This is a genomic window from Desulfovibrio sp. 7SRBS1 (genome assembly GCF_049723905.1).
Taxonomy (GTDB): Bacteria; Desulfobacterota; Desulfovibrionia; order Desulfovibrionales; family Desulfovibrionaceae.
In genome coordinates, this window is sequence record NZ_JBJKFD010000001.1 from 737,750 (window position 1) to 795,420 (window position 57,671).

The 57,671-nt window shown below is 49.8% G+C and carries 53 protein-coding genes, 1 tRNA gene and 1 pseudogene (2 of these 55 running past the window's edge); 13 read left to right on the forward strand and 42 right to left on the reverse strand.

From position 1 onward, the window contains the following. The 4 genes from ACI0FJ_RS03665 to ybgF (ACI0FJ_RS03680) form a co-directional block, all read right to left on the reverse strand. Positions 1-215, reverse strand: partial view of an HDOD domain-containing protein gene (locus ACI0FJ_RS03665; protein ID WP_424299134.1) — the 5' portion only. 625 nt of this gene lie to the left of the window's left edge; 215 of the gene's 840 nt are visible here — the first part of the coding sequence; its start codon is at positions 213-215; the stop codon falls past the left edge of the window. Continuing rightward, entirely contained in the window at positions 212-574 is a 363-nt protein-coding gene (locus tag ACI0FJ_RS03670) for a hypothetical protein (RefSeq protein WP_424299137.1), read from the reverse strand. Before ACI0FJ_RS03670 ends, ACI0FJ_RS03665 begins: the two co-directional genes overlap by 4 nt. A 252-nt stretch (positions 575-826) precedes the next feature. Further along, positions 827-1,954 carry a DNA-processing protein DprA gene (dprA, locus tag ACI0FJ_RS03675; RefSeq protein WP_424299139.1) on the reverse strand — a complete coding sequence of 376 codons (1,128 nt, stop codon included), beginning with the start codon at positions 1,952-1,954 and terminating at the stop codon, positions 827-829. A 57-nt stretch (positions 1,955-2,011) separates the two neighbouring features. Then, positions 2,012-2,797 (reverse strand): tol-pal system protein YbgF, encoded by a 786-nt coding sequence (gene ybgF, locus ACI0FJ_RS03680; RefSeq protein ID WP_424299143.1) that lies wholly within the window; start codon positions 2,795-2,797, stop codon positions 2,012-2,014. A gap of 356 nt (positions 2,798-3,153) precedes the next feature. Between ybgF (ACI0FJ_RS03680) and ACI0FJ_RS03685 the strand changes: the two genes are divergently transcribed. Beyond that, the gene (locus ACI0FJ_RS03685) at positions 3,154-4,104 is read left to right on the forward strand and encodes a hypothetical protein (protein WP_424299146.1); all 951 of its coding nucleotides are present in this window, start codon (positions 3,154-3,156) and stop codon (positions 4,102-4,104) included. Positions 4,105-4,194: 90 nt separating this feature from the next. On the opposite strand, the gene ACI0FJ_RS03690 is transcribed toward ACI0FJ_RS03685, so the two are convergent. From ACI0FJ_RS03690 to ACI0FJ_RS03725, 8 genes are all read right to left on the reverse strand, one after another. Next, positions 4,195-7,227, reverse strand: coding sequence for an Hpt domain-containing protein (locus ACI0FJ_RS03690; RefSeq protein WP_424299149.1), 3,033 nt, complete (start codon positions 7,225-7,227; stop codon positions 4,195-4,197). Between the two features lie 79 nt (positions 7,228-7,306). Further along, entirely contained in the window at positions 7,307-7,675 is a 369-nt protein-coding gene (locus ACI0FJ_RS03695) for a response regulator (RefSeq protein WP_424299152.1), read from the reverse strand. Between the two features lie 12 nt (positions 7,676-7,687). Continuing rightward, a complete protein-coding gene (locus ACI0FJ_RS03700) occupies positions 7,688-8,359 on the reverse strand; it encodes a chemotaxis protein CheW (RefSeq protein WP_424299155.1) in 672 nt (223 codons plus the stop codon). Continuing rightward, positions 8,356-9,126 carry a ParA family protein gene (locus tag ACI0FJ_RS03705; RefSeq protein ID WP_424299158.1) on the reverse strand — a complete coding sequence of 257 codons (771 nt, stop codon included), beginning with the start codon at positions 9,124-9,126 and terminating at the stop codon, positions 8,356-8,358. Before ACI0FJ_RS03705 ends, ACI0FJ_RS03700 begins: the two co-directional genes overlap by 4 nt. Before the next feature lie 30 nt (positions 9,127-9,156). Beyond that, positions 9,157-9,561 (reverse strand): PilZ domain-containing protein, encoded by a 405-nt coding sequence (locus tag ACI0FJ_RS03710; RefSeq protein WP_424299161.1) that lies wholly within the window; start codon positions 9,559-9,561, stop codon positions 9,157-9,159. A gap of 3 nt (positions 9,562-9,564) precedes the next feature. After that, a complete protein-coding gene (locus ACI0FJ_RS03715) occupies positions 9,565-10,440 on the reverse strand; it encodes a CheR family methyltransferase (protein WP_424299164.1) in 876 nt (291 codons plus the stop codon). After that, a complete protein-coding gene (locus ACI0FJ_RS03720; RefSeq protein ID WP_424299167.1) occupies positions 10,441-12,369 on the reverse strand; it encodes a HEAT repeat domain-containing protein in 1,929 nt (642 codons plus the stop codon). Between the two features lie 53 nt (positions 12,370-12,422). Next, the gene (locus ACI0FJ_RS03725; RefSeq protein WP_424306470.1) at positions 12,423-13,469 is read right to left on the reverse strand and encodes a protein-glutamate methylesterase/protein-glutamine glutaminase; all 1,047 of its coding nucleotides are present in this window, start codon (positions 13,467-13,469) and stop codon (positions 12,423-12,425) included. A 576-nt stretch (positions 13,470-14,045) separates the two neighbouring features. On the opposite strand from ACI0FJ_RS03725, the gene ACI0FJ_RS03730 reads away from it, so the two are divergent. Both ACI0FJ_RS03730 and ACI0FJ_RS03735 read left to right on the forward strand, forming a co-directional pair. Beyond that, positions 14,046-14,122, forward strand: a tRNA-Pro gene (locus tag ACI0FJ_RS03730). A 112-nt stretch (positions 14,123-14,234) separates the two neighbouring features. Next, positions 14,235-14,547: pseudogene (locus ACI0FJ_RS03735) on the forward strand (transposase); the annotation flags it as partial. 383 nt (positions 14,548-14,930) lie between these two features. Here ACI0FJ_RS03735 and ACI0FJ_RS03740 read toward each other — a convergent pair. The 10 genes from ACI0FJ_RS03740 to ACI0FJ_RS03785 all read right to left on the reverse strand — a co-directional run bounded on the left by ACI0FJ_RS03740 (position 14,931) and on the right by ACI0FJ_RS03785 (position 25,863). Beyond that, on the reverse strand, positions 14,931-15,602 hold the full coding sequence (locus tag ACI0FJ_RS03740; RefSeq protein WP_424299170.1) for a D-lyxose/D-mannose family sugar isomerase: 672 nt from the start codon (positions 15,600-15,602) through the stop codon (positions 14,931-14,933). Positions 15,603-15,633: 31 nt separating this feature from the next. Beyond that, positions 15,634-16,755 (reverse strand): ABC transporter ATP-binding protein, encoded by a 1,122-nt coding sequence (locus ACI0FJ_RS03745; protein ID WP_424299173.1) that lies wholly within the window; start codon positions 16,753-16,755, stop codon positions 15,634-15,636. Positions 16,756-16,926: 171 nt separating this feature from the next. After that, positions 16,927-17,769, reverse strand: coding sequence for a carbohydrate ABC transporter permease (locus ACI0FJ_RS03750; protein WP_424306472.1), 843 nt, complete (start codon positions 17,767-17,769; stop codon positions 16,927-16,929). A gap of 37 nt (positions 17,770-17,806) precedes the next feature. Continuing rightward, positions 17,807-18,709: a carbohydrate ABC transporter permease gene (locus tag ACI0FJ_RS03755; protein ID WP_424299176.1), complete on the reverse strand. Its 903-nt coding sequence runs from the start codon at positions 18,707-18,709 to the stop codon at positions 17,807-17,809. 80 nt (positions 18,710-18,789) lie between these two features. After that, entirely contained in the window at positions 18,790-20,052 is a 1,263-nt protein-coding gene (locus ACI0FJ_RS03760; protein WP_424299179.1) for an ABC transporter substrate-binding protein, read from the reverse strand. A gap of 209 nt (positions 20,053-20,261) precedes the next feature. Next, the gene (locus ACI0FJ_RS03765; RefSeq protein WP_424299182.1) at positions 20,262-21,929 is read right to left on the reverse strand and encodes an AMP-binding protein; all 1,668 of its coding nucleotides are present in this window, start codon (positions 21,927-21,929) and stop codon (positions 20,262-20,264) included. 215 nt (positions 21,930-22,144) lie between these two features. Next, a complete protein-coding gene (fliM, locus tag ACI0FJ_RS03770; protein WP_424299185.1) occupies positions 22,145-23,125 on the reverse strand; it encodes a flagellar motor switch protein FliM in 981 nt (326 codons plus the stop codon). A gap of 120 nt (positions 23,126-23,245) precedes the next feature. Continuing rightward, positions 23,246-23,614, reverse strand: coding sequence for a hypothetical protein (locus tag ACI0FJ_RS03775; protein ID WP_424299188.1), 369 nt, complete (start codon positions 23,612-23,614; stop codon positions 23,246-23,248). 1,095 nt (positions 23,615-24,709) lie between these two features. Beyond that, positions 24,710-25,576, reverse strand: coding sequence for an IS3 family transposase (locus ACI0FJ_RS03780; RefSeq protein WP_424306474.1), 867 nt, complete (start codon positions 25,574-25,576; stop codon positions 24,710-24,712). A gap of 11 nt (positions 25,577-25,587) precedes the next feature. Continuing rightward, a complete protein-coding gene (locus tag ACI0FJ_RS03785) occupies positions 25,588-25,863 on the reverse strand; it encodes a transposase (protein ID WP_424306476.1) in 276 nt (91 codons plus the stop codon). Between the two features lie 320 nt (positions 25,864-26,183). Here ACI0FJ_RS03785 and ileS point away from each other — a divergent pair, with 320 nt between their 5' ends. From ileS to ACI0FJ_RS03820, 7 genes are all read left to right on the forward strand, one after another. Further along, positions 26,184-28,991 (forward strand): isoleucine--tRNA ligase, encoded by a 2,808-nt coding sequence (ileS, locus tag ACI0FJ_RS03790; protein WP_424299191.1) that lies wholly within the window; start codon positions 26,184-26,186, stop codon positions 28,989-28,991. Positions 28,992-29,080: 89 nt separating this feature from the next. Beyond that, complete coding sequence (lspA, locus tag ACI0FJ_RS03795; RefSeq protein ID WP_424299194.1) at positions 29,081-29,581, forward strand: signal peptidase II; 501 nt, start codon at positions 29,081-29,083, stop codon at positions 29,579-29,581. Continuing rightward, positions 29,578-29,796 carry a PLD nuclease N-terminal domain-containing protein gene (locus tag ACI0FJ_RS03800; protein WP_424299197.1) on the forward strand — a complete coding sequence of 73 codons (219 nt, stop codon included), beginning with the start codon at positions 29,578-29,580 and terminating at the stop codon, positions 29,794-29,796. The genes lspA and ACI0FJ_RS03800 overlap by 4 nt, the downstream gene beginning before the upstream one ends. Further along, complete coding sequence (ybgF, locus tag ACI0FJ_RS03805) at positions 29,793-30,677, forward strand: tol-pal system protein YbgF (RefSeq protein ID WP_424299200.1); 885 nt, start codon at positions 29,793-29,795, stop codon at positions 30,675-30,677. Before ACI0FJ_RS03800 ends, ybgF (ACI0FJ_RS03805) begins: the two co-directional genes overlap by 4 nt. 64 nt (positions 30,678-30,741) lie before the next feature. Continuing rightward, on the forward strand, positions 30,742-31,182 hold the full coding sequence (locus tag ACI0FJ_RS03810; RefSeq protein ID WP_424299202.1) for an NIL domain-containing protein: 441 nt from the start codon (positions 30,742-30,744) through the stop codon (positions 31,180-31,182). A gap of 14 nt (positions 31,183-31,196) precedes the next feature. After that, positions 31,197-31,730 carry a PilZ domain-containing protein gene (locus ACI0FJ_RS03815; protein WP_424299204.1) on the forward strand — a complete coding sequence of 178 codons (534 nt, stop codon included), beginning with the start codon at positions 31,197-31,199 and terminating at the stop codon, positions 31,728-31,730. Between the two features lie 149 nt (positions 31,731-31,879). After that, entirely contained in the window at positions 31,880-32,620 is a 741-nt protein-coding gene (locus ACI0FJ_RS03820; RefSeq protein ID WP_424299207.1) for a protein phosphatase CheZ, read from the forward strand. Positions 32,621-32,721: 101 nt separating this feature from the next. On the opposite strand, the gene mgtE is transcribed toward ACI0FJ_RS03820, so the two are convergent. Continuing rightward, positions 32,722-34,098: a magnesium transporter gene (gene mgtE, locus ACI0FJ_RS03825; protein WP_424299210.1), complete on the reverse strand. Its 1,377-nt coding sequence runs from the start codon at positions 34,096-34,098 to the stop codon at positions 32,722-32,724. Between the two features lie 233 nt (positions 34,099-34,331). Here mgtE and nadC point away from each other — a divergent pair, with 233 nt between their 5' ends. The 3 genes from nadC to nadB are packed head-to-tail and all read left to right on the forward strand — an operon-like array spanning position 34,332 to position 37,880. Further along, positions 34,332-35,216, forward strand: a complete 885-nt coding sequence (nadC, locus tag ACI0FJ_RS03830) for a carboxylating nicotinate-nucleotide diphosphorylase (protein ID WP_424299213.1) — start codon at positions 34,332-34,334, stop codon at positions 35,214-35,216. 50 nt (positions 35,217-35,266) lie between these two features. Next, positions 35,267-36,298, forward strand: a complete 1,032-nt coding sequence (gene nadA / locus ACI0FJ_RS03835) for a quinolinate synthase NadA (RefSeq protein WP_424299216.1) — start codon at positions 35,267-35,269, stop codon at positions 36,296-36,298. A 1-nt stretch (position 36,299) separates the two neighbouring features. Next, positions 36,300-37,880, forward strand: a complete 1,581-nt coding sequence (nadB, locus tag ACI0FJ_RS03840; protein ID WP_424299219.1) for an L-aspartate oxidase — start codon at positions 36,300-36,302, stop codon at positions 37,878-37,880. A gap of 77 nt (positions 37,881-37,957) precedes the next feature. Here the strand turns inward: nadB and secF are convergent, their stop codons facing one another. From secF to trxA, 19 genes are all read right to left on the reverse strand, one after another. Further along, on the reverse strand, positions 37,958-39,037 hold the full coding sequence (secF, locus tag ACI0FJ_RS03845) for a protein translocase subunit SecF (RefSeq protein WP_424299222.1): 1,080 nt from the start codon (positions 39,035-39,037) through the stop codon (positions 37,958-37,960). A gap of 14 nt (positions 39,038-39,051) precedes the next feature. Next, positions 39,052-40,653, reverse strand: a complete 1,602-nt coding sequence (gene secD / locus ACI0FJ_RS03850) for a protein translocase subunit SecD (protein WP_424299224.1) — start codon at positions 40,651-40,653, stop codon at positions 39,052-39,054. 118 nt (positions 40,654-40,771) lie between these two features. Further along, positions 40,772-41,128: a preprotein translocase subunit YajC gene (yajC, locus tag ACI0FJ_RS03855; RefSeq protein WP_424299227.1), complete on the reverse strand. Its 357-nt coding sequence runs from the start codon at positions 41,126-41,128 to the stop codon at positions 40,772-40,774. Between the two features lie 198 nt (positions 41,129-41,326). Then, entirely contained in the window at positions 41,327-41,938 is a 612-nt protein-coding gene (locus ACI0FJ_RS03860; RefSeq protein WP_424299230.1) for a thermonuclease family protein, read from the reverse strand. A gap of 70 nt (positions 41,939-42,008) precedes the next feature. Further along, positions 42,009-43,787, reverse strand: a complete 1,779-nt coding sequence (gene rpoD / locus ACI0FJ_RS03865; RefSeq protein WP_424299232.1) for an RNA polymerase sigma factor RpoD — start codon at positions 43,785-43,787, stop codon at positions 42,009-42,011. Continuing rightward, entirely contained in the window at positions 43,774-45,618 is a 1,845-nt protein-coding gene (dnaG, locus tag ACI0FJ_RS03870; RefSeq protein ID WP_424299235.1) for a DNA primase, read from the reverse strand. Before dnaG ends, rpoD begins: the two co-directional genes overlap by 14 nt. A gap of 119 nt (positions 45,619-45,737) precedes the next feature. Continuing rightward, the gene (locus ACI0FJ_RS03875) at positions 45,738-48,038 is read right to left on the reverse strand and encodes an endonuclease MutS2 (protein WP_424299238.1); all 2,301 of its coding nucleotides are present in this window, start codon (positions 48,036-48,038) and stop codon (positions 45,738-45,740) included. A gap of 35 nt (positions 48,039-48,073) precedes the next feature. Beyond that, on the reverse strand, positions 48,074-48,529 hold the full coding sequence (locus ACI0FJ_RS03880; protein WP_424306478.1) for a GatB/YqeY domain-containing protein: 456 nt from the start codon (positions 48,527-48,529) through the stop codon (positions 48,074-48,076). A gap of 2 nt (positions 48,530-48,531) precedes the next feature. Then, positions 48,532-48,732, reverse strand: coding sequence for a 30S ribosomal protein S21 (gene rpsU / locus ACI0FJ_RS03885; RefSeq protein ID WP_424299241.1), 201 nt, complete (start codon positions 48,730-48,732; stop codon positions 48,532-48,534). Positions 48,733-48,879: 147 nt separating this feature from the next. Continuing rightward, on the reverse strand, positions 48,880-49,062 hold the full coding sequence (locus ACI0FJ_RS03890; RefSeq protein WP_424299244.1) for a hypothetical protein: 183 nt from the start codon (positions 49,060-49,062) through the stop codon (positions 48,880-48,882). 15 nt (positions 49,063-49,077) lie between these two features. Continuing rightward, entirely contained in the window at positions 49,078-49,350 is a 273-nt protein-coding gene (locus tag ACI0FJ_RS03895; protein WP_424299247.1) for an HU family DNA-binding protein, read from the reverse strand. A 378-nt stretch (positions 49,351-49,728) separates the two neighbouring features. After that, positions 49,729-50,502 (reverse strand): 16S rRNA (adenine(1518)-N(6)/adenine(1519)-N(6))-dimethyltransferase RsmA, encoded by a 774-nt coding sequence (rsmA, locus tag ACI0FJ_RS03900; RefSeq protein ID WP_424299250.1) that lies wholly within the window; start codon positions 50,500-50,502, stop codon positions 49,729-49,731. 80 nt (positions 50,503-50,582) lie between these two features. Next, a complete protein-coding gene (locus ACI0FJ_RS03905) occupies positions 50,583-52,067 on the reverse strand; it encodes an alpha,alpha-trehalose-phosphate synthase (UDP-forming) (protein WP_424299253.1) in 1,485 nt (494 codons plus the stop codon). 126 nt (positions 52,068-52,193) lie between these two features. Further along, positions 52,194-52,715: a DUF2062 domain-containing protein gene (locus ACI0FJ_RS03910; protein ID WP_424299255.1), complete on the reverse strand. Its 522-nt coding sequence runs from the start codon at positions 52,713-52,715 to the stop codon at positions 52,194-52,196. A 14-nt stretch (positions 52,716-52,729) separates the two neighbouring features. Beyond that, a complete protein-coding gene (gene fusA, locus ACI0FJ_RS03915) occupies positions 52,730-54,745 on the reverse strand; it encodes an elongation factor G (protein WP_424299258.1) in 2,016 nt (671 codons plus the stop codon). A 77-nt stretch (positions 54,746-54,822) separates the two neighbouring features. Then, complete coding sequence (locus ACI0FJ_RS03920; RefSeq protein WP_424299261.1) at positions 54,823-55,698, reverse strand: hypothetical protein; 876 nt, start codon at positions 55,696-55,698, stop codon at positions 54,823-54,825. 98 nt (positions 55,699-55,796) lie between these two features. Further along, positions 55,797-56,531: an outer membrane protein assembly factor BamD gene (locus ACI0FJ_RS03925; RefSeq protein ID WP_424299263.1), complete on the reverse strand. Its 735-nt coding sequence runs from the start codon at positions 56,529-56,531 to the stop codon at positions 55,797-55,799. After that, positions 56,524-57,462 (reverse strand): thioredoxin-disulfide reductase, encoded by a 939-nt coding sequence (trxB, locus tag ACI0FJ_RS03930; protein WP_424299266.1) that lies wholly within the window; start codon positions 57,460-57,462, stop codon positions 56,524-56,526. Before trxB ends, ACI0FJ_RS03925 begins: the two co-directional genes overlap by 8 nt. Positions 57,463-57,466: 4 nt before the next feature. Beyond that, positions 57,467-57,671, reverse strand: the 3' portion of a protein-coding gene (trxA, locus tag ACI0FJ_RS03935) for a thioredoxin (protein WP_424299269.1). Its footprint extends 116 nt past the window's final position; 205 of the gene's 321 nt are visible here — the last part of the coding sequence; its start codon lies beyond the right edge, outside the window; it ends in the stop codon at positions 57,467-57,469.

Below are 57,671 nucleotides of genomic sequence, written 5' to 3' on the forward strand. Positions count from 1 at the left end.
ATACGGCCTGGAAAACCATAGATGGGCGAATTCACCATCTTAAGAACTTTGGCGGAAAGGACTTGATCGGTAGAAATAAGCTTGGCGATCTCCTCAATAGACGCACCGTCGTCTTCAACCAACTTGGTTACCTTGTCCAAAACCGAAGGCAAGGTCGGCAGGCTTTTGACTTCAAGTACAACGTCTCTTGTTTCGCTTTTCAGATCACCGCTCATTCTTCACCTCCAGCATCATTCTCGTCCTCGTTCGATGCCGCTGCCATTTCGGAAGAAGCCTTGAAAGCGAAATAACGCTTGAGGAATCCCTTGACCTTGCACATCCAAAGATCCTGACCATGCATACGGAACAGATAGTCCAATTGTTTTATGCGCTCCGCTGCTCCGGCTGAGGCATTCCCCATATCCACGGGATTACCTTTGACCACGATACGGTCGATCTTCATATTTTCCAGACGAAAGATGAGTGAGTCCGTCAACTCCGTACCGTCTGCCATTATAACCACGCCGTTTTCACGAGCGACCGGTTTGCCCAGCACCATTCCGGACTTGGCCAAATTCAAAGGGATTTTCTGCATGTAAGATTATCTCAAATATAGTTGCCGATTTTTAGACAGAATGGTTTCAACACAAAGGCTTCCAGGCGCAAAAGCAGTTTGCTGGTTCGAGGACACGCCCGTTTATCGCATCTGAAAAGTGAATTCTTTCCTGGGGTACATGACGCTCTCGCCAGCGCTAAAAGCGCCCCCCGCATAGTGGCACCAGAAGCGATTTCATGGAAGATGTAAGCTTCCATTAATCCAGGGAATTCGCCTTTAAGAAAAGCTCCTCTAAACCAAACTGTAATACATCCCCGGCCATTGTCGAACAAGTCCTTTCACTTCCAGCTCCACAAGGACTCTGCTGACATCGCCGCTCCCCAAGTGAGCCATTCTGCCTACCTGATCGATGTGTAAACGTTCTCCTGCAGAAAACAACTTGGCAATACGCTGCGCTGTTCCTTCCAGTCCGCAGGATGAAATGGCCTGGTCGCAGTCCGGCATCTCCTTTGGAGATGTAGAAAGGACTTCCGGCCCTAAAATGTAGCGTAACTCCTGCAAAATATCATCCGCACAGGAAACAAGACAGCCTCCTTGCCGGATAAGTGCGTGACACCCCGTGAACGTTGGTTTGCCCACGGGGCCTGGCAAAGCAAAAACTTCGCGTCCCTGGTCCAGGGCATGGCCGGCTGTAATCAAGCTCCCGCTCTTGCCTGCGGCCTCGGCAACCAGAACGCCATAGGAAATACCACTGATGATGCGGTTCCGAACGGGGAAATGGCTTGCTTCTGGTCCCTCCCCATACCCGTACTCGCTCAGCAACAATCCCTTGGTTCCAAGTGTTTCCCAGATATCCCTGTTTGTCCTGGGGTATATAACATCTAGCCCTGTGCCCAGCACCCCTATAGACCCACCCGGGCCTGTCAGTCCGGAGAGATGGGCTTGACGGTCTATGCCGCTGGCCATGCCAGAAACGACTGTTACACCATACCGGGACAACTCCCGGCTTATTTTCATTGAAGCTTCTAGTCCGTAGGAAGAGCATTTGCGTGCACCGACAACTCCCACACAGGGATTACGTAAAAAAGAAATATCTCCTTTATAGTATAAATATAAAGGAGGATCTGGAATTTCACGCAAAAGCGGGGGATAACGGCTGTCTGTCACAAGTAGATACGAGGCCCCATGCCGTTTGGCAGCCTCGTATTCCTTATCTGCTTCTTCCTTCCAGGAACGCGTCTGAAAAGCGTCTACCTGACGTTTGCTAGCCAGTCCCAAGGCAAGCCAGGACCGACATTGCTTTGCCGCTTCAAGAAGAGAGTCAAAGTGGTCAATGATGCCACGCCATGTACGAGGCCCAAGCCATCTACTGTGGCGAAGAGCCAAAGCCGCCCGGTACTCGTCGTGCAGTTCTCCCATAGCTATCCAATGCCGTCTTGAGCCGATTTTTCAAACTATTTCGGCAAGCACCGCGCCCTATTGCCCCAATGTCTTAAGCTTTTGTCGGGCAAGACGTGCAGGATCAGAGGTAGGATACTCATCAAGTAATGCCTGGAGATAAAAACGGGCATTGGCGGCGTCACCAAGCTTATCGTAGCTGTAGCCTATTTTAAGCAAGGCCGCTGCTGCTTTGTGATGCTTGGGGTAGTCCTGGGTTACATCTTTAAATGTTAGAATAGCCTGGGCAAAACGCTTTTCACCGTAGTAGCTTTCTCCCAGCCAATACAACGCATTGGGGACAAGGGGATTCTGCTTGTTCTTACCCAAAAATTCGTTAAGGACCTCACGGCCTTCTTCATACTTTTCCGCACTAACCAAAGCCTGTCCTCGATGATACAGTTGCTCAGCGTTTGCGTTCGCAGGAATGGCAGAATCTCTTGCGGAAGAAACGGCAGGCGCAGGTGCCCCGGTAAAAGGGGTATCCCCACCTTGCGTGGAAACGGGTTGGGCAGGTTCGTCCTCCGATGTTGGTTGCACCATGACATTTTTATTCATGGCCGCCTCGTCCAGACGAGTTTGCATTTCCATATGAAGGGCTTGAATCGTTACTTCCAAATGGTCGATTCGAGCAGCCATGTCATCCGATTGCCTTCGGAGACGCTCTTCGCTGGCTCGTTGCTTTTCCTTAAAATTCAAAAAGTTCTCTTCCAGACTTTGCAATCGCCATGCGTCGCTGTCGGGTGAGGCAGATTGTTTATTTGCACAGCCACTCAAAACAAGAAGCAGAGAGCCTAATAGGACAAAAGGAAAAACTTTATTCATACGGAACTCCCACTAGTGAAAACAACGTGAAGCACTACGTTCACAAGGACATAGGCGTTATCAATACGCAAGGCAAGCCGTGCGGTCCAGCTTGCCATACCACATCATTTAGGGCAAAAATACCGGGCCATGCGTTAGGGAGGGGCTGAGGCGCAACGGAGAGGGGCGGCAAGTTCAGTACAAATGATGACAAGGCCGCCTGCTCACTTTTGAGTGATTCCACTCCGGAAGGACGGGGCACCGCACAGACCCCAGTTATTTCTTTCTGCAAGGCTTGTATGCCGGGGACCCCGCATATCTTTCGGCTCCCCTCCCAACAAAGCAATATTGCAAATCATTTCGGAGGATTCGGATACATGGCTTTTTCTTCTGGGGATATTTTACTGGCAGCCAACATGGCTCCACTTGCCTTCAACGTCTTCCTTGCCATGACAGCCTTAGGCATTCCATTGGTGGCACTGGTCTGTGAAATTCTCGCTGCCAGTAAGGGCAAAGTCTTTTATAAAAAGACAGCCCAGCAACTCAGTACGTTTGGCTTGGGGTGCATGGCCTACACATTGTTTGTTGTGGCCGGAACGCTCATTTTGATTTATCTCAAAATTCCAGGCCTGCTGCCTTTCGGTACTCCTGTGAACGTTCCTCTCATTTGGGCCTGCATACCGTTGGCACTTTGGGTAGTTGCGAGTATCACACATGCCATCACCTGGAAAAAACTTAAAACATCACAAGCACTCCATATCCTGATTGGTGTCGTCGCGGCTCTTGCCGGACTGTGCGTTGTTTACGTCAGTGTAGCCCTTACGTACGCGTACATGCTGCCCTTGCCCGGAGAGCGAGTGCAACCCGAAACCCTCATTGCGCTGCTGGCCCCGACCGAGGCTCCTATTTTTCCTGCCCTGGCCGTATCCATGCTTGCTTTGGCTCCTCTTGCCACCACGGCTTTAGGACTGGGATACATGCTCTACCGTAGAAAAAGGGACGATTGGGGACGCGACTATTACGTATTTTCACTACGCCTCGTTTCCACAATGGCAGCCTTTTTCGGAGTGCTCTTCCTGGCCCTGCAAATATGGGTGGGAATGAGTATTCATACTGTTTTCGGGCAGCTTGTTGCAGTGCAGAACATCGCCCCTGCATGGTATGCGGGAATGGGAACCGGACTGGCCAGCATTGTGCTGTGGGCAGCTGTCAGCAGAAGCTCGATGCCTATGCGCCTTTCCGGCTTTATTATTCTGGCCGGATTTTTCGAGTGGAGCATGCTGACTTGTCTTGGTTTTGCCGGACTCAAGTTGTTTTTTCTTTATTAATTCCCCCCACCGCACTCCCTAAAAAATCATAAAAAAGGGCCGGAAAGTCAGCTGACTTTCCGGCCCTTTTCTTTTTGCAAGTTATTATTCTCAGTTATTTTTCAAAGAAGAAGACATCGAATAGACCTCATGCGGATCAAGAATCAAAATGACGCTGCCATCTCCCATGATTGTCGCACCGGAGATTCCTCTTAAATCAAACTCGTTGAGGTATGCACCCAACGGCTTGATAACGATCTCCTGACGTTCAAGGAGCCTGTCAACGACAATGCCAAGTCGGCGGTCATTGTCATTGATAATGACAACAGGCAGCAGGTCACGTTTTTCCTTATTGGGAGGCAAGTCCAACACCTCGGAAAGTTCTATTATACCGAGGACTTCACCACGCAACTCCAAGGCCTTACGGCTGTTCACATCTGTGAGACGCTTGGCATTCAACTTGGTGGTTTCGGAAACAGCATCCAGAGGGATGGCGTACATGTTCCCACTGACCATAACCATAAGCGCATCAATAATGGCCAACGTGAGCGGTAGGCTCAAAGTAACCTTGGTCCCCTTACCGAGCTCACTGTTTACACTCACACTGCCTTTGAGGTTCTTGATGTTGGAACGAACCACGTCCATTCCAACGCCTCGGCCGGAAATATCGGTAACCTTCTCGGCCGATGAAAAGCCAGGAGCAAAGATAAGCTCCAAAGCTTCCCTGTCGTCCATCTGAGAGGCCTGCTCCTGTGTTATAAGCCCTTTCTTTAAAGCCGAGCTCCGAATTCTTTCAGGATCAATTCCTTTTCCATCGTCCTCAACTTCAATGGCAACCGAGTTGCCGCGGTGATATGCACGCAACCAAACTTTGCCCACAGGATCTTTTTGTGTTTGGGCTCTTTCTTCTTCGTTTTCCAGTCCGTGGTCAACGGAGTTACGAATCATATGAACAAGGGGGTCGCCGATAACTTCGACAACACTCTTATCCAGTTCAGTATCCTCGCCTTCCGTAATCAATTCAACCTGCTTGCCGCTTTTACGGGAAAGGTCACGGACCAACCTCGGAAAACGCGAAAAAACCGTCCCAACAGGCACCATACGCACGTTCATAATGGTGTCCTGCAGATCATCGGAAATGCGGTTCATGGAGTCTGTTGTTTCAATCAGATTCTGGGCAATTTCCTGCACATCCAGATGGCCCTCTTCAAGGGAACGCCCCAGCATAGCAAAACGGTTACGGTTGATGATGAGTTCTCCGATGAGGTTCATCAAGTGGTCGAGCTTTTCGTGGTCGACACGGATAGTTGCCGAAGTTTTCGGCTTGGTGGGAGCGCTGTTTGCTTTCTGTGGAGCTGCCGGTTTTGTGGCAGATTTCTGAGGAGCTGCTTTTGCTGCCGGCGGGGCTGCCTTTTTCGGGGCAGGCTTGGAAGCAGGTTTCGGTTCCACAGGTGCGATTTCTGCCACGGCAGTAGACTTCTCAGCCTTTTTGCTCTCAACGGCAGGCGATTCAGGAGTTTTTTCTGGCGCAGGTTTAGACTCTTTGGGAGTCTCTTTTTCAACAGGCTTTTCTTCAGCTTTAGCTGTTTTGTCAGCAGACGTTTCAGCCGATCCCCCAGCTTTTTCTGCTGGTTCTTCGGGTTCTACTCCGAGCTCCACGAACTTGGCCTTGACCAGATCTTCAAGGATGGAACACTCCTGCTCCAGAATATCCAGCATCAGGCTGAAATCCAGATCGGAGCCTCTAGCCTGGTCTACCAGGCCAGCTGTTCTTTCGGCTGTGAGTTTGATTTCATCAAACCCCATGTACCCGGAAGAATTCTGAATGGTTACCAGACTTCTGAACAACCCATCGATAAAATCCTTATCTGTGCTGTCCTTACGCAGAGTTTCCAGAGCAAAGGAGACGTTCTGCAGCTGTTGGATATTGGCCTGAATAAAGGCCTGAACATCTTCCTCGTCGTATTTGCTTCCGTCCTGTCCATCTGCAGGCTGTGCTTCATCCTTTTCAGGTTCTTTTGCCGTTGCAGGCGAAGAAGAAATCTTCTCTTCAGCTGCTGGTTCATCCGAAGGCTTTTCAGAAGGCGCATCATCGCTCGCCACATCATCTGCTTTCTGATGTTGCCCTGGTTCCGGCAAAAAGCCATGTTCGGATGCACGCTGCAGGCGCCACTCCATTATCCGGGTATCAATGGGAGTGACTTCTGCTGCTTTGGAATCGATACTGTTGACGAGGTCGTCAATCAGGTCCACGGCGGACAACGCAAGGTCGATCAGGGAGTTGGAAACTTCCATTTCATCCTTGCGTACTTTATTGAGCAGAGTTTCAGCCTCGTGCGTCAACGAGTTGAGTTCTTTATATCCGATGATACCACTGTTGCCCTTTAGGTTATGGAAAAAACGAAAGATGTCGTTAACCAATTCCTTGTTGACGACAGGATCTTTTTCCAAATCAATCAGCAGTGTTCCCAGACTTTGAACATTCTCATGTGCTTCTTCAAGAAAGTCCGTCAGGTGCTCCTCTCCAAGCACGGAAAGCTTATATGTTTCCGGCTCGAATGGTGGCAAATCCGGCAAGTCCTCAACGGCAACAGCTTGCTCACCGGGCTCAACAGCATCCCAGTCAATTTCATCTTCAGCCGAATCATCGTCGGGTTCAACAAAATTTTCTTCTGGATTTTCTTCTACAGGGGCAGCTTCTTCAGCAGCAACCTCCGCCACTTCAGGGCCGGAACTTTCCTGAATAGCCTCACCTGCCATGAGCCGGGCAATCTGGTCGATGATGGGGTCAGTATCAACATCGCCTTCGGTTCCATTCTCTTCAAGCGAGTCGATCATGCTGCGCAATGCGTCAGTGGCCGAAAGAATCACATCCATGATGTCCGTCGTAACCACTATATTCCCATTACGGAGTTCATCAAGGATGTTCTCCGCTTTATGGGCAAGCCCATTGATCTTGTTCAGTCCCAAAAATCCAGATGCACCTTTCAGCGAATGCATGGGCCTGAACACATCGTTTAAGAGCGACAGATTGTCCGGGGCCTTTTCCAGCTCCAGAAGGGTCGGCTCAATCGTCTCCAAATGTTCTTTGGCTTCGACTATAAAGTCTGCAAAGATTTCAGGATCCATAAAATCCTGGTTCATCTATCAACTCCGAGGCTTGTACTGACTCGACGCTTAAGCAGACATACCGCCAGGCGACGCGTTAGCGTGTGCTTTCAGATTAACCCAACAGCATTTTGACGTTTTTAACCATCTTTTCAGGTTGGGCCGGTTTAACCATATACAGATTTGCTCCAAGACCGAGACCCGTCTGAATGTCTTTTTCCTGGCCTTCTGTTGAAAGCACTATAATGGGAATGTCCTTGTAGGCATCTTGGTCTCGAACGGATTTGATGAAGGTAAATCCATCCATGCGGGGCATATTGACGTCCGAAATGATGAGGTCAATAGACTCGCTCGCGTAAAGTTTTTCGAGTCCATCCAGGCCATCTTCAGCAGTCGTCACCTTAAAGCCTTCTTTCTTCATAATAAAGGCCACAAGGTTTCGTACTGTTTTGGAATCATCAACTATGAGGATATTTTTTGACATGCTTCCTCCGCATTATCTGGAAAGAATGCTTGTTACCAAACGTTCTACGGATATAATATTCACCAGCTTTTCGCCCGATTTCATCAGACCGGAAAGAAAGCTGGCGTTTATTCCCACGCTGGCTTCAATGCTCCACTCTATCTGCTCCTGCAAAGCCCGGTACATGGTTACGATTGCCGTAACCATAAGACCAATCTGCAGCCCTTTGAATCTACATACAATTATAAAGCGGTCATCCTGGACATCTCCTGTCGCCATAATGCTCCGCATAGACACCAAAGGAGTTACTCGACCGCGCAGATTGATGACCCCTTCCACATACAGTGGTGCTTTGGGAAGACGGGTCGGAGGCACATACTTAATGACTTCCTGAATGGCCTTGATAGGCAGGGCATACTCCTGCTCTCCAACCATAAAGCTAACCAGCTGCAACTCGGGATCTGTTCTGAGGCGGGCTTCAAGCTCATCATCTTCTCCGCCTCCTGAATCACCACGCGGTCCAAAGCCTGCCACCGCATCTTCACCACGAGGGTCATGCCGGGGGATACGTGCCAGTGCTTCTTTATTTTCAAGGCCCAAATATTTTTCAATAAAAGCCTTTTCCGCATCTGTAAAACTTCCTCCATGGACTGCAGCACCAGGGAGTTCCACTTTTTCCTGGAAATATTCTTCAGGTGTCTTCATTGGTTCATTATTTCCTTTGCCAGCAGCATATATTCCATTGCCCCACGACAATTGGGGTCGACGTCATAAATAACCTTCCCCCTGGCGCTGGCTTCCCGAAATTTCGTATCCATATTGATAATGGTGCTGAATATTTTCCCCCTGAATTTACGGCGTAGCATATTCAAAACACGCCGGCAGGCTCCAGCTCTTCTATCGTACATGGTCGCCAATGCCTTAAATTTTACAGGCTCGGGCATAACGCGATTAATCATTTTAATCGTATCAAAGATCAGACGAACTCCATGTAATGCCAAAAAATCGGTTTGCACAGGGATGATAAGCAAATCGCAGGCCACAAGAGCGTTTACAAGCAAAACTCCTACGTGTGGCGGACAGTCCAAAATAATAAAGTCATAGTCGTCTTTTACGGTTTCCAACGCATCTTTAAGGATCATTCCTTTACGGGGGCGGTCCTTTGTGTCCACTTCAAGCTCTGAAAGACGTATGTTCCCTGGAACAAAATCCATCCCCGATGCTTGTTCTCTTAGGATGATACGTTTCCAGAGTTCTGCATCACCCTTTTCTGCGTTAAAAAGATCGTATGCCGTATGCTTAAGATCCTCTGGAAAAAAAGCCATATGGATCGAAGCATTAGCATGCGGGTCAAGATCCATGATCAAAACCCGCCGAGATAATCGGGTTAGAGCTGCCCCCAAAGACAACGCCGTGGTGGTTTTGCCCACACCGCCTTTCTGGTTGCCAACTGCTAATATTTTTGCCGACAAACGAACCTCGCTTCGAAACAGATCCCTGCCTTATTCTGCTTCTTGACTGTATTTTCGGATCAGATTTTCTAGAGCGCGCCAGTCATCTTCGTCAACATCGAGAAAACGCAATCCGGCATAACAGGTTCCATCGGCATCTTTTTCCGCCCACATGACTTCGGAAATAGCTTGCATGTATTGTCCTACGTCACTTTCAAAGACTTTAAGATAACCGGGATGGAACTTACCGAATCGGGGCAGGAAGATTTTTAAAACTACCTTGCTTTCGGGTTCAAGAAGTTGTTCCGTTTTTATTCGTACACCACCCACACTAATGTCCGCACAGCAGACTTCATTCTTGGGCTGTTTTCCCAAAGGAAACTCGAATGCACTGTATTCAACAGTAAATTCTTTGGGAAGGCGTTCATACTCTCTACGGTTGTCGCTGTCTCCCATCGCTCACCCCTCTTTGTTGTAGACGATGGCACCGGGATGGTGGATGGGCTTGAACGCCCTCGAAATATTATGCAGTGACTCCGAGTGTCCAATAAGGAGAAACCCTCCGGGAAGCAGATTGTCGTAAAAAGATCCGATTACCTGCTTCTTCACGGCATCGTCAAAGTAGATGATAACATTACGGCAGAACACAATTTGAGAACGTTCAACACGCTTCAACTGGACTTTATCATTAAGGTTGATCTGACCAAAGCTTACGAGCCTTTTTACTTCAGGGATAACCTTGAATTTGCCACCGTCCTCTTCGAAATACTTGCGGACAATTTCTTTGGGTGTTGTTCGCAAGGCGTAATCTGTATAAATACCGCGCCGGGCGGACATGAGAACCGCTTCTGAAAGGTCATTGGCAGTAATTTTTATATTCCACTGAGAAATGTCCTTCCCCAACACCTCGTGCAGGATAATCCCCAAGGTGTAGGGCTCCTCGCCGGTGGAACACCCTGCCGACCAAATACGAAGACTTTTGGTGCGCTTGGCTTTTTGCGCATCAAGCACTGTTTTAAGTACTTTGTCCTGAAAGACCTTCAACTGCGGAGGATTTCTGTAAAAGCTCGTCTCGTTGGTCGTAACCGCTTCGAAAAGTCTGTTCAATTCCTGCTGTTTTCGCGGATCATACTGCAAATAATAAAAGTACTCTCCGTAGTCTTTCAGATTGAGTTTTTTGATTCTATTGGCCAGCCTGTTTTCCAAAAGATACTTCCGGTTGTCGGCAATATAGATACCGCTCCGGTCATATATAAAGTCCCTAAGCTGCGTGAATTCCTCATTGGAAATTTTCAGCTCCTTTCCGAGTATTCCCGACTTGGAAAAAAGAGACATCTATTCATCCTCGCCCTGGGACTGAATCTTTTGCACAGCTTCTTCAGCCGCTGCCATCAATTCCGGTTCGTCTCCGCCCGAAACCTCGAGCAAGGCCCTGAATGCAGCCTGCCCCCCTATCTCACCAAGACTTTCAATCACTTTTAACACGATCAGTTTATTGTCCGAATCCAGCAGTTGGATCAATTTAGGAGTTGCCTGCCGCTCTTGGCGGGACGCCAACGCTTCCATGGCCCGGATTCGGACCCAATCATCGTCGTCATCCAACGCCTGCAGCAGGTAAGGTATAGTCTTGGGCTCATCACTTTGTCCCAGTAACTCAACAACCGTCAGGCGTACGTCACTATTTTCATCGTACAGCCTGCGTACAATCATCTCGAGGCAGTCATCACCAAATCCGCAAATCTGAGCCATGGACTCAAGGGCCACCTTTCGGATATCCGGAACTTCATCTTCCAGAGCATTTTTCAATACCTCCTTCTGATGGGCGAGGTTGAGCTTGCCAACAGCATACACCCCCATCAACCGATGCAACGGATCATCACTGGAGACAAGTTCCATGAATCGTTCCGGCATACCTTCTGAGCCAAGCTCAATGCAGGCTTCCAAAGCGACTTCCTTAACGTCATTCCATGGATGGTCGAGAAAAGAGAAGAGAAGTTCCTCGGCTGGCACATACTGAACTTTTTGCCCAAGAAAATACAAAGAATTTTTAATAACGGTCCCGTCTTCATGCGTCTTTAAAACATCCATAAAAAAGGGAGCAGCTTCTTCGCCTGCCGTTTTCACCAAAGCCTGAACGATCTCCCGCTGCAGGTCCCGGTTTTTGTCTCTGAAAGCATCGATGAGGATATTCGTCACTTCCGGCGAAGGGATGCGTGAGAGTACGGCAACGGCCACTTGCGCGCGCTCAGAAGATTGATTTTGCATTGCATGGGAAACCAGAGACTTGGTCAGCCCGATGCACGCCAGTGAATCGATAGCTGCCTCGATTCGTTCGGATTCGCGGTCCACATCCATTGTGGCGGCCAAACGAACAACATCGTTAGACGCGTCGTCGCCGCCAACATAAGCTAAACCACGAATGACATCGTCCTGTATGGCCTTATCTTCATCTTTAAGTGCAACACGAAGATACTGCCGGAAGTTCTCCCGCTCTCCTTCGGAAAGCAGAGTAAGAGATTTCCCTCCCAGAATTTTTACAATGGCCTGAACAATTTTGTTCCGCAGAGCAGTAGGACTTTTCTCCAACCGCCGTAACAACATGGTCACGGCCTTGATATTTCCAATCTCCCCAAGAGCTTCCACAATCATGGAAGCCACAAGGTCGGAACAGGTATCCAGCCGTTTGACCATTGCAGCGACACTAGAGTCCGCACCTATTTTGGAAAGAGCTTCAATAACAGCGAAAAGGACCCATTCGTCATCATCAAGAGATTTATCCAGGCACTTGGCAGCTTCCGGCATAGCCAAGTTTCCAAGGCTGACGGCCGCCTGATAACGTACGTTGACTTCTGGGTCCTTAAGCAGGCTTTCGCACAATGGAGCAACCGCTAAGACATTGTCTGTCGACCCCAAAATATCCGAAGCGAAAATCCGAAGGTCCGGATCTGCGTTGTGCAACAAGTTGATCAAGGTGGAGAAATCCTGGTTTCCGACCTGGCGCAATATGTCCATGGCCAAGTTACGCACCGGAGCGTCTTCTGACTCGAGAAGCGGAACCATGTTCTGCACGGTCTCTTTGCCCCCGATATCACGCAGGGCAGTGTCCGCAGCCTCCTGTACGCCCAGGTTACCGCTCTGCAGCAGGCCGACCAGCAGCGGGATTGCGTCCTGATCTTTGGTTTCCCCAGCCTTGAACGCAGCTTCCCGAAGGACTTCCGGCTCGTCGCTACGCAACAATTCCAGAATTTCTTTTGATTCCGGCATATTCGCTTTCCTCGTTCCCCAACTTGTCAAAAAGGACCGGATCATGTCCCGACTTATTTGTAAAGCCCCTCAACAATGGCACCGGCCACATCATCTATATCCACTATTTCGTCAGCTAAATCTGCATCAACAACTGCCTTGGGCATGCCATAGACAACGCAAGATTGCTCATTTTGCGCAATGATTCTACCGCCCTTTTGTTTCAATTCGGCGATACCTTCCTTGCCGTCACTGCCCATGCCGGTGAGGATGACTCCCAACCCGCGCTTGCCGACACCTTTGGCAACCGAAGAAATAAGCACATTGGCTGAAGGCTTGTACAAAGCTTCTTCAGGGTGCGGGGTTACCCGCAATTCGATACGGCTGACCTTCTGGTCGATCATTAAGTGCTTGCCACCAGGGGCTACATAAGCGGTCCCAGGCATCAGTCGTTCACCATCTTCGGCTTCTTTCACATGTATTTTGCATACACCATCAAGGCGCTTGGCAAAAGGCCCGGTAAAAGCCGGAGGCATATGTTGTGCTATGACGATGCTCGCCGGAAAAGCGGCGGGCAGGCGTGAAAGCACATTCTGAACGGCAGGCGGACCGCCCGTGGAAACGCCAATGGCCACAACATCGCGCACCTGAGTCCCAGAGGGCGTCATAAGTTCACGACGAATGGAAGTTGGGTCAGATTTCTTCTGTGCAGAAGCGGCAGCGCGAACTTTTGCCCTAAATGCCTGAGTCCTGGGGATGAACTTACGGGTACCGATGTATTTGACCTTTTCCCGCAGATCTTCCTCAATTTTAACAATATCCAGAGAAACCTTGGACAATTGTTTAGGAATAAAATCCACGGCCCCGAGTTCCATTGCTTTGAGGGTGGATTCTGCCCCTTCTGTGGTCAAAGAAGAAACCATCAGTACAGGACGAGGCATATCCGCCATGATGTGCTTCAGAGCGGTGAGCCCGTCCATGATTGGCATTTCAATGTCCAAAGTCACAACATCAGGCTGAAACTGTTTTATTTTTTCGAGTCCTTCCTGGCCGTTGCGAGCCGAAGCAACCACAGTGATAGCAGGATCTTTCTCCAGCATGGTGCCTATGGCCTTGCGCATAAAGGCGGAATCGTCGATGACAACGACTTTGATTACGCTCACTCCATTCTCCTTGGAAAACCCTTTCGATTATTCGACAAACCAGTAATTCGTTTTTTAAGCATGTATAATGCGGATGCCATGGTTTGCATTATGGAGGTTTGACGACGGGGTTAAATTATTTTTTGCACAACGGCAGAAAAACAATCCAATTACCTCACGTATTTTATGATCATACACCAACCATGCGCTCCCCTCAAGACACATCCCCAACCCAAAAAAGGAACGACTTGTAACCGACTGGCCCTTTCTGAACTTGGAGCTCTTAATTTCCTACCGAACACGAAGGAATCTATAAAAAGGAAATTTCTGTTTTCTTTGGGGGGATGGCAGCCAGAGGAAAACTGCCTAGATATTAAACTTACCAATGTCCAGAAGTTAGGTAGCCACACACAACTTGACTTAAATACATTATTGGCTTCCAGCAAGAAAAACACTTTATGACTCCGCCTACGAAATTTTTTTTACTTAATTTGAAACCTTTTTCAAATTCTCCTTGCCAAACCATTACAAATTAATTAGACATTCCTTCCTTCACGGGATGTGGCTCAGCCTGGTAGAGCGCTGCGTTCGGGACGCAGAAGCCGGAGGTTCAAATCCTCTCATCCCGACCAGGTAATTCAAGGGGTTACGACTAGCGTCGTAACCCCTTTTTCATTGTGAAGCACAAAAAATCTGAAATTTGCTGCGCAATATGCAGATTAAAAGCCCAATAAGGTGTTGTGTGCCGATATCACGTATATCCCCATGAAACGAAGCTTCTCTACCCGGTGGCGATCATAGATTGGCATAGTCGTGCGGTTCTCTTGTGGCGTTTGTCGAAAACCATGGACACTAATTTTTTTGTGTTTCCGCTTTGGAGGAAGCCATGAGCAGATATGGCGTACCCGAAATCTTTAATGCGGATCCGGGGCACAGTTCAACAGCTACATCTTTACCAGGATGCTTCGTGATGCCGGAGTGCGAATATCCATATACGGACGGCCGCGAGATGGACAATGTGATAACTGAACGTCTTTGGTGTTCGCTAAAATACGAATGCATGTAGTTACGGGAATTGGAGGCCGGGATCGATTTGTGGCAAGCTTTGGCGTAATAGTTTGATTTTTTTTTACAACACCCGGCGTCCGCACTTCGCTTTTGAAGGAAAAAAAACATGGAAATATACAAAGGCATCAGGCCAGCCCCTCCCTGTCCTACCCCAAATCGGACGGCATAATCAGTAAGAATGTCCACCTGAGTGCTGCGGCCAATTAGTCCAAACAGCCGGGCCCACTTCTATGATCTGGCATGGTGAGGGGTAGACTACAGCCTAAAGAAGTATGAAAACACAAAACTCTGGTGCCCTTAACATGGAGCCGCATAAGAAACGCCCCGTGAGGCATGATGTCCAAACGGGGCGTTCATGTTTTCAAATCAAGGCTAAACAAATTGAGGGTAGTCCGTAACCAACAAGTGCACCGGAGCCTCGTCCTCCTCAAGAGCAGGGAAACGCGGCAGAGTCTGCTGAAAATGATTGTCCGTATTATCATCATTGACGGAACTAACTTCTCCTACAAGGACTTTGCCTTTCCCCGCCTCGCCGTAAAACTTGTGGTACATCCCGCGCTCCAGGGTAATGCTTTCTCCCGGCTGCAGAATGATTGTACCTCCCGGCTCAACCACATGGGGAATTCCATCAACAAGAACGGTCAGCGGCTGGTCCGATAAATTTTCTTCGGCATCCGAACCGTACAGCTCAATAACAAGGTTTCCCCCACCCCGATTTATAATATCTTCCATCTTGGTCCAATGGAAATGCATGGGACAGACCTGCCCTTCCCTTACAATCATAATTTTTTCGGCATAGGGTTTCGGGTGTTTCAAAGACAGGTTTCCATTGCGGATGGTAAATAAAATCAGCCCGGTGGATTCAAAATCATTTTGTCCATAGTCTGTCAGGTCCCACCCAAGCATATTCTGGACGATTTCCAAATCGCCCTTCCCCTTCCAGTCTCCCGGCCCCCAAAAAGCCCAAGGAGGAAGATGAAAGCTATGTGCTTTAAAAAAATCCTTGGCATCTGTTATCAACGCATTGATCTGACTACGTTTCATCTCGATTCTCCAAGCAGAAAATTCGTGGTGTCTACCGAGCGGCTATCCTCAACTCGGTTTTTGGGTCAAAGAAAAGGGCTTTGGACATGTCCAAGGCCAAAGACATGGTCTCTCCAGCACGTTTTGCTAGATCCGGATGAACCCGACAAACCACCTCTCGGTCGTTAAGCGTCGTATAGACCAGAGTATCAGGGCCGGTAGGCTCCACGACGTTTACCTCGCAATCCAAATGCGCAAGGCTTGCATCGTCTCTACCAACAAATCCAGCTGAAGCATGTTCGGGACGAATTCCCAGGATCAATTCTTGCCCGTCTATAAGCTCGGAGAGGGCTTCCTGTCCGCTAGAAATCTTCACGGTAAAATCCTTCCCCGCCTTGTTACGAAGGATCACAGCAGCCTCATTGGCGCTGCGGACAACGGAAGCAGGAATAAAATTCATGGCCGGAGAGCCGATAAAACTTGCAACAAAAAGGTTGGCCGGTGTTTCATAGACCTCGCGGGGAGTTCCCACCTGTTGCACGATGCCGTCTTTGAGAATAGCGATACGATCAGCCAGAGTCATAGCCTCGATCTGATCATGCGTCACATAGACGATGGTTGTATCCAGACGCTGATGCAATTTTTTGATTTCGGTCCGCATTTCAACACGCAATTTCGCGTCAAGGTTGGACAACGGCTCATCAAAAAGAAATACGGCAGGATTACGCGCTATGGCACGCCCCATGGCAACTCTCTGGCGTTGGCCGCCAGACAACTGCGACGGTTTACGATCCAACAAGTCCTCAATTTGAAGAATCCCAGCGACTTTAAGAATAACCTTTTCTATCTCATCCTTGGGGACTTTGCGGGTCTCAAGGCCAAAGGAAATATTCTTACGGACAGTCATGTTCGGGTACAAAGCGTAGGACTGAAAGACCATGGCTATGTCACGGTCTTTGGGAGCAACTTTGTTGACTACCCTTTCGCCAATACGGATTTCACCGGAAGTTATGCTCTCCAGTCCGGCAATAAGATTAAGCAATGTCGACTTCCCGCACCCCGAAGGCCCGACGAGAACAAGGAACTCTCCGTGCACTGCATCTATGTTTATTCCCTTAAGTACCTCGACCGAGCCAAACGCTTTACAAACATCTTTGATCGTAAGTGAAGCCATTTCTCTTCCTTTTATCTCCGCCCGAATGATTAAAACGAACCAGGCGCAATCTTATCTCAATTCCCTAATTAAAATCGCTAGATGCCCGTTGAAGGCCCCTAAAAATTCCAGCGACAGCTCCGAACTCTTTGGTCCGTCGAGAGTAAATACGCTCAAGGGCAATGAGCAGAGCTAGCCTTTGACTGAGCCAGCCGTCAGGCCGCGTACGAAGTACTTCCCTGCCACGAAATAAACAAAGAGCGTAGGAGCGGCGGCTATTATGGCAGCTGCCATATCCACGTTATACTCCTTCACTGCCGACGATGTATTAACCAAATTGTTCAAAGCAACAGTGATAGGCTGTGTATCTCCAGTGGAAAAACACACGCCAAACAAAAAATCGTTCCATATCTGCGTCGTCTGCCAGATGATCGAAACCATTATAATCGGCAGAGAAATCGGAAGCATAATCCGCCAGAAGATACGAAAAAAACCGGCCCCATCTATACGAGCTGCTTTGACCAGCTCGTCGGGAACTGACACGTAAAAATTTCGAAAAAAAAGCGTGGTGAATGCTATACCGTAAACAACATGAACCAAAATCAGTCCGGTAATGCTCATGGACATGCCAAGAAAGCCCAAGGTTCGAGCCATCGGCAGCAATACAACCTGAAAGGGAATGAAGCATCCAACCAAAAGCATGGCAAAAAAAGTATCGCTTCCGCGAAATTTCCATTTGGCGAGCACGTATCCGTTGAAAGCACCAAGCAAAGAGGAAATAAGCACGGCTGGAACTACCATCTGCACCGAATTCCAGAAATACCCTTTAATGCCACCCTGCGTGGTTCCGATACGGGCTTCTCCCCAGGCTTTGGTCCATGCATCCAAGGACCATTCATGCGGCAAAGACATCAGTGTGCCTGTTCGAATGTCGTTCATCGTCTTGAAAGACGTGGTCAGCATAACAAATAAAGGAATAAGGAAATACAAGGCGAAAAGGATCAGTATCGTATAAAGAAAGGCTCTGGACAGCATGTCCGCCAGTGTGCGTTCCCTTACCGGGCCTGTAAAATTAGCCATTCTTTCTGCTCCGAAGTTCCGAATAAAGATACGGTACAATAATGGCCATCACCATGAAAAACATCATCATTGCACTTGCTGCACCCAGTCCGAGCCTCCCCCGGGTAAAGGAGTAGTCGTACATGAATGTCGCCGGAACATCTGAAGAGTACCCCGGTCCCCCCTGAGTCAACACCACAATAAGGTCAAAACTCTTTATGGCTATGTGGGTGAGAATGATGAACGAGCTGAAAAAAACTGGACGCAACGAAGGAATGATAATTTTACGATAAATGCGCACCAATCCCGCACCGTCGACCTGAGCGGCTTTGATGATGGAGTCATCGATACCACGTAGTCCGGCAAGAAACATGGCCATGACAAATCCAGTCGACTGCCAGACTCCGGCAATAACCACTGTATATATGGCCATATCCGAGTTTACCAGCCAATCGAAAGTAAACGTGGAAAATCCCATCTGATGCATCAGATGCTCAAGACCCAGCCCTGGGTTGAGTATCCATTTCCAGGCCGTGCCCGTGACCACGAAAGAAAGCGCCAGAGGGTAGAGGTAAATCGTGCGCAGCACTCCTTCCATTCTTATTTTCTGATCCAAAAATATCGCCAAAAGCAGGCCGAGCATGGTGCAGATAAGAATGAACAACACCCCGAAAACAAGTAGGTTTCCACAGGCTACCCACCATCGGTCAATGTGAACAAGCTTGCCGTACTGCATCAGCCCGGCAAACTTATACACAGGCAAAAAAGTTGACTTTGTAAGGGAAATATAAGCGGTCCAAATAATGAAGCCGTAAATGAAAACCACCATGGCAACGAAACTCGGAGCCACCACGACCTTCGGCAGAACGACTTCCATAAAACTGAAAAAACGAGATGACCCCGTGGCTGTACTCATAAACTTCTACTTTGCACGGTCAACGCACTCTTAAATTCTCGATAAAAAAAGGGGCGGAAATTTCCGCCCCCTGGTATCAATTATTCGGTTTCAGCTTCCTTGACCGCAGCCGCCAATTTCTTGGCTGCTTCTTTCGCGGACATATCGGAATTATAAAAGTTCGTGATTACGTCAAACATTGCCCCTCGGACAGCAGGATACACAGCCATTTCGTGTGCCATGCTGGGCTGCAGGGAACCGTCCGAAGCGGTGGCTTCGAACTCACTCATGGAACGATGGGCCACATCGTCGAATTTGGTACGATCAATACCAAAACGAACCGGAATGGAGCCCTTGTTCAGATTAAAAACAGTCTGAAATTCTGGAGACAGAATAAGACGAGCCATGGTTTTCTGTGCTTCCTGAGCAGCCTTATCCTTGACCTTGAACATAATAAAGCTGTCCACGTTGAACAGATACGAATTACTCGTCCCAGGAACGGGAACGGCAACATAATCCACTCCGGGCGATTGGCCGGCAGCGGTGAATTCACCCTTTGCCCAGTCACCCATGAACTGCATGGCAGCCTGGCCCTTGATAACCATAGAGGTTGCGAGGTTCCAGTCACGCCCCGGGGCATTTTTGTCCGTGTACTTTTTGACAGTGCGGAGAGTTTCAAAAGCCTTCACCATGGTATCGCTGTCGATAGCCTTGGGATCAGCCTTAACCAGGGTATTTACATAAAAATCAACACCACCCACCCCAACTACGATAGATTCAAAAGCTGTGGCTTCCTGCCAATTCTGGCCGCCGAATGCCACGGGAATGAAACCGGCTTTTTTGATTTTGTCACTGGAAACTACAAATTCATCCCATGTGGTGGGAATCTTTGCTTTAGCCTTGCGAAAAACTTCGGGGTTGCACCACATCCAGTTGATTTTGTGCACATTCACCGGCACGGCAACCCAATGGCCGTCGTACTTCATAATCTTGGCCACCTGGGGAGGAACAAGCTTGTCCCAGTTGTTGGCTTTGGCTACATCGTCCAGGTTGGCTAGAACGCCCATTTCGGCCCACTGCTGAATCTGAGGCCCTTTAACCTGTGCAGCGGTCGGTGGATTACCGGAAACAGCACGAGATTTGAGCGCTGTCATCGCATTTGCGCCAGCGCCACCCGAAACTGCGAAATCTTTCCAGTCATGCCCTTCCTTTTTAAGCATGTCTTTGAGCACGCCTACGGCTGCTGCCTCACCACCGGAAGTCCACCAGTGCAACACCTCGACTTCTCCGGCCATGGCGGCGGAAACCCACAAGAAAGTAGCCACTACACATGTAGCAACCACTTTACTGGAAGTACGAATCATGTTTTGCCTCCTCAAAGTATATTGTTGCCAATAGTCGAACGCAAAATAAGTATGATAATTTGTTTTGGAAAAGGCATCAGGTGTTTGGATACAATGTTCCTATTTTTACGACCAATACCCCGGAAAGGTCAATAAAAAACCCCGGATAGGGCGTAATGCCTGGCTTTGCCAGCCCTCCGGGGTTAATTCAACATTATGAAAAAGAAAAATTAAACTGCTGGGTTTGCCCTCTTCGAACATTCGGAAGCGACATACAAAAAACGCTTAATTTTCTGTGTAGGAGTCTTTTCAAAAGGCTCTTCCTGCTCGATAACCGTATGGACGTGGGAGTACTGAGCAAGATTCCTGTTCAGTCGGGTACGCAGATCTTCAAGAAAGACCATCACCTTGGATCGCATGGCCGACTCGATTGTCTTCACACTCTTAAGACACTCCTCAAGTCGTTCATAATCCAGATGCACTTTGGCAACCAGACGATTTCCCTGCTCATAAACCAAGGACTCGAGGACACCATCGAACTCGTTCATTACAGCCTCGATCTCTTCCGGGTAGATATTCTCACCGCTGGGACCAATAATGACGTTCTTGAGCCTGCCCTTGATGTACAGATACCCATCCTCGTTCATAACCCCGAGGTCACCGGTCTGCAACCAGCCGTCCTCGTCCATTACTTCGCAAGTAAGTTCTGGAGCTTTGTAGTAGCCCAGCATGATGTTGGGCCCGCGTACCCATATTTCCCCTTCACCCGTTTCCGGATCAGGATCGTGTATCTTCATTTCCACACCAGGAAGAACCGATCCGGTAGACCGGTAGCGGGTCTTGCAAGGTTCTACACCAGCCAACAATGGCGCAGTTTCCGTCATTCCGTAGCCCACGGCATAGGGGAAATGTGCTTCACGCAAAAAACGTTCAACATCCGGGGAAAGCGGTGCTCCGCCTATACAAAAGCAACGGAGGTTTCCACCAAATGTTTTTAACAGTTTTCGCCCTGCCAAGCGGTGCATGAGCTTGCGGCCAGCCGGCTTGCTGTAGGCCACACGTTTTGCAGTGGAAGCCGTCAATTCGGGAAGAATTCTACGCTTGTAAATTTTTTCAATAATCAGCGGGACGCTTAGGATTAAAGAAGGCTTCACCTCGCCCATGGCCGCAACAAGCGATGTGGGGGTAGGAGGCCCGCTCAGATAGGATACATGAATTCCCATCAAGACCGGAAGCACAAGACCCAAGGTACACTCGTAGGTGTGCGCCAAGGGCAGTATCGAGAGCATACGCTCTGTGCCGCCAATGTTGATCAGTTCCTGCGCCTTGACGGCATTGAAAACGATATTTTTATGGGAAAGCATCACCCCTTTGGAGTGCCCGGTCGTGCCGGAGGTGTAGATGATAGCTCCCAGATCGTCTTCACCAATGTACGGTGCTTCATCCATTCCATCCTGCATTTCACTACAACAGGGACGAACGGACGAAGTGATCTCCAAGGAATTCACAGAAAAAACGGTGTGCAGTCCGGCAGTGGCTTCTTCTACTTTCCAAGACAACTTTTCCGAGACAAACAGCGCCTTGCTTTCAGAGTGCTCGAGAATATGTTGGATGGCAGAGGGGTGAAAATCCGGCAGAATAGGAACAACAACACAGCCGAGGGTCGTGATGGCGAAATAGGCGACACCCCAGTTTGGCATGTTTTCGCCTAAAATAGCGATCTTATCGCCCATCCTGAAGCCCAGCCCGGCCAAACGACCGGCAAGCTCATGAACCTTTTCAACGAATTGACCATATGTCCCGGATTCTTCTCCTGCAAAAGAAAAACCCGCGTGGTGCGTATAGTTCTCTTCACAGTGACGAAGCACCACAGGCAGCGTATATTCGCTTATGAGCATGAGACGCGTTTCCCCCCAATAAAAGAATCCTGATTGCTTTAGGTCTTTTACCTGTGAATTTCAAGAAATTTATAAGTCACATACTTGAAAGACTTCAAATAAAAAGAGAGCACAATTTTTCCGTAAAGGATGGAAACAATAGCCCAACCTCAAAAGGAAATCCGATCATCTCAAAAAAAGAAAGTATGAAGAAAACGAGTCTCTAGAATCGAAGGCTAATACTTGGGCTCTTCCTCTCGGACAATTTCCACGGCTTGGTTGCTTTTGACCCGTCCTGGATTGACCCAAAATTTGCGGATGCCTTGTACATCAGCCTGGAGCAAGTCTTCATCGTCCGTGTCGAGCAGCAGAATGTCGCCGACTTCCAGGTTGAGCAGCTCACGTCCAGTTATGGTGGTCTTGCCGATGTTAACGACCATTTCGACAAGAATCTGCATCATCTCTTCTTTAAAACGGTTGGTCCATGCATGGTCTACTTCCAGCCGTTCCGACTGATAGGACGCATTGAGTTTGGAGCGAATGGGTTCGAACATGGAATATGGAAAACAACAAATCAGCGAGCCGATGGCATTCTCCAATTCCACCTCATAGGTCACGACCATGACCACATCGGAAGGAGGAACAATAGCTGCGAACTGCGGGTTTACTTCTGACCGTATCAGTTCGATGTGTACCTCATGGACAGGGTTCCAGGCTTCCTCCATATTGCTCAGGCATATCTTGACCACCCGGTCGATAAGCCCCTGCTCAATGGCTGTAAAATCACGCCCTTCAACTTTGGGTTGTCCCCCTGCGCCACCAAGAAAATTCTCCACAAGGGAAAAGACCAGACGGGAGTCGACGACCAGGATGGCATTGCCACGCAACGGATCCATCTTGAAAATATTGATGCTGGTAGGAACAGGAAGAGAACGCATGAAGTCCCCAAACTTGGACATATCCAACGAAATGGGGTTTACATCCACCCTCTTACGCATGGCTGTAGCCATGGAGTTGGTAAACAGTCTGGAAAAACGGTCATTAATGATTTCCATGACCGGCATGCGGCCACGGATAATACGGTCCTGGTTGGACAGGTCGAATGGTACGGCACCGGAATCATCCTCATCCGGTATGTCTGCCTCGGCTTCGACCTCACCGCCGGTCAGCCCCCTAAGGAGGGCATCGACCTCATCCTGTTGCAGAATCTTTCCCATATCCTACCCGATTACTCCTCGTCAGCTGCTGCCTTTCGTACCCAGCTATTATTGATATACGGCTCAGCCTTGTTTTTCAAGACATGAACTACCATACGTCATATCGGCCAACAGCCATTATTATTTAGCTTTTCCCAAGGGCAACTCATCTAAAAACTCAAAATCAACCACTCTGCCTTTGGAATCTGTGGAAACCCGAACGTAGTCTGCATCCTTATTCCCAATATCTATCGGGCGGATTCTCCAAACAAAATAGTATGTTCCGGCTTGTTGAGCGTCCACATCAACCTGGCGCCACAAGTAATGATCGCCGGTGTTGGCATCATAGGCTGTTTCCATGGGAAGTCTGTAATTCCTCACAGCCTGAATGTCCTGCCCTTTGAGATCATTCAGCTCATCCGTCAAGGAACGCTGCTGTGTTGAGGCACAGCCGAAACTAAAACTCATCACCGCCAAGGTCAAAAGCGAAAAAAGTGCCATACGAACCATCTCGCCTCCAACAGTTGCCTCGGTTATTTGACCAAACAACACCGGCCATCCCCAAATCAAGACAAGTAAGAAACAAACCTTTTCTTTTTAAACCAGACACCTTGGTGTGGCAACACCTCCCCAGGCAAAACGTAGATTTCTTATTTCTGGAGCAGTTGCTCAACGCCAGTCATTTACTGTATAAGTTTGTATTCATGGATGCTTGTCAGACTGGATCTCCAATGCCTCCCCGCCAAAGACGAAAACCATTATCGAGTTCACTCTCAATCTTGCCTTGTCGCCACCCAACCACAAAATACTTTATCAATTTTAAAAATCTACAGATGTTGATGAACCCGCCTTATCAAAACAGGCAAATCACCCCGATATAGCGCCCTATATCTCGTGGCGGGAAATGCGTGGTATTCGAAGTCCTCAAGTCTTTACTCAAGTTATTCTTTCCCATGGATGAACATAAAGGAATAGCATTATTCGACCAATTATCCACCAATGTTCCTCGCTCGGGGCCCAAAGATTCCCCCCTGTTACAGACCGTTTTTACCCAAACGGCAGATGAGTTTTCGGACCACCTGTACCCTATAATAGAGAGTAATTTCTTTCTCCAATTCTGCGGCAATTTATTGGGGGAGGAGATGCGACTGGTATTGTTGACTTTTTAATAACACTTTTACTTGATTAACTTTCCCCAACTAGGACTCCCGAGTTGGACGCGCCTTCCGAAGATAAAGGGAATCTTCTCGACAGCCAGGGTGCGCCAGAGCTCAAAGCCTTGAAGGGTTTTCACAAAACACAGGGAGAAGCAACCGACTGGACCATTCTTCTTGTTGTCAGAGGTATTTCTACAGACGCAACCAGAAAAGGTTCTCCATATGAACTCCCACGGCAGAAGCCGAAGGCCGGTCGCATTAGCGAAACAGGGGTATATTGCAATATATCTGTACTTTTCTCGGATATACGGTTTTGCCGGAGCCTCCCTGCACATAAAAAACGTACTGAAGCGTTCGCAGTTGTTGAAAGGTGGTTCTTCTCGTTGAAGCATCCAAGCCCAAACTGGGACTTGAAGTGCCATATAAAAAATGGACATTCTCTGAGAGGTTAGTCCGCTACGTTACTTTTAGCCTGGTGGATGTTTTCATATTCCACCGGGCTTTTATAACCGATTCCGGCATGCCGCCGTTTCCTGTTATAAAATCCTTCCAGGAACATGAAGATATCCAGTTTGGCTTCGGAGCGGGTCTGGTACCTGCTCCAATTTACCCATTCCCTTTTCAGCTTGCTGAAAAACGTTTCTGCAACGGCATTGTCCCAGCAGTTTCCCCTGCGGCTCATGCTACAAACCATTCCATTTTGACTCAGGGCTTTTCTATACAGTTCGCTGGTGTATTGACAGCCTTGGTCGCTGTGATGGAGCAATCCCGCTTTGGGGGATCTGGATTTAACGGCCATTGTCAGAGCCTTGCAGGCGAGATGTGAGTCCACGCGTTCCGACATTGCCCAACCCACCACGCGTCTGGAGAACATGTCCAGAGTAACAGCAAGATACAGCCAGCCTTCTCGTGTCGGAATATACGTAATGTCCGACGCCCATTTCTGATTCGGTGCCGAGGCTAAAAACTGTCGTGAAAGATGGTTTTCAGCCACAGGCGGATTCGGTCCAGTTTGACAGGGATAACGATGTTTTCGCTTCAACTTGGACTGCAGTCCAGCAGCCGCCAGCACCCGCCGCACTGTCTCCGGGCAACACCAAAACCCAACCTGCTCCACGACGTCCATATGCACCTTGCGATAGCCGTAAATTCCCCTACTGGCGTGATACGACTTCTGTGCTGCGGCAAGGACCAGCTGCCGCTTCAACGCCAGTCTACCGGGCTTTCGCCTTGCCCACGCATAATAGCCGCTTCTGCTGACGGACAGAACTTTGCAAAGAACCTTCGTCGGGTAATGTCCCCTTTGCTTTGCGATCCACGCGTACTTTACAGGGACTCTTTTGCAAAGTACGCCGCTGCCTTTTTTAGAATTTCATTCTCCATGCGCAGGCGGGCATTCTCGTCCCTCAGCTTGGCATAATCGCTGGCAGCTGACGTGCTTTCCTCTCTGGGAGAAAGTTCGCCACTTGCACGATACTTTCTAACCCAATCACGAACTGACCAGCCGCTACAGCCAAGCTGCTGTGCAACCTCAGAAAAGGAATACCCTTGTTCGACAACAAGCTTTGCCGCTGACAACTTGAAATCTTTTGAATATCTCATACGTGCCACTATGCTCTCCTGTTGGAGCGAACAGTAACCTCTCGGTTCGTGTCCGTCATCTATAGGGCACTTCAACTTGTCCAAAATATCCTTGCCTATCCTTCCGGCCTCAAAAAACTCGCCGAAGCTATGCGCGATAGAGACCAATGCTCACTTTTCTCAAAAAGTACACCTATCCCTAAAAAATACCGCCTGAACCATCCCACTTTCCTTTCCCAAGCGCTCAAGAAAAAGACTCCCGACTTGACTTCGCGCAACGGTTGATCCAATTGTATCGTTTTCTATGATAATAAAACAGGCTACGGAGGCTTCCCAGCGCCATGAGCGACTATAAGAAAACCCTGTGTCTTCCCAAGACCAGTTTCCCAATGAAGGCCAACCTCAAACAGAGGGAACCGGAAACCTTGAAAAAATGGGAGGAGATTCACGCTTACGACCGCATGGTTGCTGCCAATGAAGGCAACGAGCGTTACGTCCTGCATGACGGCCCCCCCTATGCCAATGGCCATATTCATATGGGAACGGCCATGAACAAGGTGCTCAAGGATATTATCGTCAAGCACCGCAACATGCAGGGGCTCAAGGCGGAATACGTGCCCGGATGGGACTGCCACGGTCTCCCCATCGAACACAAGGTGAGTCAGGAGCTCAAGGCCAAAGGCAAAGTTGTTCCCGCTCCGGTTGTTCGCAAGATTTGCCGGGACTATGCCAACAAATTTCTGGATATCCAACGCACGGAATTCAAACGCCTGGGTGTAATGGGCGTATGGGATGATCCCTACCGTACCATGAATCCATCCTACGAAGCGGCCACGGCCCGCGAGCTGGGGCGGTTCATGGAAAACGGATCTGTTGTACGCGGCATGAAGCCTATCCACTGGTGCATTGACTGCAAAACCGCTTTGGCTGAAGCGGAGGTCGAATACGACGACCATACCTCCCCTTCCATTTTCGTTCGCTTTCCTCTCGCCGATGAAAAAATCAAAACCGTTTTTGCGGGTGCGAATCCAGAGTCGACCTACATCGCTATCTGGACCACGACCCCTTGGACCATTCCCAGCAACATGGCTGTGGCCGTTCATCCGGACTTTGAATACAGCCTGGTCAAGGTTGGTTCGGATTTTTATATCCTTGCCAGCGAACTTTTAGAATCATGCGCCAAAAGGTTTGGATGGGAAGAATACGAGACTTTAGGCCAAGCCAAAGGTGCCGAACTTGAACACATTGTCGCCAAGCACCCGATCTACGACCGCCCGTCTCCGATCGTATTGGCCGACTACGTCACTTTGGATTCCGGTACCGGCTGCGTGCATACCGCACCTGGCCATGGCCGCGAAGACTACGAAACTGGAATGCGCTACGGGCTGGAGGTCCTTTCCCCGCTCTACGACGATGGCCGTTTTCAGGATAGCGTTGAATTTTTCGCAGGCATGACTGTTTTTGAAGCCAACCCCAAGGTCATTGAAAAACTTCAGGAAGTTGGCAACCTGCTGGCCCAGCAAAAACTCACCCACTCGTACCCACATTGCTGGCGCTGCAAAAAACCCGTTATTTTTCGGGCCACTACCCAATGGTTCATTTCCATGGAAGCGAACGATCTGCGCAAAAAGGCCCTAAAGGCCATTGACAATGAAGTTCGCTGGATTCCTTCCTGGGGACAGGAACGTATCCATAATATGGTTGAAAACCGTCCCGATTGGTGCATTTCCAGGCAAAGGACCTGGGGGGTCCCCATCGTCGCCCTGCTCTGTCGTGAATGCAACCATGCCTACACCGATCCGGAATGGGTGTACTCCATTGTTGAAAAATTCGAGCAGCATGAACACGGCTGCGACTACTGGTTTGAAACTCCGCTGGAAGAAATTGTTCCCAAAGGCTTGGTCTGCCCTAACTGCGGAGCAAATCATTGGGAAAAAGAAGACGACATCCTGGACGTCTGGTTCGATTCGGGCACAAGCTTTGCCGCCGTTGTAGAAAAACGTCCGGAACTTCGTTTCCAGGCCGATCTCTACCTGGAAGGTACGGACCAACACCGTGGCTGGTTCCACAGTTCCCTGCTTGCCAGTGTGGGCACTCGCGGCGTCGCACCATACAAAACGGTACTCACCCATGGCTATGTGGTGGATGGTGATGGCCGCAAGATGTCGAAATCATTAGGCAACGTACTGGCCCCTCAGGAGATCATAGACAAGTACGGTGCAGAAATTCTGCGTATGTGGGTTTCAGCTGTAAATTATCAGGAAGATGTTCGTATTTCGGACGAAATCATGAACCGCCTGGTAGACGCATATCGCCGCATCCGCAACACCTGCCGCTTTCTGCTCGGCAACCTCTCTGACTTCACCCGGGACAAAGCTGTTCCGTTTGATAAAATGCTGCCTTTGGATCGCTATGCGCTGGACCGCATGCGCCGTGCGCATGAAAAGAATCAGGCTGCCTATGAGAACTTCCAGTTTCATCGGGTCTTTCACAGCCTTCAGGACATCTGCGTAAACGATCTCTCGGCTCTTTACCTCGACGTCATCAAGGACCGCCTTTATACAAGCGGTACTGACAGCTTGGAACGGCGGTCAGCTCAGACGGTATTGGCAAAAATTCTCATGCTGTTCCTGGGCGACATGGCCCCGATCTTGAGTTTCACGGCAGAAGAAATTTTCGCCAATCTCCCCGAAGGCCTGAAAACCGAAGGCGAAACTGTCTTTGAGCTGCGTTACCATTTGGATGAAAGCGAAAAGATCGACCAGCAGGAACGCTCCCTCATGGAGGGGTTGCTTGCCATGCGCGAGGAGGTCAACAAGGCCATCGAACCCATGCGTAAAGCTGGCACCATAGGACATTCCCTCGACACGTCCGTCACCCTCTATCTGCCTGAGGAACGCTTGGAAGAAGTGCGTGAAACAGGAGTTGATCTGCGGGAACTCTTCATTGTTTCCCAGTTTGCCCTGTCTGGCGCTCCCGTTCCTGATACCGCTTACAAGAGCGAGGATATTGAAGGCCTCGGCATAGTGGTGAACAAAGCGGAAGGCGAGAAATGCCAACGTTGCTGGGTATACAGCTCGGAACTCGGCACGTTGAAGGACCACCCGGAAATATGCCCTCGTTGCTCCAAAGTTTTGGCGGAGGACTAAAAACAAGTTCTTCGATCCGCCCCACATGAGCGGCACGAACATCCGAAATATCAACGGGGAGGAGGAAACTCCTCCCCGTTTAGGAATTTATGCCAAAACGTTACGTGTACGTACCGACATCTGCCCTGCTTATCATCTTACTCGATCAGGCCAGCAAACTGTGGATACTGGCCAAGTTTCCTTTATGGCAGGTCAAGCCGGTTATTCCCGGCTTTTTCAATTTGGTCCATGTTGCCAATAGAGGGGCGGCTTTCGGCTTTCTCAACAACTCGGACACAAACTGGCAGTTGTATTTGTTTATGGGGTTCACCCTGCTCGCCCTGAGCGTCGTTGCTTATCTTGTCCGCACCACTCCCCCCAATGACCGTCTGCAACTCACGGCTTTGGCCTGCATCACTGGCGGAGCACTGGGTAACTTCATAGATCGAGTGCGTCTTGACTATGTTGTCGATTTCCTGGACTTTTATGTGGGCAAAGTTCATTGGCCTGCTTTCAATGTTGCGGATATTTGCATTTGCGCAGGCGCCGGGCTGCTTTTTCTGGCATTTTTGCGTAATGAAAAAAACAAAGCAAAAGGAACCGAAAAATGAACTTGTCCTTGAGCTCCTCCGATATCGTCACGCTGCTACTGGTTGTCGCCCTGTTTGTCCTGCTCAGCTGGTGGTCCATTCGCGATGCTTACAGCCGTGATTTCGGCTCGGGAAACGAAAAGTTCTTTTGGCTCCAGATTTCAGTGCTGATTCCGTTTATAGGCTGCCTACTTTACCTTTTCATAGGCAGAAAACGGGGGAGAAAAAACACATGAAAATTACACGAATATTCTTGCTGTTGTTTGTGGCCGCATTTGCTCTGCAAGGCTGTGTCGTATCCCAGGAAGACTATCTCGCTCTGCAGCAACAAGTAAGTGACCAGGAGACAACCCAGCGGCAACTCACTCAGCAAGTTGCTCAGCTAAATGAACAGTTGGTCCGCTCAGAAAACGAGCTGAAAAAAAGCATCGAGTCATCCAGTTCGCCCGTGCGTTCAACCCAGGCCAACCTTTGGGCTGAAATCGAACAAATAAAAGTCAGGCTTGCCACTCTGCAAGGTGAATTAGACGCCCTGACCATTAAAGCTGAAAAATCCACTGGATTCGAAGACAACGCCACAGTTGCTCTGCGCGAAATGTCAGGTACCGTGGACGCAATGCGCGTTGCCCTGGAAAGCCAACTGGCTTTGGAAATCACCCCACTTTCCCCGGGAGATACCCAGGTACAGCCCTCGGCGGCCCCTGCCCCTGCCAAAACATCCGAAAAGCAGGTATCCCAACCGGCCGATCCGGCCAAAGCTCTTTATGACCGGGCACTGACTCTTTTTCGTCAGCGGGAATACGGAAAAGCACAGGCCTTATGGGCGGACATGGTCCGCGAATACCCCAAGCATGACTATGTTTCCAATGCCATATTCTGGCAGGGGGAATGTTTTTACCAAATGAAGGATTACGCCAGGGCCGTACTCGCCTACCAGGAAGTAATCGAGAAGTATAAGCACAGCACCAAATACGCATCATCTCTTCTCAAGCAGGGAATTTCCTTTGCCCGTCTGGGCAAGAAAAAAGCAGGGAAGTTGATCCTTGAAGACCTGATCAAAAAATTCCCCAAGTCTTCGGAAGCCAAGCGTGCACAGGCCGTGCTTAAAAATTGGTAACGTGCCTATTTTTTTAGTATAAACTCAGACAATTTTTTGTCGTCGTAATAAGAAGGATATCAACATGAGTGAAGTAGCCAAGAGCTTCAAAAAAATGGTTTATCTGTCGTTTCCCTACGATGTCTCCAAACATCCTGTCGTCTGTGACCTTACCCGCAAGTTCGATTTGGTGTTCAATATCCTCAAGGCGCACATAACTCCGCGTCAGGAAGGCTTCATGACCCTTGAAATCACCGGGACTGAAGACAACTATCTTAAGGGCGTAGAGTATTTGAAATCCCGTGGCATTTCAGTAACGCCGGTATCTCAAAAGGTTGCACGCACCGAAGACGCATGCATCCACTGTGGCGTCTGTACCACGATCTGCCCGACGAACTCCTTACGAGTAGACCCGGCTACCCAACGTGTTGAATTCGATATGGACACGTGTTCCGGCTGTGGAATGTGCGTCAAGGTGTGCCCCGTCAAAGCCATGGAGATAGATCTCGAAAACGGTATCCTATAGCATTCGGAGTAGCCATGTCCGATGAAAAGCGCTCCTTCTCACGGGTAAACACCCATTTCAAGGCAAACGTACGCCCTCTCCGGGGGGCTGCTGCTTTGCCGTCATTCAATGGTTGTCCGGGCTGCTATGCTACGTCTGTGGATATGGAGGCCCTCAAGCAGGCCAATGTCCCCAGTGCGCTGGCAGAGTATTTAGGTGCCATCAACGACAAGCTAGACATGCTCATCAGCATGCTTTCCCGAGACGATATTCTGGAAGACTTTCCCCTCGAAGTTGAAGTCGTGGAAATCAGCGGTTCCGGCATGCGATTCATTTGCCGCGAAGAACTTTCTCTTGATCAGCATGTGGAAATCGTCATGATGCTCAGCCGCATGCCACTCCGTATGGCCGGTGCAATAGGTCGCATAACACGTACTGAAAAATTGGAGAATGGCGAAATCCGCTACGGCCTGGACTTTACCTCCATTCGCGATGCAGATTTGGAAACAGTCGTCCAGTTCGTATTCAAAGAACAACGTGCCCGCATTCGTGAACAAAAATGGAGTTGACCTTCCAGGTATTGGATTTGACGCATTTTTGTGATGAGATATGATTTTTTTCTAGTGTAAATTCTATGAAGCTTGTCTAAAGACATCTCCCTTGTTAACAAGAGAACTTAGACTAGAATTTTTTTCAGGCCTTTAAGAAAGGGGATCGGATGACTTCCAACGATGATATGGTAACCCAACTACTGGATAAGGTTTCGGATCGAGTGGTGTCCGATCTCCGGGAATCGATAGCCCGTACTGTTGAAACAGAAATACAACGCAATATTTCCCGGGCCCTTGTTGAAGGCGAATTTTTCCGAAATATCAACTCCGACCTCCAAAACGGGTTGAAAAACATCTATCAGGAAATATCCAACGCCAAGAGCCCGGATAACAGAAGCGCTGTGGACATTTCTCAGGAAGAAACAGGAGAATTGTTCACCGAGGCATCCGACCAGCTCGACCAGATTCTCCAGACCACGGAGAAGGCTACCGTGGACATCATGGAAATTGTCGAAAAGCACATGGAGCTACAGATGAACGCCTCCACAACACTCCAGGAGTTGCATGCTGGAAACGACGTAACTCCTGAAGCCATCGACCAGCTGATAGATTCCAACAACGCTCTGAACCTGGATCTGATGCAGATTATGACGACCCTGAGTTTTCAGGATCTTACAGGCCAGCGAATCAAAAAAATCATCGAAGCATTGAAAAAAGTAGAAAAAATTACTTTTGATCTGTTCATGTCCACGGGACTCAAGATCAAGGCCAAGGAAAAAAATCCCGACAAGGACCTTTCCCAGCTCGAGAAAGAAACCGAGATGGCGGTTTCCGAACTCAAGGGGCCACAGTCAAACTCGCAGCAAGCAGACGTCGACGATCTTTTGGCCCAGTTGGGAATGGACTAGCCCCAATTGCAGATATCGTCTTCTCCTACTGAATAAAAAAGAGCCGCATGAAGTCTTCATACGGTTCTTTTTTATTCAGCTTTTCTAAATCGTTAGCAGCGTTATCCACCCAATAAATACAAGTTGGCCAGTCCCAACAGACAGAAGAAACCAAAGCTGTCCGTCAAGGTTGTCAGAAATATACTGGACGCCTGGGCCGGGTCTTTTCCCAGTTCCTTAAGAACAAGAGGAATGGACGCGCCTGCCAACGATCCTAAAATCATATCAATATACAGAGCGGATGCCATAACCGCCGCCAGACCAACCTGCCTTGTAAGAATAAATACAGCGGCAAATGCCAGCAGGGAAATGAGAATTCCATTGGCAAGACCGATCTTTATCTCTCGAAGCACCGCCATCCAGGACCGTTTGCGGTCAAACGTATCCATGGCCAGCTGGCGTATCATAACGGCCAAAGCCTGCTGCCCCGTATTCCCGGCCTGGTTGGCCACCATGGGCATCAGAACGGCAAGTATAGCCATTTCCGTTATACTGCCTTCAAACATATGTACGACCCAGGCAGAGATGGCTGAATTGAGCATATTTACAATCAGCCAGGGGAGACGCTTGGAAATGGAATACGTCCATGGCGAATCAACCGTTTCGTCAGAACCGGCACCAACCATTTTCTGCATATCTTCCGTGGCTTCTTCATGGATGATGTCCATAACGTCATCGTGCGTCACGACACCGATAAGCCTTTCCTCATAGTCCACCACTGGAACGGCAAGAAAGTTGTACCGTCTGATGAGGTGTGCGACTTCTTCACGGTCCACATCAAATGTGGCAGCAACCAACGTCTGATTCTTGATGAGAGCGCCGAGCATGGTCCCCGGCTTACTGAGCAAAAGGTCCCGCATGGACAAAACGCCTAGGAGATGATCCTCACCATCAACAATATAGGCGTAATAGGGAATTTCTTTATCCCTGATTTCCTCACGGATAAGATGGATGGCCTGATCAACAGTCAGTCGTTCGTTCATGACCACGATTTCCGTGTTCATGACGCCGCCCGCGGTATCCGGGTCAAACCTTAAAAGCTGTTCAATTTCAGCCGCATCTTCATCATTAACGCGACGCAAAAGGGCCTGAGCGAACTCCTCCCCCATTTCTTCAAGGATATCAGCCGCATCGTCCGGCGACATATCCTCAATAAGCTGGGCGGCTTTGTCTGGCTTCAGCTGCTGAAGCAGTTCGACACGGTCATGCTTTTCCATCTCGGCGATGGACTCGGCTGCCTCTTTGGGCTCGAGAGAACGAATAAGATCGACCTGCCCCTCAAACGGCAGACTCTCCAACTGATCCGCTGTATCAGCAGGATGCAACTCTTCGATCGAGTGCTCGGCAGACTGATCTTGCAGATCACTCTGCAAGGAGGGCCGGGAGATGTCTTCAGGATGTTCCGCCACAATACTATCCTTATGCTTGGCGAGCCTCATTTTTAGCCATGGGGATCGATTTATTCTTTTTACTCATTGCGGCTGGTTGGTAGCGTAATTACCCGTCCACGTCAAAGGATTGGCACCAACGTCTGCCCTTCTTCCAGCCCACCCCCTTGACGAAAATTAATGCATTGCATAGTTCGAAGGAGGTTTACTATAGCTGAAAGGTGAATTCTTTCTGTCAACTTTCATGTTTTCTTTCCGCAAACTTGTAGCATTCTATCCACCCTATGTCACAAGACCATTTCGATACATTTTTCATTGGAGCTCGCAAGGGAAGCCTGCTTAAATCAATAAGGGCTGCCCTTGCCGAAGACGGTCCTGACCTGACCAGCATTCCGCTGTTTCGCCAGGACATGCCCATGCGTGCCCAAATTGTAGCCAAGCAGCAGGGAGTCGTAGCCGGGCTTCCCCTTCTCCCGCTTATTCTGCACGAATGCTCACCGAGCGGTGAATGGACCGTGGAATTCGAGCTGGAAGACGGCCAGGAAGTAGCTCCTGGAACTCAGGTTGCTCTGCTTTGTGGCTGTCCTTACGTTCTACTGAAAGCAGAACGTATTATCCTAAACTTTCTTTGCCATCTTTCCGGAATTGCTACGCTGACGTCACAATATGCGAAAGCACTCAAGGGTTCACGGACAAGGCTCTTGGACACCCGTAAAACCTTGCCGGGCCTTCGCTATCTGGAAAAATACGCCGTGCAAATGGGCGGAGGTTTCAACCATCGTATCGATCTGAGAGAAATGCTGATGCTCAAGGACACGCATATCGACCAAGCAGGGTCCATAACCAAAGCAGTGGAAGCCTTGCGCAACGCCTACTCGCCCTGTCCTCCTCTGGAAGTGGAATGTCGCTCCCATGAAGAAATCCAAGAAGCTGTAGCTACTGGTGCGGATAGGATAATGCTGGACAATTTTTCTCCTTCCGAATTACGTGCAGCACTCGATATGATCCCCAAGGAAATTGAAACTGAAGTCAGTGGAGGCGTAAATCTCGACACTATTGGCCTTATCGGTAAAATTGGTCCTGATTTCGTTTCCGTGGGTCGCATTACCCATTCTGCCCCAAGCTGTGATTTCAGTATGCGTACACTACCCTGCCCTGCTTGCGGCTAACTCTCACTTTGCCGGGCTATTTGCATAGCTTCAAAACAAGGACTCCCTTCATGCAGCGAATCTCCCAAACTATCGATGGCCTGCGCCAAAAACACGGTGACAGTCTCCTTATCCTTGCCCATCATTATCAGGAAGATTCCGTCGTGGCTCACGCGGACATGACCGGCGACTCCCTTGAACTTGCCCGCCAAATCCCTTTGGCTGAAAATGTTCAGAATATAGTTTTCTGTGGGGTACACTTTATGGCAGAGTCCGCAGCCATCCTTGCCACCCCGGAACAACGAGTCTTTCTTCCTGAAGCAAGTGCCGGGTGCGTCATGTCCAATATGGCCCCCGCCTCGTTAGTGGAAACGATGCTTACCAGACTCAACAGTGGCAAACGCCGGGTTATCCCTCTGGCCTATGTCAACTCATCCGCCGCAGTGAAAGGCGTGTGTGGAAAATTCAGAGGGTCGGTATGCACATCGGCAAACTCTTCCACAATGTTGAGCTGGGCTCTGGACCGGGGAGATGCCGTTCTCTTTCTGCCTGACCAAAACCTTGGGCTAAATACTGCAAATATTCTTGGTATCCCGCAGAATGAACGGTTACGCCTCAATGTCAGACAAAAAGGAGCACTCGTCGATGTACAGGCTGCCGAACAGGCCAAGCTTATCCTGTGGCCCGGCTGCTGTGCGGTACATCATCTTTTCAAATGTGCTCACATTAATCAGATGCGGAAAGAACACCCGGACGCTCAAATAATTGTTCACCCAGAATGTACGCCCGACGTTGTAGAAAAGGCCGATGCCGCCGGCTCCACTTCAGCTATCATCAAATTTGTGGAAAAGGCTCCCATGGGATCAACCATTATCGTCGGGACGGAAATCAGCCTCGTGGATAGATTGACGGAACGATACGCCCCAGACAAAAAAATTCTTCCCTTGGCACGGTGTCAGTGTTCAAATATGGCCAAGACAACGGAAGAAAAACTTCTCCAAACTCTCAACGCTTTGCAGGCAGGACGAGACATCTCTGTGAAAGACACCGTCCGCACCCCTGCCCGTCTGGCCCTGCAACGCATGCTGGACGCGTGTAACTAACATGACATCTTTACGTCTCACAACAAGGGTTCTTGTCATCGGATCTGGCATTGCGGGGGCAACATGTGCCCTGCAACTTGCTGAAGCAGGCAACGAAGTCACTCTTCTGACCGCAGCAGAGTGTCTCACGCATAACAACTCGTCGCTGGCCCAAGGGGGCATCATCTACACGGCAGGGCCCGGAGACGAAAAGCAGCTGATAAATGACATCCTGACTGCAGGCTGGCGGCAAAACTACAAAAAAGCAGTCCGGCTTATCGCCCAGCAAGGCCCACAAGTAGTCAAAGATATCCTTATTTCCAAGATTGGTGTTCCCTTTCACAAAAACCCCGACGGTTCTTGGAACATGACCCGGGAAGGCGGACACAGCCAAAAACGCATTCTGCATTGCGCGGACTTCACCGGGCGGGCTATCATGGAAGGTTTGGCAAAAGCAGTTGAAAACAGCCCCAACATCCGTATCCTTTACAACCGCACTGCTATCGACCTTATTACCACACATCATAAATCCACTGATCTGGATCTCATATACAATCTGGTAAACCAATGCGTTGGCGCTTATGTTTACAATGATACAAATCACAGCGTCGAAACGATCTTGGCTGATTACACGGTGATGGCCTCAGGTGGTGCCGGTCAGATATATTTGCACACGACCAATACGAAGGACAGTATTGGATCGGGATTAGCCATGGGGGGACGTGCTGGAGCCGTTACAAGAAATGCCGAATTTGTGCAGTTCCATCCCACTGTCTTTTACCACAAATCCAAACAAAGTTTTCTCATCTCCGAAGCTGTACGAGGTGAAGGGGCCAAGCTGGTCAATGCAGCGGGCGAGGCTTTTATGCCACGCTACGACTCCCGAGCCGATCTTGCCCCACGCGATATAGTCACCCGGGCCATTCAAGAAGAGATGCTCCATACAGGTGAGCCGTGCGTATTTCTGGATGCGGCAAATTACGTCAAACAAGACATTGCAGAGCGTTTCCCCACCATCTTTAACCACTGCCTCCAACTCGGCTTGGATATCCGTAAAAACCCCATTCCTGTGGTCCCAGCAGCCCATTACTTCTGCGGCGGTCTGCTTACTGACATGAAAGGACACACATCTTTAGAACGCCTGTATGCCGTTGGAGAATGTGCATGCACCGGCGTACACGGAGCCAACAGGCTGGCCAGCACATCTCTGCTGGAGGGGGTGCTCTGGGGGTATAACGCCGCTGAAGACATTGCTTCCAAAAAAGCACGCAGCGTCCTCAGCAGGAAAATTTTGAACTCGATCCCAGACTGGGAATCGCCCGGAGACAACAATAACGAGGACCCGGCACTTATTGCACAGGATTGGGCGGCAATCCGACACACCATGTGGAACTATGTCGGAATTACGCGTAGCTCTGTTCGCCTCAAGCGCGCCCTGTCCGACCTGCGAAATCAGTACAAACACTTGCAGCAGCTTTACAGCGAAACCCGCATATCCAAACAACTCGTAGACCTCTTTCATGGGTCTCAGGCGGCTTATGTCATCACCATGGCTGCCATGCGTAACCGCAACAGCCAAGGATGCCACTACCGCATCAGCTAAGCCCATGTTTGCGGTAAAAAAAATCCCCCGCCGGAAAATTCCGACGGGGGATTTTTTTTACCATTGTAATCAGCAGATCAGGCGTGCTGCTTTTCTCCGGCATCCTCACTTTCCTCAACAGGACTGGGACCAAAACCCAACAGAATGGGGCTAGCCACAAAAATCGAGGAGTAGGTACCCACAATGATACCGATGAGCAATGCCAGGGCAAAATCATGAATCACACCACCGCCCAGCAAATACAGACACAGAACCACAAGGAGAGTTGTTCCCGAGGTCAGCAGGGTGCGGCTGAGGGTTTGGTTGATGGATATGTTGATAGCCTTGGGAAAGGACTTGGAAACCTTGATTCTGATATTCTCACGGATACGGTCAAAAACGATAATGGTGTCGTTAAGTGAATAGCCAATGATTGTCAGAAGCGCGGCAATGATGGTCAGGTCGAACTCCTTGTTCAACAAAGAAAATATTCCAACCGTTATGAGCACATCATGTACAAGAGCCACGACTGCGCCCAAGGCGAAGTTCAACTTGAGGTACCAACAAAGCCCTAGTGTGATGACCATGGCAGCCAGGATCATCCACTCCATTGGAACGCCTATCAACTTCAGGACGTAGATACCAGCAGCCAATCCGGCAGCCATTATTGCTGCGGCAAACCACCGTTGCTCAAACCTGCCGGAGATATAAATAGCAATCAGCAGGACAGCGTAGAACATGGCTTCCAACGCTTTGGAACGAAGGTCCGCCCCAACTTTTGGGCCGACCATTTCCAGTCGCTGGAGTTCAAATCCACTATCCGGCAAGTTGGTCTTGAAGCTATCGGCAATTTCCTGCCGTACCATGTTGGACGGAACATCCGACTGGGATATACGGATAAGGTACTCATTGTCGGATTCCAAACCGAACTGCTGGACAACCGCCCCCGGAAGATTGGTTTTCTCCAAGGCGTTTTTCAAACCATCCAGTTCGGTGTGCTTGTCAAATTTGACCTGCACGATGATACCACCGGCAAAGTCGATGCCATAACTAGGTCCACCCTTGATGATCAAGGAACACAGACCAATGAGAATGACGGCCAGGGAGACGATATACGCAACTTTGCGTGAACCAATGAAATTAATATTGGTGTCGGGCTTTATAATTTGCAGTCCCATGTTACGCCACTCCCTTAAACGCTCAGCTTTTGCAGTTGCGGGCGACTGTTGGTGTAGATGTCAAACAGCACCCTGGATACGAAGATGGCCGTGAACATGGAAGCGATAATGCCGAGAGAAAGAGTCACGGCAAAGCCGCGTATCGGTCCCGTGCCGAATTCGTACAGAATAATAGCCGCGATAACAGTAGTTACGTTGGCGTCAAGAATGGTCAGGGTAGCCCTGGCATAACCTTCGTCAATCGCAGCACGCGGAGTTAGGCCTTTGCGGATTTCTTCGCGTATTCGTTCAAAAATGATGACGTTTGCATCAACGGCCATGCCGATGGTCAAAATAATACCTGCTATGCCCGGAAGAGTCAGCGTGGCTCCGAATGCGGCCAGCCCTGCCATGATCAGGACGATGTTCAAGGCGAGGACGACGTCGGCAATCAATCCGGAGAAGCCGTAATAGACAACCATAAACAAGAGAACCATACAGGTGCCGATAATGGCAGCATTCACGCCCTGATCGATGGATTCCTGTCCAAGGGAGGGGCCGACTGTCCGTTGTTCGAGAACCTTGACCGGAGCAGGCAAAGCACCTGCACGCAGAACAATGGCCAAATCGTGAGCCTGGTCCGTGGTGAACTGGCCGGAAATGGAAGCCCGTCCGCCAGCGATACGTTCCTGAATAACTGGTGCGGAATACACATGGCCGTCAAGCACGATAGCCATACGCTTCTTCACGTTCTCAGCAGTAATGCGCTCGAAAAGCCGTGCACCGCTGTTGTTGAACGTCATACTGACGTAAGGTTGGTTCCATGAGTCGAACTGGGTTTTCGCGTCAGTAATATACTCGCCGGTAAGGACAGCGTTTTTGTCCACAACCAGAGGACGGTCCATATATGTGCCGTCCGGATTCTGGGTACGCATGGTCATAAGAACGCGGTCCGGAGGCAGGATGCCCTTGGCTGCCCGCTCAAGATCTGCATTGTCATCAACAATACGGAATTCCAGGTGGGCGGTTTTGCCGATGATTTTGATAGCCCGTTCCGGGTCCTGCAGGCCAGGCAGCTGCACCTGAATGCGGCCTCCCTGCTGCTTGCGGATGTCAGGCTCGGCCACACCAAACTCATCGATACGGTTACGTATGGTTTTGACCGCCTGGTCCACTGTAAGCTGGATAATATGCTTGTGGTACTCGGGAGTCATCTGAGCAATGTAGTCGACCTTTCCATCATCCGAAGGCTTGACCGCCTGAACGGCCAGCGAGGAAAAATTCTTCGACAAAAATGCGTCGAAATCGCTCTGCTGATCCTTGCGCAACAGTGTGAATTCCAAACGTTCACCAGAAAGCACATGCGGCTTCAGCACCATAATTTTTTTGTCACGGGCAAAAGAACGAATATCATGTCCGATCTGAGCCAGAGAGTTGTCAATGGCCTTATTTACATCAACTTCAAGGGTAAGGTGTATCCCCCCCTTCAGGTCCAGGCCGAGATTGATACGATCGTCAGGCAGGATTGCTCCCAAACCGGACTGGCTCACTCCCGGAATGGACGGCAGCATATATGCCAATCCAAGCAGGGTCGCGATGAGAACGCCCGCTATCCGAAGCCCCAAAGTGCCTTTCATTTCCTCTCCTTAAACACGTTGCACGAGGAATCAATAAAATTGCAAGAAGCAAGCACAAACAGCAAATACGGCCAACAGGAAAGCCTCCCCATTGGCCGTGCAGAAAATGCGAGCGCCCCTAGTTTTTGTCGTTCTTGGCGGGCTGCTTCGTCTCAGCCGGATTTCCCGAGCCAGAGATAAAACTGCGATTCACCTTGACCGTCAGATTCTCGGAGAGTTCAACTTCCAGCACGTCGCCCTCGACGGAGGTGATGCGGCCGTACATTCCGCCGCCGGTCAGGACATAATCGCCCTTTTTAAGGTTTTGCAGAAATTCACGATGCTTTTTCTGCTTCTTCTGCTGAGGACGAATCAACAAAAAGTAAAAAATCGCGAACATCAGAATCAGAGGCAGAAAAGACATAATGGGGTTGCCTCCACCCTCTCCACCTGTTGGGGCCTGCCCCATTGCGTGAGCAATACTTTCAAACATCATGGAATCTCCTCATTGGGGTCGTTCAAATCGACCTTCTATAATCCAGTTAATGCAGATAGGCAAGCCAACCACAGGTGCCCATCCTCTTCAAGACCTAAGAAATCAATACCAAAAAGCAATCTATCACCAGAAAAGGGAAAGTCGAAACAAGTCATGCAGGCAGCGCGTGGGAAAAGTCTTTTTCTTCCAGTCGGCGTGTTAATCGTCAGGCCAAAAACCACACTGACGATACGGTGCGTATCCAGCCACAAATGCATCCCGGACAGATTCAAAAAAGACGCGGTTTCTTTGGGAGACATGGCGCAAAGCGGCACAACGCGTCTGCCCGAATCTCTTGGATCTGACGTTTCCGATCACTCCTTTTGCGACATGCGAAAGGGCCAAAATTTCCGGCCAAAATCCGGCATTGTCTCTTATCGCCCGACGTTGATGTTGCAAAAGCCTCTCCTGGAGCTGCTCCGGCTGGTCTGAATAAAATAAGCAAAAAGCCAGCCCGTTCGCCAAAAGGATATCTTGGACCAAACGGCCGTCAGTCAAATAAACCAATGCCAGGACTCGCCCAAAACGATCCTTTTTATTTCCCACCGGTTTGATGATGACATTCTTCTTAAGCACCAATCCACGCAAAGCATCATAAGCATTCTCAGCGTAATATTGATTCGCCATCCCCTTGTGCCCAAACTCCGGAGCATCAATTCCGGCCAAACGGACCACATCTCCATTTGTCAATCGCAAGGTATCGCCGTCATAGACATATCCGACCGTCTGCGGCTTTCCACCCAACGCCAAAACGGTAGCAGGCTGCAGCAAACAACCGCACAGAACAAATATAAACAAAAGGGGCCCGAAGGCCCCTTTGCAACAATATCCAAAGGCGTTGCTAGTTTTCATAGTAGGAACGAAGCAGCTGACTGCGAACGGGGTGACGAAGCTTGCGCAAAGCTTTTGCCTCGATCTGACGGATACGTTCCCTGGTGACGTTGAACAGCTTGCCTACTTCTTCCAGGGTATGATCGGACTTTTCCCCAATGCCGAAACGCTTGCGCAGAACCTGTTCTTCCCTTGGGGTAAGATCGGAAAGCACCTTGCTGATCTGTTCGCCAAGCTTGGTGTTGACCACTTCTTCCGCAGGCGCAACGGCCTTCTTGTCTTCAATGAAATCGCCCAGGCTGGAATCCTCTTCGTCGCCGATTGGAGTCTCCAGAGAGATGGGTTCCTTGGCGATTTTGAGTACCTTTTTAACTTTTTCCAGCGGGTAATCCATCCTCTCGGCAATTTCCTCGGGGGAAGGATCGCGTCCCAATTCCTGTACAAGATACCGGGAAGTACGGATAAGTTTGTTTATGGTCTCAATCATATGCACGGGGATACGAATGGTACGCGCCTGGTCGGCAATGGCCCTTGTAATTGCCTGCCGAATCCACCACGTTGCATAGGTGGAGAACTTGTACCCGCGCTGATACTCGAACTTGTCCACGGCCTTCATCAGGCCGATGTTGCCTTCCTGAATAAGGTCGAGGAACTGAAGCCCACGGTTGGTGTATTTTTTGGCAATGGAAACAACCAGCCGCAGGTTGGAACGAATCAACTCCTGCTTGGCCTCCATTGCTGCGATATTCCCACGCTTGATACGCCAAAGCACCTCTTCAAGGTCCCCCACGTTGTGGCAACACTTATCCTGAAGACGGGTAAGAATTTCAATTTTACCAGCCAGCATTTCCTTGAAGGAAAAGAACTCTTCCACTGTCAGCCCAAGAGTATCCGCGGCCTTGACCGGATTCAATTCACGCTCGTCCACAAGGCGAAACAGATCCTGCACTTCCTGCTGGTTCTTGCCCGTGGCCATGATGTAGGCAGCCAAATCGCGCTGGCAGTTATGCATCTGGCGAACGTAGTCCCCAACCGTTTCAATAACACGGTCGATCAGGGTCTTTTCCAGCTTTATGTCGCGCAGACGGGTTACGATGTCTTCCTTAAATACAAGGATTTCCTTCTGTACCCCGTACACCCGACGCTCCAACGTGGCGCAGCCATCGAGCTTCTGGTAAATTTTCCGTTTCTTTCGGTACATCTGCCGTACTTCATCCAGCAGATGGATAACCCGTTGCCGCTGGTTCATCTCGTCCTCGGAAGGATCGTCTTCCTCAATAGTTTTGACAACATCCTTCAATTTGATGCGTCCATTCTTGAGGTCTGTTCCTACGTTGACAAGTTCCTCGACAGCTACAGGGACTTCCACCAGGGCATAAAGAACATCCAGCTCGCCGGATTCGATCTTTTTGGCAATGACCACTTCGCCTTCGCGGTCCAACAACGGGACCGCTCCCATTTCACGCAGATACATGCGCACGGGATCGGTGCTGCGCGTTGCATAGTCGGTCGTGTCCTCATCTTCGACACTATCCACCACACTTGCGGCATCCGTAACGTTGTCGTCGTCTTCGCTGCCGGACATAAGCTGGATTTTTTTTCCTTCCTTGTCCGAATCAACGATGGCGATATCCAATTGATCGAAAATCCCGATAATTTCTTCAATCTGCTCGGGACTGCTGACCTCGGAAGGCAACGATTTGTTCAATTCCTCGAACGTCAGATAGCCCTTTTTCCTGCCTTGGGCTATAAGAGTCTGAATTTGCTGAATCTCTTTAAGGTTGCTCATCGCTCCTCCCATGAAGCTCTAAAGCTAGGGACTGACGAAGCCTCTCGGCTTCCTCTGTATCGTCACTCAGGACAGCGCGATAATATTGCACTGTCTGCTGGCATTGCTGAAAAATCGGCCACAGCCGCTCAATTTCGGGGGCATCCCCCCTAGCCTGGGCATCACGAATTGCAGTGTCCAGATTGTCTGCTCGACTCCGAGCCTTTTCCAATTGCAAGAAGACATCAACTTCTGCCCATGCGTCTTCATCCTCACCGCATTCAAACAGGCTGCCCATTTGCAACCCAGCCCAAACCGGTTTTTCCGACGCATCGAGCCTTTCAATGACCGGATCTTCATCATCTGTGGCAAGCTTGCACCACAGATTATGCGCCCAAGGCGTTGCCAGGGCCTCATCCAGTCCGGCTTCGCGACAATTATCCACAAGCTCAGGATTTCGGACAGGCAAAGCGAGCAACTGATGATCCCTGAAGCTGGCAGAGCTCAGGGCAGTATGTTTTTTTGCCGCTTTAAGGTTGTCCCTTTTCTGCACTTGCGGTTGCTTACGCTGCGCCGCGTTCAGCCCGGAAACTACGGCTTCCCGCAAAAGACTTTCGGAAAGCCGCCCTTTGGAGGCGATCCTGGGAAGAAAAAAAGCTACCCAGTCCTTGTTCCCAAGGCCTTTCAGAAAACCGACGGCCCATTGCATCACTTCCCGGGCCGATCCTGATGAAACGATAGTGTCTACGCAAAAATCCAGACCATCAATGGCCTGCTCCACACAGGCTTCAAATCCTTCCTTGCCGCGCTGCCTGAGCACATCGTCCACATCCAACCCATCGGGCAGAGGGATAATCCGACAGGTCAGCCCTTGCGATAGAATCATCTCCGCACTTCGGAAGGCAGCTTTCTGCCCTGCTCTGTCGCCGTCAAAAACAAGATCTAAGGCAGAACAGAAACCAGCGAGACGGCGAATCTGTTCGGTGGTCAGGGCAGTACCCAAAACTCCGACAGCTTCGCCGTAACCAAATTGATGCAGCGCAATGACATCCACGTAACCTTCGGTAAGCAATGCCCGCTTGGAGCGGGCTATGACCGGGCGGGCCTGATGAAGTCCGTACAGATGCTCTCCTTTCTTATATATAGGAGAATCGCTGCTGTTGAGATATTTGGGTTCACCCTCCCCTATGATACGGCCTCCAAACGCAATCACACGTCCGGCCATATCGGTAATGGGAAAAATCAACCTGTCTCGGAACCGGTCGTATGTCCGGCCCTTGTCATTCCGGGAAAGCAGTCCAGCCTCGACGGCCTGCTCCGGAGTGAAATTTTTCTTTTTCAGGGCATCCTGCAAGTCCTGCCACGCATCAAGCCCGTACCCCAAATCAAACTTTTCTATGATTTCCTTGGGGATTCCGCGCTTGGCAACGTACTCCTGCGCCACTGTACCTTTTTGCGATGAGACCAAATTGGCAGAAAAATGCCTAGCTGCCAATTCATGCATGGCAAAACAAGCATTCCGGACCTGCTTTTTTTGGTCAGCCTGGGGATCGGGCTTGTGTGTCCGCAGCTCTACCCCGGTTTCGGCAGCAAGCGCTTCCAATGCCTCTGGAAATTCCAGCCCATTGATGCGCATGTAAAAATCGAGCACATCGCCCGTAGCCTGACAACCGAAACAATAATAAAACCCGCGCTCCGGATTAACGGAAAACGAGCCTTTGGTTTCCTGATGAAAAGGACACGGCCCAACCCACCGCCCGGAAATGGGCTTTAGGTCGACGTACCGCCGGACAACTTCGACAATGTCGAGTCTGTCCTTTATCGCACGAATGGCATCCGAGTCATTCCCCATGGTCACTCCCAGTGCACATCCCAACCATGGTAATCATGCGCTGCGACTTGGCAAGTCCCAATTTTTCAACAGAAGCCTGAACCACTATATTTTCGGCAAGGAAAAATGTGTCGTCATCATCAGGCAAGTTCAATAATAGTTTTACCGTCTCCGCCGTCGTCTTCGTTTGCCAACTGAAAACTGCCCACATTCGGCAGACTTTTCAGATATGCGTGTACCTCTCGGCGCAGAGCGCCACTACCGCGCCCGTGTATGACTTCCAGCTCACCACGTCCGGCCAAAAGAGCCTGATCAACAAAACGAGCCAACTCATTCAGAGCAGGTTCAGCCCTCATTCCACGGATATCGAGTCTGAACGCAGGCCCACTTGCCCCCTCGGTTTTAACCGTTACCGAAGGCGCTCCGGTTTTCTTCAGTCCGGCAAACGTCCCTTCAGGAGCGGCAAGCTCTTTACGCCCAACCCACATGGAGACTCCATCCAGATCAAGTTTGACCAATCCCTTTTTGTCGTTCAGCTCAAGTACGCGCCCGGTCTTATTCCATGCAGAATAGAGAACGGTATCCCCCACGCCGAGGGACTCAACCGTTTTGGAATCTTCTTTGACGCGCTGCTCCTCAGCAAGTTTGTCTCGCTGAACAGCCAGTTCCTTGAGCGCTTTTTTGCGTTCCATCTTGCCTTCGCGCCACTTACGGACAATGTCCTGAGAATGCTGGCGAAGTTCTTCAAAAAGCTGCTCTTTTTCTTGGGCAAAATCCTGAAGCAATCTCTCACGCTTTCCCTTGAGCTTTACGCGTTCCCGCTGCAAACCTTCAAGTTCCCGTTCCTTATCAACTGCCAGTTGATTCAAACGAGCCATGATTTCAGTTGTGTCGGCTCCTTCAAGCAGCAGATTATCCTCTGCTTTGCGCCAAATTTCCTCAGGAAGTCCATGCTCTAGGGCAACTTCCAAGGCAATACTGGCACCGACTTGGTCGTAGGCCAGTTTAAATAAAGGCTTACGGGTCTTCGGATCAAACATGACGCTGGCAGCAGTAATATCTGGGTTGCTCAGGGCGTGCGCTTTGAGTCCGGGGAAATGGGTGGCTGCAACAATAAATGCCCCCTTTTCAAGGGTGGCATCAATCACAGCTTGGGCCAAGGCCGCTCCTTGCGTCGGGTCGGTGCCTGCACCGAATTCATCCAGAATAACCAGGCTTCCCTTACCTATTTGTGGCCAGAGATGCCCAAGCTTGCTTACCTGTGCAGTAAAAGTGCTGAGATTTTCCTCAAGACTTTGTTCGTCCCCGAGAAAGACGATCAAATTATTCCACCTGGGCAACGTGCTGCCTTCCTGTACTGGAACAGGAAGCGCAGAAAGCGCCATCAGCGAAACCAAGCCCAAGGTCTTGAGGCATACGGTCTTGCCGCCCGCATTGCCGCCGCTGACGAGCAGACCGCGCACACCTTCCGCAAGACGGATATCCTGCGGCTGCACGCTATCGTTGTTCAGGGCCAAAAGAGGATGGCGGGCCTTCATCAAAGCCAAGGGAGCATCCGAGTCTGGCAGCAGGGAAACGGCGTCAAGCTTTGCGGCCAATCCCACTTTCGCCTGCAGCACATCGGCTTCAACAAGAAAGTAGTAAGCGCTCTGGACAGCCTCGAACTCATCACGAACGAGTCCTGTCAAAAATTTAAAGACACGAATTTCCTCTTCGCGCTCTTCCTTCTTGAGATCCTGCAGGCGGTTGTTAAGCTCGACCAGAAAAAAAGGCTCAAAATAACATGTCTCCCCTGTTTGGGAGTAATCATGAATGATACCCTTCGCCTTGCCCTTAAAATTTGTTTTCAAGGGAAGGACATAGCGGTCAGATGAAATAGTTATGAATTCTTCCTGAAGATAATCGCCGATGCCTTCCTGTTGCGCGAAGTCCCGCGCTTTTTTAGCGCAGCTCTGATGCAAGGAACGAATTTCCTGGCGAACAGAATACAACTCAGGAGAGCTTTCATCTTTGAGGCGCCCGTCAAGATCGATACACCTGCGCAAAGCAGATGCCGTACGCACAGGCCACTCAAAACCCTCTGCCCAATCGGACAAAGCGCCCAGTTCCCGAGTGCATTTGCGCACTTCCTCCCTAACAGAGTTGGCTCGGGAGAGGCATTCCCCAAGCGCATAGAGAGCATCGAGATCTAGAAAATGGGAAGCATGTCCTAAATAGACAAACAATCCATCTAGTTCAGGAAAAGCCCCCAAGGAAAAGCGGCATTCCCGGCTCCAGGCAAGAAAGTCCTCAAACAGCATCACGTCCCGCTCCAGCCCTGTTTGGCTGAAAAAAGGATGCAACTCACGGCAGGCCTGCTTGCCAGCGTGGGACGCAGCAAAACCAGACAATGCCTCAAGGACTTTGGAAAATTCAAGCAATCCGAGTGTTCCGGATTCCATAGGCTACCAAAGGAGTTGAAAAGGAGAAAAAAAGACTATGCGGTCTGGCTGGAAAGCCTTTGCCGCACCAGCGTGCTGGCTTTCTTGCCATCCACGCCGCCTCCGCCTTCGCTCATAACCGCCTGCATGACGGCTCCCATATCTTTGAGACTTGAGGCGCCAAGGCGTTTAACAGCGGCGTCTACAAGCTGTGCGAGTTCGTCGTCGGTCAATGCTTTGGGAAGATATTCGGAAAGGATTTCAAGCTCGGCCTGTTCCTTGTCCGCCAAATCGTCCCGGCCAGCGGCACGGAACTGATCGATTGATTCTTTACGCTGCTTGGCCTGTTTGGCAACGAGCGAAAGAACCTGGTCGTCATCCGGAGGCGTACCAAGTTCAACCTGCTTGTTCTTGATGGCCGTTTTGAGCATTCTCAAAACGGCCACCCTGCATCCCTCTTTGGCCTTGTAGGCCGTGAGGAAATCTTTTTCGATTTTCTGAATGAAGTTCATCATTACATCGAGTTCATTTTACGCATTTTTTTGAGCAGACGCTTGCGAGCAGCAGCCTTTTTCTTTTTGCGCTGAACGCTGGGCTTCTCATAATGTTGACGCTTCTTCATCTCGGAAAGGATACCAGCCTTTTCAACCTGCTTCTTAAAGCGACGCAGGGAGATGTCGAAGTTATCGGAATCGTCGAGATATACTCCGGGCAAAAAAATCACCCCCTTTAATTGGCAAGATGCCAAGAACTAGCTTCTATACATGCCATAATCTAACAGGGCAAGAGAAAAGTTTACTTTCCTAAAAAAAGGCCCTCCTGAAACAGGAGGGCCGAAAATACTTGTAGCTCCAAGCCCGAACTAATGCTGTTCAGGCTTTCCGCTATATTGTGTATCCCAATAACTTTTAAGAATACACCACGCCATTCCTGTGCCGATAATACCCAGCACTAAGTAAAGAACGCTGAAAAAAATGGCATGGTCGGGCATCCACCAAGGCAAATCCCAAGGCAAGGGACTGTGAACAGTTTCACCGGGTATCATTCAGCGGCCCTCCAATTACTTGACGGCTTCTTTCAACAACTTGCCAGGACGAAACTTGACGACCTTACATGCAGGAATGGTGATAGCGCCGCCGGTACGGGGGTTCCGCCCAGTGCGCTCCTTGCGTTCTTCAACGACAAAAGTGCCAAAACCCGTCAGGGTCAGTTTCCCTTCTTTAACCAGAGTAGCTTCAACAGCTTCGAGAAAAGCGTTCAGGGCGCGTTCGGCGTTGGCTTTAGTAGTATCAGCCTTTTCAGCGATTTTCGCAACCAGGTCAGCCTTAGTCATCTCTCCTCTCCTCCTCTGAAAATTCAGCATAATTAAGTCGGGTACAATTATCCCGAAGGACCAGCCTTGTTACATACGTTTGCCATATGTCGTGGACAGGAAGAAAATAACTTACTGCCCCGATTACAACCGCGTGTTTCAAGCCTTTCGGCGTCCCAAGCTAGTTTTAAACCTTATAGCAAGAGCCAGCTTCTGTCTAGACGGTAGGCGTAAAAAAGCTTGAATTACCTGCATTAAGGGATATTTTCACAATCTTGCGCTAAAAAAAACTAATCTGCCCAAAGTTGCACTATATTCTCAACATAACTCGGCAAAAAACAATAATTTCCGCTTACGCGTCTCAGAACCCGCATCTGCTTGGTTCAAAAAATGCTGCTTCTACAAACAAGCCGCCAAAAGCTGAAACTGCTTGGGAGTCAGCATTTCCGGCCGGGACTGTGGATCAACCCCTGCGGCCTCAAACTCTTCCTCGCTGAAACGAGGGTAGTGGTCCTTGAAAATACGCCGCAACTGCTTCCGCCTTTTCTGAAAGCAAACATGCACCAATTCTGAAAGCTTTTCAGCGGGACAAAGCAGGTCTTCTTCTAAAGGAATAAAAGACAGCACTGCGGAATCGACCTTGGGCCGAGGCTTGAAAACGGTAGGTGGAACTTTAAAAAGCAATCGGACTTGCATGTAACTCTGCATCCATACACTTAAAGCCCCGTAAAGCCTAGAACCGGCAGTGGCGCTCAGCCTAAGCCCCACCTCATACTGCACCATAAATACAGCCCGGGAAAAGTCCTCCAGTCGAGCGGCAATTTCCCACATCAAGGGCGACGCTACGTTATAAGGCAGGTTCCCTACCAACTTCAGTCTGTCAATTCCTTCCAGACTCTCCCAGGGAAAACGCAATGCATCACCAAGATGCAACTCGGCATTGGGGTACCGCGTTTCCAATTGATCGGCCAAGTCATTGTCCAACTCCAAAAGAATGAGACGTGCAGGGTTCAACTCGTTGAGCCAGCGGGTCAAAGCACCCCTTCCCGGCCCAATTTCAAGAACCGTATCTCCTGGACCGGCAGAAAGTGCCGCCACGATTTTACGGGCCGTATTCTCATCCTGCAAAAAATTTTGGCCAAGACTGCGCTTGGCAAAAGGCTTATTTTCCAAACAATCCCATGCCTGTGGTAACAGGTGCACTACATCCCTTTAAAAACCGAGTCTGTCGGCCACAAGGGGAAAGACGTCCTCTACATTTCTGCGGACGGAAAAAAATCAACGGTCCCTTCTTGGGGAAAATCCTCAAGCTGCTTGGAAAATGCAGCTTGCAGAAAGGAGTCCACCCACCAAAAAATATTGTTGCGCCGGATACTGTCCCGCATTTTGTGCATACGAACATGGCGCTCACGGCTATCCATGTAAAAGCCCTTGTGAATGGCCTTGGCTACGCCCTCCACATCATGCGGGTTTACTAAAACAGCCCCATTTTTTTGAAGCTGCGTAGCGGCACCGGCGAATTCACTCAAAAAAAGAACACCGTTTTCCGCTGTATTGCTGGCGCAATATTCCTTGGCAACAAGGTTCATCCCATCTCGCAGCGGCGTAACCAGCGCCATTTCGGCCGCCCGGTAATACGCCACCAGTTCACGCCTGTCCAGGGAGCGATAAAGATAATGAATGGGAACCCATCCCGGACGGGTGAATTGTCCGTTGATTTCCCCCACCAGACGCTCGATTTCCGTTTTAAGCTCCTGATACTGAGGAACCTCTTCACGGCTGGGTACTACGACCTGTACCAAAGAGATTTTCTCCATAAGCTCCGGATACATCAGCAGGGTCTGTCGAATGGCCTCAAGACGTTGGGGGATTCCCTTGGTGTAATCTAAACGGTCCACCCCCAGAATAAGCTTTCGATTGTTCATGGCCTTTTTAAAGGCCATTGCCCGATCGTTAACATCTCTGGACGCAGAAAGTGACGCAAACGAATTATAATCAATACTGATAGGAAAGCTCCCAACGCGAATGCTCCGCCCCCGCCATTGCACGGTCACGACTTTGCCGCGTCCCGACACTTTGGCTTCCGGAAGCAGCGTATGCAGGCACTCCACAAAATTCCGGCGATCCCTCAAAGTATGGAAACCGACAAGATCATACTCCAAAAGCGCCATGATGATCTTGTCCCGCCAGGGAAGTTTCAAAAAAATATCTGGAGGAGGAAAGGGAATATGAAGAAAAAAACCGACCCGTCGTTTCAATCCCATGTTGCGGAGTACGAAAGCCACATGCATGAGATGGTAATCGTGAACCCAGATGTAGTCGTCTTCACGACTCTGTAGCCCAACGGCCTCTCCATACTTAAGATTCACATCAAGGTAGCGGTTCCAATAGCTCGGCTTAAAATTGCAACGGGATTGAAAGTCATGAAACAAAGGCCAAATAATTTCGTTGGAAAAACCGTAATAAAAGCCGTTGACTTCCTCTTCAGTAAGCGACACGGGATGCAGCCCGTACCCTGCTTCCTTGGAATAGGACCCGAGTTGCTGCTGTAAATCGACATTCCCTTTGGTTCCGGCCCAGCCGATCCACAAACCACCACGATTTTTCAAAACCGGAGCAAGGGCCGTAACAAGCCCTCCCGAACCGGCAGTAACTGTCAGTTCCTCCCCTTCTTTCCGTAAGACAACGGGGAGACGGTTGGAGACAACAACCAACCGCATGGCCCCCATGGTATTCATACAATCTCCTGCCGCATAAGCATTTGAAGTTCTATATCTTTTTTAAAGAGTCAAACCAAACGACATCCCCTAAAAGATTATGAACAATACCCTGGATGCGCTTCTGCGGCAAGGCGAGGTAAAAAACTATTTACGAGTCCTTTTACGCAGAAGACGCAAAGCCTTTTTTTCACGGTAACGCTTTATGAGCGGAAGTGTAATGAAATACGTAACAATCCCGGTCGGCACACCGAGAACCAAACCGCCAACCATCAAAATGGTCACACCGCGCCACCCCATGGTCATGTAATCGGCCACATGCCATTCGGACATGTTCATATTCACGCCCAAAGGAATAAAAAATACACCAATCTTGTATTGCGCCCACCAAAAAAAAGGCCAGTTCAAAGGATTGGATATATAAGTGGCGATTACTGCCGGAATTTTGCTCCCCCGAAAAGCAAACGCTGTCCCCAAAGCAATCAAGGTCTGAATCGGCAAGGGAGGTATGGCGGGAAAACACCCGCCGAAAACTCCACAAGCCACCCCGATAGCCACTGTCCGAGGTGGAGCCTTGGTTCGCATGACACGCAGATAATACAGACGGGTCAGACGCTTTAAGCGTGCCCACAATCCATTGTCGCTATTTTTAAAAGTGCTATCGCCCACTTCTTCAATTACCTTCAGTCTAGTATGTCAAAAGTATGGAATTGCATCATCATGCCCGCCCTTCCTTGCGTAGCGGAACGCAAATCCGTTGTAAAACCGAACAAACTGCGTAATGGTGCAAGCGCCTGGACAATTTTATGCCCAGCATGGTCGAACATATTGTCCACTTTGGCTCCCTTGGCCCCAAGCAACCCAATGACATCCCCCACAAATTCCTCGGGAACGCTTACTTCCACCTTCATTATAGGCTCGAGCAACACGGGAGAAGCCGCGGACAAGGCGTCCTTGAGAGCCATGGCAGCTGCCATACGGAAACCGACCGGACTCTGAGATTTTTCCCGCCCTTTAAACTCGACAATGCGCACTCGGGTATCGACCACGGGAAAGCCTTTTAGAACACCGCTTTTCAAACCATCTTCAACCCCTTCCTGAACTGCCGTAACAATATCGGACGGCCAGGCCTGAGTATCCACCTCAAAAATAACATCAATCCCCTTGTTCCGCTCACGCGGTTCAACACTTAGGGTAACGCAACCATAATGAGGCACATCGCCCAACTCCCGGTCAAACTCGGCAAGCTTCCGGGCGGATGCCGAAACAGTCTCCAGATAGACGACCTGGGGCTTTCCACTGCGCGGCTCAAGCTTGTACTCACGGCGCAGTCTGTCAAGAATAACCTCCAGATGCAGTTCCCCCATCCCTGAAAGAATGACCTGTCCAGTATCCTCGTCAGTTTCCAGCTCCAGGGTCGGGTCTTCTAACAGATAACGGCCAAGCGCTTCCTGCATTTTGTCGTTTTCTTCCGAATTACGCGGCTCAAGCGCCAGAGATATTACCGACTTGTAACGGCTGATACTTTCCAACAAGACGGGCCTGGATTTATCAGCCAGTGTATCTCCTGTAGAAGCAAACCGCACTCCTGCGGCGGCCACGATATCCCCAGCGTACGCTCTTTCGAGTTTTTCCCGGTGTCCGGCATGCATATGAAAAAGCCGAGCCACGCGCTCATCCTCGTTCTGCGTGACATTGAAGACAGTGTCCCCCTCTCCAAGTGATCCGGCGTACAGACGCATAAGAACCATCTTACGGCCACTCTCCATGGTAACTTTGAAAACCAACGCTGCCAGAGGGTCCTTATGATCAAATGGAATGTCGATTTTGGAATGCTCTCCGGGATTCATGCCACGGATAAAACCGATATCCTTGGGACTGGGCAAAAAATTGCAGATGCCGTCCAAAACAGGCTGAACACCGATATTTTTAAGGGCGCTTCCGGAAAAAACAGGAACAACAGAGCGAGACAGTGTGGCCCGACGGATAGCGCTCAAAATCAGCTGTTCATCCACTTCCGGATTTGCAAGATACGCCTCCATGAACTCGTCATCCACTTCGGAAAGAACGTCGAAAAGTTGCTCTCTCCAGGAGGCTATGACTTCGGCTTCTTCCGGAGTTGGCTCCAACACGTCAAAAAACTCACCGTCTCCTCCTTCATAAACGAGTACTTTTTGACGAATAATATCGAAAAGACCGGAAAGCTCCGCTCCCGCCCCTCTGGGGACGACAACAGGAAGAGGATTGGCTGCCAATTTGTCACGCATCGCCTGCAAGGCGGCATCGAAATCTGCCCCGAGCCTGTCCATTTTGTTTATAAAGGCGAGCTTGGGAACCTTGTATCTTTCCGACTGCCGCCAGACGGTTTCGCTTTGAGGCTCAACGCCGGAGACTCCACAAAATACACCGACTGCTCCATCCAAAACCCTTAAAGCGCGCTCAACTTCTATTGTAAAGTCCACATGCCCGGGGGTATCAATGATATTGATACGATTGTCTCTCCAATCACAGCTTGTGCAGGCAGAAGTGATGGTTATGCCCCGCTCCTGCTCTTCCGGCATATAATCCATGGTGGCAGTGCCTTCATGCACTTCCCCCATACGATGGATTCTTCCCGTATAGTAAAGAATCCGTTCCGTAAGAGTGGTTTTGCCCGCATCAATATGCGCAATGATGCCAATATTGCGCAACTTTTCCATGTATCCCCGTCCTGGTCCACCGATTGCTTTGCTCACTTCAAATCCCTGTGCTTTACCGTTATGAGATCAGGTTCAGTTCAAAAGCTGGCGAAAAGTTGCTGGCGCAAAAACAATTCACGCCGACATTGCGGATACAACCAAAGGCCCTCACATCCAGGCCCCAGAACTAAAGGAAAGATCTTTCCAGCAGGCTCAAAAAATTCCTGAGCAACCAATACGCCTTCATACCCGGCAGAACAAAACTTTTCCCAACTACCAGTTTGGCAGGAAAAAAAATGGGGGGTCCCTTCTCCACAAGTAGGAGCATTCCACAATGTGACACTGTCTCCAGCAAATGCCGTTTCCAATGCATCGAAATCAACACCATAGTTCTCCACCGCGTGTTCGGGGAAAAAAACACCCAAATGCGGTGATCCAACCAAGGTAGGTGTGAAATCGGAGGGGAAAAACATGTCGGCACTTTGCAAAGCAAGGCCGATGCAAAGTGTGCTGCCTTGTGCCACATCCGAACGTCTCAGAAAATTACTGAGTTTTTCCCCAGAGCAAGATAAAATATTTTCAACTCCTGCCAGCTCCAAGGCTGCAAGCGTTTCATGTCGAGGAACGTTGCCCTTTTCAGCAGAACAAATGCATACAACCTCAGTGGCACCGCTGGTCATTGCCGGAACAGCAAGAGCCAATAGCGAAGCTGCAGAAACATGGGACGGAAAAACAATAAAAACCGCTTGCACGGGGCTTCGCCGAAATTCAATGTGCCCACTATCAAACACGGCATGCCGGGTTGAAGAAGAGAGCACAGCATCCGGAGGATACGCATCGTATAAGGCGGCAATGGAAGTTTTCAGGATGGAACGTCCTCGTGCACCAACGGATTCATACGCTTTGCCAAGCGTTGAATCGTCAAGCCGATGCTCTTCGCAAAACAATTCCAGTTCCGATAAAAAATCCGACATCTTCACTCCAATTTGCCCGCAGCGAAACGGACCTCCAAACATATGATAAGAAAAAAGCGGCCCCTGAAGGCCGCTTTGTTTGTATCGTCATTTGCTGGCTAAAGCCAGTCAAACCATTGCTTCCAGCTACCGTGTTCCTTGACCCGCTCCCTTTCCGCCAACTGTTTCTGGTATTCGTAGTAAGCCAACTTCGCCTTCTGTCTGGCATATTCAGCAGCCTTTGGAACATCCTGAAAGTTCTGGACAACATGGGTGTAGCGTTGCCATGCAGGCCCGAAACGTTCCGAAGCCCAGTAGAAGTCGGCCACATAGAGTTCGTGGTCGGCCAAAAAGGAACGGCATTTTTGGATCAGATTGGGAGCTTCCTCTGCGTATTTACTGCCGGGGTACATCTCCCTCAACTTGTAGAAATACTCCAAAGCCTCGGTTATGTTCTGTTGAGGCCTGTCAATGGAAGCAAACTGACGGTAATCAGACATGCCGATCTGATAAAGAACGTACGGCATTTCCTCATGTCGAGGATGCAATGCTTCGAACTCTTTGTAGGCTCCGGCAGACTCAACATACTTCTCATTAAGGAAGTATGCATCCCCCAGGCCTAATTCTGCCTGCGGGGTATAGGGACTGAAGGGATACCGGTCTTTTAACTTCTGAAAATACTCGGCAGCGTTGGAGTACTCTTTTTGAGCCATCGCATCCTGCCCGTTTTCAAAAAGCTCCTGTGCGGTATCATCTGGCGGCTCCATAAAGTATCTATCTATCAAGGTGCAGCCATTGGCCAAACTGAGAAGCATTACCAGGGCAAGAACCTGCCCGAGAAGTCGTTTATTCATAATTTTCAAGGTAGGTAAGCGCGCTGTTTGCAGCCGTAGCTCCGTCGCCGACTGCGGTAGCCACCTGCCGGCACATCTTGGAACGAATGTCGCCAGCAGCGTAAAGGCCTTTGATGTTAGTACGCATCTCCGCGTCGGTAACGACGAAGCCCTGCGCATCCTTGTCCAATTGGTCGGGAAGAAATCCCCCCTGGGGCTGAAAACCGACAAACATGAACACACCGTCCAAATCAACAGTTGTGTCCTCGCCGGTTTTGAGATTCTTCACGGAAATGCCAGAGACAGCGTGCTCCCCTAAAATTTCGTTGACTACGGTACTCCGCAGCACTTCTATTTTAGGATGAGCAAAACACTTGTCCTGGTAGCATTTGGTCCCACGAAATTCATCACGACGATGAATCAAATAGAGTTTTTTCACCAGCCTGGCAAGGTAGAGAGCTTCTTCTAGGGCGGAGTTGCCTCCACCCACGACAGCCACGACCTGGTCACGGAAAAAGTTCCCATCGCACAAAGCGCAGTAGGAAACCCCTTTTCCTAGAAGCCGCAGCTCCCCGGCCACTCCTAACTTTCGGTAGGCTGATCCGGAACAAACAATGACGGTTCGAGCGGCAATCCATTCATCACCAACCTGAACCTTGTGGTATCCGGAACCATCGAGTGAAGGTTCGATAGTGCGAACTTCATCTCGATAGTGGAAAAAGTCCTCAGTCTTCCAATTCTGGACCTGCTTTTCGAGCAAATCGGCCAGTTCATAGCCTAAGATACCATCCGGAAAGCCAGGATAGTTTTCTATCTTCTCCGTTTGCAACATTTGCCCGCCGGAGGAAAGCTTTTCGACAAAGGCCAGACTCACCTCGCTCCTCAACAAATAGAGGGCAGCCGTCATACCTGCCGGACCGCCCCCTATTACGATGGCGTCGTAAGTCTTCATTATGCTACAGCACTTTCTGGCTGATCATTTCCTTGATGCTCGACTTGGATACGGCACCGGTTACCTGATCAACAACCTCTCCGCCCTTGAAAAGGATCAGAGTGGGAATGGCACGAATACCATACTTGCTGGGGGTGTTGGGATTTTCATCCACATTCATCTTTAAAATCTTCACCTGCCCGGTGTACTCATTGGCAAGTTCTTCAATA

Excerpts from the sequence above, each read along its gene's own strand:
- ACI0FJ_RS03750 (WP_424306472.1), bottom strand. The coding sequence starts at position 17,769 with ATGCTGTCCAGAGCCTTTCTTTATACGATACTGATCCTTTTCGCCTTG.
- ACI0FJ_RS03725 (WP_424306470.1), bottom strand. The coding sequence starts at position 13,469 with ATGCGCAAGGCCATAGGCACCATGCTGGAGAAAGATCCTGCTATCACT.
- ACI0FJ_RS03785 (WP_424306476.1), bottom strand. The coding sequence starts at position 25,863 with ATGAGATATTCAAAAGATTTCAAGTTGTCAGCGGCAAAGCTTGTTGTC.
- ACI0FJ_RS03810 (WP_424299202.1), top strand. The coding sequence starts at position 30,742 with ATGAGTGAAGTAGCCAAGAGCTTCAAAAAAATGGTTTATCTGTCGTTT.
- nadA (WP_424299216.1), top strand. The coding sequence starts at position 35,267 with ATGCAGCGAATCTCCCAAACTATCGATGGCCTGCGCCAAAAACACGGT.
- nadB (WP_424299219.1), top strand. The coding sequence starts at position 36,300 with ATGACATCTTTACGTCTCACAACAAGGGTTCTTGTCATCGGATCTGGC.
- ACI0FJ_RS03755 (WP_424299176.1), bottom strand. The coding sequence starts at position 18,709 with ATGAGTACAGCCACGGGGTCATCTCGTTTTTTCAGTTTTATGGAAGTC.
- dprA (WP_424299139.1), bottom strand. The coding sequence starts at position 1,954 with ATGGGAGAACTGCACGACGAGTACCGGGCGGCTTTGGCTCTTCGCCAC.
- rpoD (WP_424299232.1), bottom strand. The coding sequence starts at position 43,787 with ATGAGCAACCTTAAAGAGATTCAGCAAATTCAGACTCTTATAGCCCAA.
- ACI0FJ_RS03820 (WP_424299207.1), top strand. The coding sequence starts at position 31,880 with ATGACTTCCAACGATGATATGGTAACCCAACTACTGGATAAGGTTTCG.
- ACI0FJ_RS03905 (WP_424299253.1), bottom strand. The coding sequence starts at position 52,067 with ATGAATACCATGGGGGCCATGCGGTTGGTTGTTGTCTCCAACCGTCTC.
- ybgF (WP_424299200.1), top strand. The coding sequence starts at position 29,793 with ATGAAAATTACACGAATATTCTTGCTGTTGTTTGTGGCCGCATTTGCT.
- ACI0FJ_RS03670 (WP_424299137.1), bottom strand. The coding sequence starts at position 574 with ATGCAGAAAATCCCTTTGAATTTGGCCAAGTCCGGAATGGTGCTGGGC.
- ACI0FJ_RS03700 (WP_424299155.1), bottom strand. The coding sequence starts at position 8,359 with ATGAAGACACCTGAAGAATATTTCCAGGAAAAAGTGGAACTCCCTGGT.
- trxB (WP_424299266.1), bottom strand. The coding sequence starts at position 57,462 with ATGAAGACTTACGACGCCATCGTAATAGGGGGCGGTCCGGCAGGTATG.
- nadC (WP_424299213.1), top strand. The coding sequence starts at position 34,332 with ATGTCACAAGACCATTTCGATACATTTTTCATTGGAGCTCGCAAGGGA.
- ACI0FJ_RS03775 (WP_424299188.1), bottom strand. The coding sequence starts at position 23,614 with ATGGTTCGTATGGCACTTTTTTCGCTTTTGACCTTGGCGGTGATGAGT.
- ACI0FJ_RS03875 (WP_424299238.1), bottom strand. The coding sequence starts at position 48,038 with ATGGAATCCGGAACACTCGGATTGCTTGAATTTTCCAAAGTCCTTGAG.
- fliM (WP_424299185.1), bottom strand. The coding sequence starts at position 23,125 with ATGGGAAAGATTCTGCAACAGGATGAGGTCGATGCCCTCCTTAGGGGG.
- secD (WP_424299224.1), bottom strand. The coding sequence starts at position 40,653 with ATGAAAGGCACTTTGGGGCTTCGGATAGCGGGCGTTCTCATCGCGACC.
- ACI0FJ_RS03880 (WP_424306478.1), bottom strand. The coding sequence starts at position 48,529 with ATGAACTTCATTCAGAAAATCGAAAAAGATTTCCTCACGGCCTACAAG.
- ACI0FJ_RS03815 (WP_424299204.1), top strand. The coding sequence starts at position 31,197 with ATGTCCGATGAAAAGCGCTCCTTCTCACGGGTAAACACCCATTTCAAG.
- secF (WP_424299222.1), bottom strand. The coding sequence starts at position 39,037 with ATGGGACTGCAAATTATAAAGCCCGACACCAATATTAATTTCATTGGT.
- ACI0FJ_RS03760 (WP_424299179.1), bottom strand. The coding sequence starts at position 20,052 with ATGATTCGTACTTCCAGTAAAGTGGTTGCTACATGTGTAGTGGCTACT.
- ACI0FJ_RS03920 (WP_424299261.1), bottom strand. The coding sequence starts at position 55,698 with ATGTCGGATTTTTTATCGGAACTGGAATTGTTTTGCGAAGAGCATCGG.
- fusA (WP_424299258.1), bottom strand. The coding sequence starts at position 54,745 with ATGGAAAAGTTGCGCAATATTGGCATCATTGCGCATATTGATGCGGGC.
- dnaG (WP_424299235.1), bottom strand. The coding sequence starts at position 45,618 with ATGGGGAATGACTCGGATGCCATTCGTGCGATAAAGGACAGACTCGAC.
- yajC (WP_424299227.1), bottom strand. The coding sequence starts at position 41,128 with ATGATGTTTGAAAGTATTGCTCACGCAATGGGGCAGGCCCCAACAGGT.
- ACI0FJ_RS03690 (WP_424299149.1), bottom strand. The coding sequence starts at position 7,227 with ATGAACCAGGATTTTATGGATCCTGAAATCTTTGCAGACTTTATAGTC.
- ACI0FJ_RS03895 (WP_424299247.1), bottom strand. The coding sequence starts at position 49,350 with ATGACTAAGGCTGACCTGGTTGCGAAAATCGCTGAAAAGGCTGATACT.
- ACI0FJ_RS03740 (WP_424299170.1), bottom strand. The coding sequence starts at position 15,602 with ATGAAACGTAGTCAGATCAATGCGTTGATAACAGATGCCAAGGATTTT.
- ACI0FJ_RS03925 (WP_424299263.1), bottom strand. The coding sequence starts at position 56,531 with ATGAATAAACGACTTCTCGGGCAGGTTCTTGCCCTGGTAATGCTTCTC.
- ACI0FJ_RS03695 (WP_424299152.1), bottom strand. The coding sequence starts at position 7,675 with ATGTCAAAAAATATCCTCATAGTTGATGATTCCAAAACAGTACGAAAC.
- ACI0FJ_RS03710 (WP_424299161.1), bottom strand. The coding sequence starts at position 9,561 with ATGGGAGACAGCGACAACCGTAGAGAGTATGAACGCCTTCCCAAAGAA.
- ACI0FJ_RS03745 (WP_424299173.1), bottom strand. The coding sequence starts at position 16,755 with ATGGCTTCACTTACGATCAAAGATGTTTGTAAAGCGTTTGGCTCGGTC.
- ACI0FJ_RS03715 (WP_424299164.1), bottom strand. The coding sequence starts at position 10,440 with ATGTCTCTTTTTTCCAAGTCGGGAATACTCGGAAAGGAGCTGAAAATT.
- mgtE (WP_424299210.1), bottom strand. The coding sequence starts at position 34,098 with ATGAGGCTCGCCAAGCATAAGGATAGTATTGTGGCGGAACATCCTGAA.
- ileS (WP_424299191.1), top strand. The coding sequence starts at position 26,184 with ATGAGCGACTATAAGAAAACCCTGTGTCTTCCCAAGACCAGTTTCCCA.
- lspA (WP_424299194.1), top strand. The coding sequence starts at position 29,081 with ATGCCAAAACGTTACGTGTACGTACCGACATCTGCCCTGCTTATCATC.
- ACI0FJ_RS03890 (WP_424299244.1), bottom strand. The coding sequence starts at position 49,062 with ATGATACCCGGTGAAACTGTTCACAGTCCCTTGCCTTGGGATTTGCCT.
- ACI0FJ_RS03720 (WP_424299167.1), bottom strand. The coding sequence starts at position 12,369 with ATGCCGGAATCAAAAGAAATTCTGGAATTGTTGCGTAGCGACGAGCCG.
- ACI0FJ_RS03685 (WP_424299146.1), top strand. The coding sequence starts at position 3,154 with ATGGCTTTTTCTTCTGGGGATATTTTACTGGCAGCCAACATGGCTCCA.
- ACI0FJ_RS03765 (WP_424299182.1), bottom strand. The coding sequence starts at position 21,929 with ATGCTCATAAGCGAATATACGCTGCCTGTGGTGCTTCGTCACTGTGAA.
- ybgF (WP_424299143.1), bottom strand. The coding sequence starts at position 2,797 with ATGAATAAAGTTTTTCCTTTTGTCCTATTAGGCTCTCTGCTTCTTGTT.
- ACI0FJ_RS03800 (WP_424299197.1), top strand. The coding sequence starts at position 29,578 with ATGAACTTGTCCTTGAGCTCCTCCGATATCGTCACGCTGCTACTGGTT.